The organism is Haloarcula sp. JP-Z28 (genome assembly GCF_011440255.1).
Classification (GTDB): domain Archaea; phylum Halobacteriota; class Halobacteria; order Halobacteriales; family Haloarculaceae; genus Haloarcula; species Haloarcula marismortui.
Genome location: NZ_JAAOHT010000006.1, coordinates 54,897 through 95,983, shown reverse-complemented (window position 1 = coordinate 95,983; position 41,087 = coordinate 54,897). Strand labels below are relative to the sequence as shown.

Annotated in this window: 25 protein-coding genes and 1 pseudogene (1 of these 26 only partly in view); 19 read left to right on the top strand and 7 right to left on the bottom strand. The window is 56.5% G+C overall.

The features are described 5' to 3' along the window. Positions 1-128 precede the first annotated feature (128 nt). Positions 129-785: pseudogene (locus G9463_RS04955) on the top strand (hypothetical protein); the annotation flags it as partial. Then, entirely contained in the window at positions 782-3,643 is a 2,862-nt protein-coding gene (locus G9463_RS04950) for an exodeoxyribonuclease V subunit beta (RefSeq protein ID WP_165896135.1), read from the top strand. The pseudogene G9463_RS04955 and the gene G9463_RS04950, both read left to right, overlap by 4 nt. Before the next feature lie 325 nt (positions 3,644-3,968). Here G9463_RS04950 and G9463_RS04945 read toward each other — a convergent pair whose 3' ends face one another. The 6 genes from G9463_RS04945 to G9463_RS04920 all read right to left on the bottom strand — a co-directional run bounded on the left by G9463_RS04945 (position 3,969) and on the right by G9463_RS04920 (position 15,880). After that, positions 3,969-4,844, bottom strand: coding sequence for a hypothetical protein (locus G9463_RS04945; RefSeq protein ID WP_165896134.1), 876 nt, complete (start codon positions 4,842-4,844; stop codon positions 3,969-3,971). 64 nt (positions 4,845-4,908) lie between these two features. Beyond that, complete coding sequence (gene pglZ / locus G9463_RS04940; protein WP_165896133.1) at positions 4,909-7,035, bottom strand: BREX-5 system phosphatase PglZ; 2,127 nt, start codon at positions 7,033-7,035, stop codon at positions 4,909-4,911. Beyond that, positions 7,032-10,727 carry a hypothetical protein gene (locus tag G9463_RS04935; RefSeq protein ID WP_165896132.1) on the bottom strand — a complete coding sequence of 1,232 codons (3,696 nt, stop codon included), beginning with the start codon at positions 10,725-10,727 and terminating at the stop codon, positions 7,032-7,034. The genes pglZ and G9463_RS04935 overlap by 4 nt, the downstream gene beginning before the upstream one ends. Then, on the bottom strand, positions 10,720-11,346 hold the full coding sequence (locus G9463_RS04930; protein WP_006093017.1) for a BREX protein BrxB domain-containing protein: 627 nt from the start codon (positions 11,344-11,346) through the stop codon (positions 10,720-10,722). The genes G9463_RS04935 and G9463_RS04930 overlap by 8 nt, the downstream gene beginning before the upstream one ends. Next, positions 11,343-15,044: a hypothetical protein gene (locus tag G9463_RS04925; RefSeq protein WP_165896131.1), complete on the bottom strand. Its 3,702-nt coding sequence runs from the start codon at positions 15,042-15,044 to the stop codon at positions 11,343-11,345. Before G9463_RS04925 ends, G9463_RS04930 begins: the two co-directional genes overlap by 4 nt. After that, positions 15,041-15,880: a BrxA family protein gene (locus G9463_RS04920; RefSeq protein WP_205254225.1), complete on the bottom strand. Its 840-nt coding sequence runs from the start codon at positions 15,878-15,880 to the stop codon at positions 15,041-15,043. The genes G9463_RS04925 and G9463_RS04920 overlap by 4 nt, the downstream gene beginning before the upstream one ends. Positions 15,881-16,000: 120 nt before the next feature. Here G9463_RS04920 and pglX point away from each other — a divergent pair, with 120 nt between their 5' ends. The 3 genes from pglX to G9463_RS04905 all read left to right on the top strand — a co-directional run bounded on the left by pglX (position 16,001) and on the right by G9463_RS04905 (position 23,757). After that, a complete protein-coding gene (pglX, locus tag G9463_RS04915; RefSeq protein WP_165896130.1) occupies positions 16,001-20,239 on the top strand; it encodes a BREX-5 system adenine-specific DNA-methyltransferase PglX in 4,239 nt (1,412 codons plus the stop codon). Positions 20,240-20,333: 94 nt separating this feature from the next. Then, on the top strand, positions 20,334-20,855 hold the full coding sequence (locus G9463_RS04910) for a hypothetical protein (RefSeq protein WP_165896129.1): 522 nt from the start codon (positions 20,334-20,336) through the stop codon (positions 20,853-20,855). After that, positions 20,848-23,757 (top strand): helicase-related protein, encoded by a 2,910-nt coding sequence (locus tag G9463_RS04905; protein ID WP_165896128.1) that lies wholly within the window; start codon positions 20,848-20,850, stop codon positions 23,755-23,757. Before G9463_RS04910 ends, G9463_RS04905 begins: the two co-directional genes overlap by 8 nt. 15 nt (positions 23,758-23,772) lie before the next feature. Here G9463_RS04905 and G9463_RS04900 read toward each other — a convergent pair whose 3' ends face one another. Then, positions 23,773-24,033 (bottom strand): hypothetical protein, encoded by a 261-nt coding sequence (locus G9463_RS04900; protein WP_165896127.1) that lies wholly within the window; start codon positions 24,031-24,033, stop codon positions 23,773-23,775. A gap of 118 nt (positions 24,034-24,151) precedes the next feature. Here G9463_RS04900 and G9463_RS04895 point away from each other — a divergent pair, with 118 nt between their 5' ends. The 14 genes from G9463_RS04895 to G9463_RS04830 form a co-directional block, all read left to right on the top strand. Beyond that, positions 24,152-25,126, top strand: coding sequence for a hypothetical protein (locus G9463_RS04895; RefSeq protein ID WP_165896126.1), 975 nt, complete (start codon positions 24,152-24,154; stop codon positions 25,124-25,126). A gap of 102 nt (positions 25,127-25,228) precedes the next feature. Continuing rightward, positions 25,229-25,396, top strand: a complete 168-nt coding sequence (locus G9463_RS04890) for a DUF1931 domain-containing protein (RefSeq protein WP_165896125.1) — start codon at positions 25,229-25,231, stop codon at positions 25,394-25,396. A gap of 74 nt (positions 25,397-25,470) precedes the next feature. Continuing rightward, positions 25,471-26,523, top strand: a complete 1,053-nt coding sequence (gene xseA / locus G9463_RS04885; protein WP_165896124.1) for an exodeoxyribonuclease VII large subunit — start codon at positions 25,471-25,473, stop codon at positions 26,521-26,523. Positions 26,524-26,525: 2 nt separating this feature from the next. After that, the gene (xseB, locus tag G9463_RS04880; protein ID WP_095637960.1) at positions 26,526-26,708 is read left to right on the top strand and encodes an exodeoxyribonuclease VII small subunit; all 183 of its coding nucleotides are present in this window, start codon (positions 26,526-26,528) and stop codon (positions 26,706-26,708) included. 203 nt (positions 26,709-26,911) lie between these two features. Then, entirely contained in the window at positions 26,912-27,160 is a 249-nt protein-coding gene (locus G9463_RS04875) for a hypothetical protein (protein WP_095637961.1), read from the top strand. Between the two features lie 6 nt (positions 27,161-27,166). Continuing rightward, on the top strand, positions 27,167-27,589 hold the full coding sequence (locus G9463_RS04870; RefSeq protein ID WP_095637962.1) for a hypothetical protein: 423 nt from the start codon (positions 27,167-27,169) through the stop codon (positions 27,587-27,589). 28 nt (positions 27,590-27,617) lie between these two features. Further along, a complete protein-coding gene (locus tag G9463_RS04865; protein ID WP_193569535.1) occupies positions 27,618-29,354 on the top strand; it encodes a hypothetical protein in 1,737 nt (578 codons plus the stop codon). Between the two features lie 2 nt (positions 29,355-29,356). Beyond that, a complete protein-coding gene (locus G9463_RS04860) occupies positions 29,357-30,193 on the top strand; it encodes a hypothetical protein (RefSeq protein ID WP_095637964.1) in 837 nt (278 codons plus the stop codon). A 2-nt stretch (positions 30,194-30,195) separates the two neighbouring features. Continuing rightward, a complete protein-coding gene (locus tag G9463_RS04855) occupies positions 30,196-31,311 on the top strand; it encodes a hypothetical protein (protein ID WP_095637965.1) in 1,116 nt (371 codons plus the stop codon). A 2-nt stretch (positions 31,312-31,313) separates the two neighbouring features. Further along, positions 31,314-32,435, top strand: coding sequence for a hypothetical protein (locus tag G9463_RS04850; RefSeq protein ID WP_092893808.1), 1,122 nt, complete (start codon positions 31,314-31,316; stop codon positions 32,433-32,435). Then, complete coding sequence (locus G9463_RS04845; protein ID WP_165896123.1) at positions 32,428-34,635, top strand: VirB4 family type IV secretion system protein; 2,208 nt, start codon at positions 32,428-32,430, stop codon at positions 34,633-34,635. Before G9463_RS04850 ends, G9463_RS04845 begins: the two co-directional genes overlap by 8 nt. Further along, positions 34,628-38,947: a primase-like DNA-binding domain-containing protein gene (locus G9463_RS04840; RefSeq protein WP_165896122.1), complete on the top strand. Its 4,320-nt coding sequence runs from the start codon at positions 34,628-34,630 to the stop codon at positions 38,945-38,947. The genes G9463_RS04845 and G9463_RS04840 overlap by 8 nt, the downstream gene beginning before the upstream one ends. Positions 38,948-39,298: 351 nt before the next feature. Next, positions 39,299-40,561, top strand: a complete 1,263-nt coding sequence (locus G9463_RS23800) for a hypothetical protein (RefSeq protein WP_193569534.1) — start codon at positions 39,299-39,301, stop codon at positions 40,559-40,561. Positions 40,562-40,773: 212 nt separating this feature from the next. After that, positions 40,774-41,087, top strand: partial view of a sugar-specific transcriptional regulator TrmB gene (locus G9463_RS04830; RefSeq protein ID WP_165896121.1) — the 5' portion only. It continues 220 nt past the right edge of the window; 314 of the gene's 534 nt are visible here — the first part of the coding sequence; the start codon lies at positions 40,774-40,776; the stop codon falls past the right edge of the window.

Sequence of the window (41,087 nt, the reverse complement as noted above, 5' to 3'; positions counted from 1 at the left end):
CCGGGATGGTCTCCGAGCGGAGACCATCCCTGAAGAAGTTCAATTAGCCCTTGCTGAGGGTGCATATACCCCCGATTGGTCGCCTGCTACGAGACAGTGGCGAAATTCATTGGGGCTAAACACGTACCTCAATTGTAAAGCATTCGGCGCTTGATCCACCGAGCGACAAACCAAACTTCCAGGCGTTGCTGTATCTCGCTCACCAGCGGACTGAGCGCCCGGATGAGGAACTGCGATTCACGTTCTTCCACTTCCTCGAAACGCTTGACGATGTGGTGACTGGGGATGGTTCTCTCGAAGACTGCCTCACTACGGTGACCTACTATCCAGTCATCTTCGAGGAATACATCGCGAGCCAAGCTGTCTTCACCGAACTGCAGGAAGACGCCGCGAACGACTGTAACAAGACCTTCTCGAAGTCGACGTACGAAATCTATCGGGCCGTGTTGGATGCGTACGAGTTCCCGGACACCAGCGACAGCGACGAACTCATCGACTCGGAATTCGGCGACGCACTCACCGAGCGACTGATCGCTGATGTCGGGGATTACAAGTATGTGAAAAAGGGCTGTAAGCAGGCACTGCGACACTTGCTACGGATCCGCAACCAGAACTACTTCACCGGCGACGTGGACGCATTCGAGCAGTTCGTTCGAGAGCGCCTTTCGGAACTGAACACTCGCCGTGCGGGTGACGAGCGCTTCCCAGTTCAGGGACTCGGTGGCGATCCAAACTATCGGTACGTGGACAACCGCGATTGCATCCTGGAGGGTGAGTCGCGATGACTGCACCAAACGACCAACAGCAAGACCTGATCGACAGCAAACGGGGCATCCACGTCGTCGACGCCGGCGCAGGGACTGGAAAGACGTTCACCGTCACCCGACGCTACGCCGAAATCGTCGACCAAGACGACGTCGAACCTGAAGACGTCCTCCTCGTGACGTTCACCAACAACGCGGCGACGGAGATGAAGGACCGAATCGTCGCCCACTGTGACTACGGGATGCGTGAACTCTCGGACGCACCGATCCAGACGTTCCACAGCCTCTGTCACGACATCCTCATGGAGCACGGCTTCGAGGCACCGACGCTCCTCGGCATCGACGACCGCATCACTGGGTCCACACGTGTCCTCGAAGACGAAAACGTCGAGAAGGCGCAGTTCCGCGAGTTCATCCGTCGGTTCAGCGACGACCACTCCGAGTACGACGACTTCTTCCGCGCTATCGAGGAACCAGTCGAACTCCTCGGGTTAATCAATCAGCTGGCGGCGAAAGGTGTCTTCCCGACGGCTGATGGTTGGTATCGCAACGGCGAGCGGTATTTGGATGGTGATTTCGAGACGTTCCGCGAGATCTTTGACGAGCTGAACCAGCCCCGAAACGACGGGAACAAGCAGTCGAAGCTTCGCTCGAAACTCGGCGGCTACGGAGACGACAAGTGCTATCTCCCAGACGCGCCCGAGGAGGACGAGATCCGTGGCGGATGGGGTGAGAAGCAGGTTCCTGATGGCGTCGCACGGCTGGTGTTTGACGAACAGCGAGAGGACCTCAAGAACTTCGTTCACGACGTCTACCACGAGTACCTTGAGTTCGCACTCAGTCGGAACTACCTCAACTTCAGCTTCCTCCAGTTGTTCGCGTTCGTCCTGCTCTGTGACGACCATCGACTTCGCGACGATGTCGCGTTCGAGTACGTAATGATCGACGAGTTCCAGGACTCTAGCGAGATCCAGTTCAAACTCGCTCTCCTGCTCGCGAACACGAACAACGTCTGTGTCGTTGGCGACTGGAAACAGAGCATCTACTCGTTCCAGTATGCTGCCGTCGAGAACATCACTGAGTTCGAATCCCGGCTGGATCGGTTCGTCGACGAACTCAATGAGGACCACGAGCGAGTGTCGTGGGCGACCCGCCCGATCATCGATATCGAACTCGTCGAGAACTACCGGTCGACGCAGGACATTCTTGACTTCTCCGAGCACAGCCTAGTGACGCCTGCGGCGAGCACAGACGACGTCGACGAGACGGCCGTGCGAGATAGAATTGTGTCACTCTCATCGAACGCATCGCACGAGAACTCTCAGATAGAGGCGATTCAGCACGAAGACGAACACGAAGCCGTTCTGACCAAGATTCAGGAGATCGTCGGGAACGATGCGTATCAGGTCGAGGAGGATGGGGAACTTCGTCTGCCAAAGTACGGTGACATCGCCGTCCTCACCCGGACTCGTGACTTCGGCCGAGAACTCCTCTCTGTCTCCGAGGCGTATGGGTTGCCGATGGCATATGAAGGAGGCATCGAGTTGTTCCGGTCTGACCCGGCAAAGCTTCTCGTGGCGTGGCTGCGAATCCTCGAATCCGACGCGGAGCGGGGATGGGCAGTCGTGCTTGAGGAAGCTGGCTACACGCTCGACGAGGTCAAACACGTCCTCGATAGCGAGGAGTACCCCACCAACATGCAGGCGTTCAAGTCAGAGCTTGCGTCACTGGAGACGGTCGGTGGGGTTGCCCAGCGTGTGTTCTCCCAGTACGACTACGACGGAGCCTACGCTGACGTGCTGCTGACGACGATTCAGTCCGTCCACAGCGCGACGACATTGACACGAGGTGACCTCATCCGATTCATCGAACGCGGCATCGAGGACGGAAGCACCCACGAGGTCCACGCGAGCGCCGGTATGAATTCGGTGACGGTCCAGACCATCCACGCGGCCAAGGGACTCGAGCATCCCATTGTCGTGCTCGCGAACATGAACTCCCATTGCTTCCCACCGTCAGGCGGGAACAGTAACGCGATCACGTTCGACGATCCGATTGGACTACGCCAGCGAAAGCTCTACGCCGATGATCACGGGTATCCACATATTCACGACAACTGGCGGACTGACGTCCTCCGGAAGTGTCTGCCGCGTGGATACGACGAAGAGCGACGCTTGCTCTACGTCGCGATGACGCGGGCTGAGAGCCATCTCGTGTTCGCTGCAGGCGAGAGCCCGAACACGTTCATTGAAGAGCTCCCGGTCGTCCTCGAGGAGCTGGAACCCAACGTTCAGGAAGACGATCTCGACGAGACGACGCAGGCACACTTGCAGATTTCCGTGCCGACGCCGGACGGCCCGGTCGGACACTCGCCGCACACGCTCATGCGCGACGATGTGTTCGAGGATGTCGACGACGGAAGAGGGACCGCGTTCGGAACGCAGACCCATGAATTCGCTGAGCGGTACGTACTGGAGGCGGACGTCGAACCCTCGAACGACGACGAGCGTCACATCAAGTCGTTCATAGACTCGCTCGATGGTGAGCTGCGAGTTGAGGAGGATGCGTATCTGCCACTCGCTGTCGACGGAGAGCAGGTCACCATCTCAGGAATCGTCGACCTCGTTCACCTTCGTCCCGATACCGTCGAGATTATCGACTTCAAAACCGACCTCGGGCGACACGCCGAGGATGAGTATCGGAAGCAACTCAGCGTGTACTATCACGTGCTGAATGAGTGGTTCCCTGGCCGAGACGTGACTGCAGGTATCTTCTATACCGCCGAAGGGGATCGCGTTAACATCGACCCACTCACGAAAGCGGACCTAGCCGCACTGATTGGTCAAGAACAGCGTTCGGAAGCCAGCGTTGTCGAGTAGTCTTACCGCAAATTCAGATATCCTCTACACAATGTCTTCGAACATGGTTGGACTTTGTTCGGGGACAAATTGTTCGACGGCAACGGATTCTTCAGAGTAGAGAAGAACATCTGCGCACTCAGCACTGACCGAGGTGAACTGAGACTGTTTGATACTTGTCTGGAGCCATGCAAGCGTTTATACGGTAGAAGAGCCAAGATTAGATTGACCAATGAGTCTTGATGAGGCGGTTGACGAAGCGCTCGCGACGTACAATATGTCGCGCAGCCAAGAGGCCGAGGAAACGGGCCGAACAGTCGCCACGCTCCAAGACTAACAGCGGCACTTATTCGAGGTTCCGAATCTTTTCAGCGAACTCTGCCTTCGATAGCCCTGGCGTTTCCTTCAGCTCTGGATATCCTGCCCGTTCGACGGCCTCCTTGACGAACTCAATCCAGAGTTCTTCGTGCTGCTCCGCATAGACGATCTTCGCCTCACTCGGGTACATATCCAGCTCGTATGCGGTCAAGTCGATTTCGACCGCGTGTTTCCGCTCAAGTGTTCTCGCGCCAAAGCGGTACAGGTGCTTGAAGAGGATGTTCTTCCGTCGAACGGTCAACAGCCGCTTCGATTCGTTGATGTACTCATTAACCCACTCCCGCCAGTCGTACGTCTCTGAATCGACTTCTATAGACGTTTCCGGCATGGAGAAGTTCGGATTCAGACGCCGGAGGTAGAATTGAATCAGTGCGACAGCCGTCCGGTGGTTGGCGTTCGGAAGTGCGTGTTTCAGAATCAGGTTCGAGGCGAGTCGGCCTGCAACGGCTGTTGCTGAGCCCTCCCACGACGTCCGATCAAGCACGTCCGGCAGAGCCTCGACGTCGATTTTCTTGTATGCCTCGACAGGAACGCCTTCTTCCTCCTCGTTCTGAGCGATGAGGGCGCGGTAGATCTCGAGCAGCCGAACGACGATGGTGCTGTTGTCCTCGCTCATCTTCGCGAGTGACTCACTCAGGTTGAAATCGATCTCACGAACTGGCCTGCCGCCGACGCGGGACGTATAGATGACGTAGAATTCTTCGTCGATATCGTATGCCTGGACCTTCACTGCGACGTCGTCATCGTAATCGACGATCTGTGAGACGATTTCGACAGGGTCCGGATGTACGAAGTCAAGAGAGAATTGCTTGTCACCGGGATGGTGGTAGTAGACGTGGCCCATCTGCGTACACAGTACTCATCTGCGCTTATTAATCAAGTTCACGAGCGGATTATCTTGCCGTGTGCTATTCTTTCTCGATTCGGAGGAAGTTCAGCATACATTCCTGCGGAAGGATCCCACCGTGGTAATAGCGGGCGTCGGTAAGTCCGCTTTTGCTGTTGTACTGTCGGGGGTTGGCAAGCAATCGAACTGACGTTTTCAGATATTCTGTTCCGGGTGTCTGACCCGTAACTCGGACGCCCGTTCCGGCGTCCTCGATATCGTCTCCAGCGATTCGCCGATATTTGACCTCTCCATCTCCGTCGTAGCTAGAAATCGATTCCATCGTAGTCCCCTTCGGGAGCAGGACGAATCCGTGATCCGTCACGACGTAGATTCGATCCCAGTTTTCGTTCTCTAGCTTCTCTGTAATCAGATCGTAGAGTTCGTCGATGTAACTGGTGAAGTGACTCTCTGGATTGTCGAGTTCATTCTCACCGATGTCGTCGATGTCCTTGTCGTAGTAGGCGATTTGGTGGTGTTGCCACCCGGAATCGCGATCGTCCGGTACGTCCCATCCCTCTCGTTCAAGGACTTTCACTCGGTTTCCTTTGTTGTCGAGACGCTGGCCACCTCGTTCGACAGAGAGCTTCCCGTTCCGGAGTTTGACACGGAACCTGTGGGCTCGCCCTGGTGTGAGTGCAGCCATCCCGAATTTGGTCTCTGATGGAAGTGTGCTAACTCTGGTCTCTTCGGCGATCGAATAGTCTTCTCGAAGGCGGTTGGCCAGCTCCCGAGCGAGGTCTAATCGCAGCGCATCAATCAGAAACAGGGCGACTGTTTCCCCTGTTGCGAGATCCTGTTCGTTGTCAGTCCACCACTCGTAGGTAGCGTCTTTCCCCGCCAGAGGTGATCCAGTACTGAACGAACTGACTACTGCCTCGCTCATCTCCTCAAGATAGTTCATATACCGCGTCTCTAAGAGCTCGGCGCGAATCTCGGGGAGCGACTCCGTCGCCGGGTGAGAGTTGAGGAGTCTCTCTTGCTCGGGTTCACCTGTGATCTCGAGTTCCAACACCCCATAGTCGATCTTCCAAGTTCCGTCTTCTTGATCGGCATACTGGTCGAAGGGGTCGAACGACTGGGACCGCTCTTCCCAGGCTGCAAACCGCAATTCCAACTCGGCTACCTGTTCGGCTTGTTCCCAGAGCGTCGTCCAGGGAATATCGTCCGGATACACCCCAAGAGCTTCTTGCCGTTCGTTCGCCCTTTCGACACACTCCGTGTACTTCCCCTCTTCTAATGATTCGAGCCAAGCATTCCACAGAGCGGCATCAAGGGCCCCATCAACCGGACAGGCCGCGAGCTCCCACGCATCGTCGGATGATTCGATTACGTCCCCCCAGTAGCTCTCGCTCAGATAGCGCTCTGCCAACCGCTTGCTCTGTCGGGAATCGACAATCCGTTTGAGTGGATTGATATCGCCAAGGGTGCTCCCCACGTTTCCATATCCCTCGGGGAAGGCGTCGACATCCATTCCCTCGGCGACGAGCCAGCGAGCAACGGCCCACTTCCAGACGACGTCCTCGATCTCTTCTGGTGTTTCAGCATTGTCTGCGGGAGCGACGTGCCTGTCTTTAAGCGACTTTTGCACTCGGGCAATCGTCTCATCATCCTTGTCAATTTCTGGCCATCCACCTTCGAGGAGGTGCTCTAAAATCTGGCCCTCTCCCTTTGTGATTATCTCACCGATCAGGTCCCCGTAGCGTGGAATTCCACCGCTTGCGAACTGAGTTTTGATTACATTCGCCGCAGTTTCGCGGTCAGACTCCGTCCCTCGCTCAACATCATAGATATCCCAGGGATTGACCTCATACAGCTCGGCAGTCAGCTGTTCGATCGTGAGTTCGATTTCACCGCCAGTTTCACGGATGTCTCTGAACCAGTCACGATTCTCCTTCGCTTGCGGGATGTACCAGACGTGGGGAGTCTCCGGTTCGTCGATTGCGTTTCTTCTCAGTTCGAGAGGAAACCGTTCTGCCTCCGAGAACCCCACGCCGATCCGGTCTGCAGCAGCACGGATGACCTCTCGGAGATGTCCTCCGTCGTCCCACCAGACGACTCGAACAGCTGTCGCGTAGTCGTCAGGAAATTCATCTTCTAGATGAGCTTTCGCCTGGTCTTCGAGTGTCGTCGTCGGTTGCGATTTCATCGGTCTCCCTCCTCTGTATCGATAACCACAATAGTGCCGTCACCTGGTTCGGTCACATCTGCCCAGAGCTCGTCGACAGATGGCCCGTCGTCATCTTGGTCATCATCGTCTTCATCATCGTCGTCATCATCGTCCGTTGACTGGAGCTTTGCATCGGCCTGTTTCACCAACGCTTCTGCGCGAGACGGTGTGACGAGGTCTGGTCCACTTAGCGCACGCTTCACCTGCTTCGTGATGAACGCCTCAGAATGTTCTGAGCTGAGTTCCTCGTACCGAGATTCGAGCTGATTGTAGAGTGGACCATCTGGTTGATCCTCAAGTAGTCCCCGTGCCTCCTCAAGCTGGCTAGCTTCGCTGACTGCGTTCCCGGATGCGATATCGGATTCGGAGATGTCATCCGCGGAGGCAGCGATCTCATCGAGTTCTCTGAGCGACTCAAAATGCACTCCTGAAATCGTCTCGGTGACGGTATCGATTTCCACGATTATGTCTTGATCCAGTAACGCTTGTTCGACCGCTGAACAGAGCTCCGAGATCGAATCCCCCTCGGGTGTAGTTCCCGTGAGAAGGTGGTAGAGCTCACTAATCTGGGAGGTACGGAAGTCCTGAGCCTCTGTCTGGAGCTTAGTGAGACTCTCCTTGGAAGGTATGCGTGACCCATCGACGGCGTCCTCCATCTTGTAGGTAATCGCAGCATCTGGGTACAGTGATCGCATCGTCTCGAGTGTACTGTTGAACTCATCCCAGAGCGGCTCCTCGCCCTCGAATAATGGTTCAGCTTTGTGGAACCACTCTGCCTGCGTTGGTACTGGCGATTCAGTCAGTACTGCATCGTCAAGTTCGCCACCTGCCATCCCTGGTTCTAACGCGTCACGGAGTGCATCCAGCGTGATTTCTTCGTCAAACTCGAGATCCACACGAGCACAGATGTTTCGAATATCCGAACTATTCTTTTCTGCCCATGATGCCAGATTGGAGAGCCAAGCGGTCGGATCGTTCCCTTGCGGAGCGAATCCTCGGAGAGACTGATAGACCGCTTTTAGATTGCTACTTCCCTCAATGTCCACGGGATCGAATCCAATATCGATGTCACGGATATCGGAGAGACGTCGCATCACGCGACCGATTTCGCCCGGGTCTTCGATACGGACCCCATCACGTCTGATCTCGATTTTGTTTGCTGCGGCAAGCGTGATCAGAAGCGCCGCCAGTGCCTCGCGTGGCGTCCCGAGATATTTCCCCCGCCGACCAGCGATTTCTTCGAGGACAGTCTCTCCACTCACTAATTCCTCTCCAGCGTAATCGTTGAGGAACTCTTCAGCCCACCCGTCACTAATCTCTCTCGGAACTGTCTTGACCCCGAGCATTTCTGCGTCGTCGCTTGAGAACGGCCACGTACCATTCCCGTTGAAGAACTCGAAGAGGGTCCGAGCGTCGTCAACCTCCTGCAGCCGTGTATCGAGTGTTTTCCTGTTCTCGAATTTCTCTCTGACAGCATCAGCGAGCACACTATCGATGTTGCTTAGATACGTCCCTCGTGTCGTGTTATGGTCCGGCGTATAGAGCTTCGCTCCATAGAGGAGTTCCTCGATCTCGTCTTCGACGGTCTCCTCCTCCTGTTGTTGCTCGATACGGAGTTCTGCGCTAGCCCCCGGCTCCAATAACTTATCCAACGCAATCAGATGCCGAATACTCTCGCGAAGGCCCTCTGAAAGCTCAATAACGATAAGGACGTCTTCAACGCCTTGGTCACCAGCGTTCGCCTCCTGCCATCTTGTTCGTGACTCTTCTATTGTATCCGGGTCAGCCGCTAGTACCCTGGCAACTACACCATCGAAACGAGGTTCCGGTGATGAGTCGACTTGGTCTAATACAGTGTAGCGGAACGTATACGGGGCGTCGGAGATCCCATCGATATTCCGCGTTCGGAGTGAATCATCCGCGGTCAACCGACCACGATCCGCCTCCCGAAGAAGGTCCTCAATATTGTACCGGACTTGATGTTGAGGAAGCCCTGCTGCCTCCCGGTGAATCTGATCCCAGAACTCGACAATCTCCTTCGACAGGATTCTATACGTCTGCGGTTGGACACTCTCGTCGGTTCGAACGAAGTTGTCCTCCATCAGCGCTTTGAGGGCTTCCTCAACATCGCTTTCGAGCTGATCGATGTCAGTATCTACTGAGCGAACCAGAAGCCGTGTGATATTCTCCTTCGTTGTTGGGACGGCGTCGACCTGGCCAAGGAGATAGAGAACTTTTGCGACACTCACCCCCATCTCGTCAGTCGTGTTCTCGACTTTCTGGATCTGGTCCTTTGCCCACCCCGGAATGTCCGTTGTTTCGCGCTCAATCAAGTCATAGATTTCATCCCACGCAACGACCGCTCCAGGCTCTTTCTGGGACCAATCAAAGCTGGTGAAGAGAGAACGAACGAGAATCAGCAGCGCTCGTCCCTGAACATACTCTCTGTCCACTTCCAAGTCTTCTTTCTTGAGACTCTGCATGACCTCGCGGAGCAACCAGAGGTCGTGTTCACGGAAGGGATACGCCTCTACGGGCTCACCGACGTCGGTGTATTCTGAAGCGTCGGCAAGTTCTAACTCGAAGTCAGGAGCCCGTTCGAGCAGGTCGTGTACCGTGTTCGCCCCGGAATCTGACTTTCGGAGCCACCGCTTTCTGACTATGATCTCGGTATCGGCACCCCGGAGCGGAATTTCGTTCGTGTACCACGCCTCAGGATCGACCTCTCCCATGAAATCCTGCTGCATGTCCCGCAGCGACCACTGTCCTGTTCCCAAAATTGGGGGATTAATGTCGGCGATGAGTGTGTCGACCGTCTCCAGGAACTCTCGATAGCGGTGTTGCTGGTCACCGACGTAAATGGCAACTTCATCGAGCCCGATGAGGAACTCGTACGTTTCGCCTGATTCCTGTAGGTAGCGCTTCGTTCGGTCCAGCCGTTCTACGAGTTCATCGGGTGTGAACGCCTCAGTACTGATCCGTCCCGTGGCTTGCTCGATTGATTCCCTGACGCCATCTTTCGTTGCATAGGGCGTGCCGTCAGTCTCGTCCATCTTGGGAAGTGCTTCATAGAGCCATGGTCGGAGCGCAGCCTTGTCTTGTGCTGCTTCCTCTATCGACATTCCATCGTGTTCTACAGAGCGTACGGCTTCCCAGAGCCCATGCTCGATCTCCAGGGTCCACGCCCACTCGAGTAACCAGAGTGGATCAGTCGGGTAGTTGAGTTGATTCCCCAGCTCCTCGTAGATCAGGAGCGAGAGCGTCGAGTCACGAACCTTGTCCCGGTCAAGGAGGTTCATGAACAGGGGGACCAGGTGATCGATGTGGGACGAATTGAGTCGATCTCTGAATTCCTTGAACCCAGAGAATTGGCTCGACAGCTTCGGAGCGACCGTTTCGAGCCCCTCGATCTCGCCGGTCGCGATTCCGATCAGCTTCAGAAGGTGCGTTTTCCCGGATCCGAAGGTGGCATGGACATACCGGAAGCGTGGCTGTGATCCTGTACTGTTGACGACTTCACCGAGTTCTGTGAGTACCTTTCGAGCGCTATCAGTCTCGTAGAACTCGTCGATGTCGCGTTCGGCTTGGCCGACTTCGTTGACTTTCTGTACTTCTTCGAGTTCTCGCGTCGGCGAGCGAGCAAACAGTGATTCAAGTGTCGTATCAGTCATCGAGATACACCTCAGTGATTTTCTCGTCAATTCGGTGGGCCGGGTAGTAGTGGCGTGCGTCCTCGTTGAAGAAGCTCAATTTCCCGCCTCTAATCGAACCCGGGAATGGGATTCCGATTGTAGTGTTCACGTTTCGGCGGTCCATCTCATCGAGCAGCTCTGAGGCGCGGGTGAACGGATAGAGGCTTCCGAGGTTCACCAGCAGAAGGATATGCTGCTGCGCGTTCTCGCCTTTGAGTTGTCCTTCGACGAGTTTCCCGATGAGTTCGTCAGCCAGACTCGTTTCGAGTGTCTCCGTTACTGCGTTCGTGGTGGTCCGCTCAAGAGGCCCGAGATCGAGTGTGGTTTCGAAAACACGCGTCTCGGGCATCAGGTGATCGAGCCGAACACACTCGACTGTGAGTTCGTTGCCGGCCTGGTTCTCGATGCCAGCCCAGTTCGTCAGTGTATCTGGTGTTTCGGGGTCTGCCCACTGAACCAACCGTTCCGTCACTCGGTGTTCAACAGATGGTTCGACTGGCACCATGACGAAGGGATTCCGAATTCCCCGCCGTTCGCCACTTGCGAAGTCGACCAATTCCTCGGTGAATCTCTTGAGCGGGTTTCGCGTCGACGTCATTTGATAATCACACCTCCATCGATCTGTTCGATCGTCGGCTTCCTCGACTTCACGAGACGTTCAAATTGGCCCTTGAGTGCAGATTCATCGCCGAATAGCACACCTACACCTTCGATTTCCTCGGGTCGAGTCTCACCGACCAACTGCTCTACAGTCTCGTACTTTTCTCGATACGTGTCGACTCGATCCCCAGTGAGGCTGTCCCAATCCGTCGTTGAGGATACCGTCCCGAGCGCTCGTTTCAATGTGCGTTCGTCATGAGTTCCTGGTTCCCGATTTGTTAGTGCACTAATACAGGCTTGGATGCTTTCGTGGGTATCTCTGAAGTGCCGAAGTGGGCGGAGATATCCGGATTGGAATCCATCGTGAACGCTGTGCTCAGGGAGCTGTAGGGGCGGGATCAGCCATTGATGTCCCTCGAGTTCTGTCACTAGTGATTTCGCGTTGGTCTCTGCCACTTGAGCCGACCAATCCTCTTCAAGCGCTGAGATTGCGGTCAACCGGGCATCTAGTGACTGATCGAAGGACTGCCAACCCTCCTGCGTCCACCACTCCCGACCAGACTCGTTTTCGAGCTGTTGGCTCAGCTGGTCCAGTGCGTCGTAGAACGATTGGCTAAGCCAGTCAATCTCCAGCTCTCTGAATCGCAGTAGCCCGTCGAGTTGTAATAGATAGGATTCTCTGGAGTCCCATCGATCCTCAACCCCGGTCAACCATTCTTCGTCACTCGCCACTTGATCGATTATCTCTTCCCAGTCCGTATCGTCAGCAGCGATCGCGTCGGCGCGAGATTCTGCGCTATCCGCCAGTTCAGAGAGCGCATTATTGAATGACGCAACCAGAGAGACGAGTGCATCGCTCTCTAATTCCGTCTCTGTACTGACTTCTGTCGTCTCTGCAAGCGTGCGCGCTTGCCTCTTGACCGACTCGTTCAACTCTTCGAGGGCAACGATTCCCTCGTCGACCGTTTGAATCGGATCGATGATTCCAGCATCGATGAACTGTTCCTTGAGAGACGTCGACGACGGTGCCGTACGCAGCTTGATCTCCATCTGCTGAGAGAGCGTCAGCAGTTCATCCGCGGAGAGAGCCTCTCCGTCCTCTGCGACGGGACGGAACTCTCCCGCGCGACACAGACCCCACAAGACCGCCGTTACTGCCGGTTTGACCTCTCCGTAGAACGGCGTCTCCTCGGTGATGTTTTCGAAGAGCGCTGGCAGACCCATCTCGTTATCATGGTGGACCAGCGTTCGACCGACGGCGCCTCGAATCTCTTTCGCAATCGTCCCCATCGTGGACACCTCCGCATCTGGCGTTGGAACATCGATTTTCTGTGCCCACTCCGGGTACTCCTCGTCGTCGGTGAGTCGCTTTAGCTCCGAGAGGTAGCTTTGGTCCACCTCGAGCATGACGGGATGGAAGAACGAGGGGTAGGCACGGTTGATGCATTCTTTGACCGCAGACTCGAGACCACGTGGTTCCTGAGATTCAACCTTGTACGAGCCATCTTTGAGCGCGCTCGCGAGCTTACTTTTCACCCTGTCCGCTGCATCGTCGACGTCGCGGGCTATCGTATCGGGTGTTTCCGTCTCGGCCGTCGCTTCGTGGAACGACCACCACTCGATGAGCTGGCTTCGGAGATCATCCAATCCATCCTCCTTGACCGACCAGTAGATCGTTCCCTCGTTGACTTTCTTAGAGTCGACATCAGGTCGCACGCCCCGGATAACCACTGTGGCTTCGAGCGCACTCTCGTGCTCGTCTTCCTCTTCCAGTGGTTGCCCGTCGATGGAGAAGTTGTACGAGATGGGGTAGTTGTCGCCGTCCCCACCGTAGGGAACCGACGTTGGGAGATTCAGACGAGGGCTGATGTCCGCCCAGAGTTCATTGTCGAGAGCGGTGATAATCTCGTCCCAATCTGGGTTCTTGCGGTTCTTGCGTGCCTCTTCGATGATATCTCGCTCCTCACGATCCGTGATTCGAAGGAGAGGACCGTCCTCGGCCGTGTTCGGCCTGATGTATTTGTCAAGGTTCTCTAGTGAATTCTGGACTTGGTTTCGGACGGTCGTCCGCGGCTGCCCGTTGAGGTCGTCCATCACCGCAACCGCGATGTTGGCGTCGTTCTGTGGGACTGAGTCCGGCACGTACGAGAGGAGTAAGACCGCTTTTGCGACCTTGAGGTCGAAGCCAGTCGTGTCTTCGTCGGCTTCGATCTCCTCCAAGACCTCGATCTCGTTGGGGATGATGTCCTCGAGCTCGTACCGAATCAGGTCATAGAAGTCGACGAGGCTGATGAGGGACAGCTCGTCTTTGCTTTCGTCGCGCATCCATCGGTCTCGGAGTCCGGCGACGATGGCGAGAATCGCTCTCGCTGTCCCTGAGAAGATCGACTTCGTCGAGTCGGCCAACTCGTTCCGAAGGTTCGAGAGTATCTCCAGGAAGAGCGCCGGCTGGTAGGGCAGGAGCGGGTAGAACTGCACGAACTCCTTTTCCTTGACTCGATTGAGAGGTGGCTCCGTGTTTTGCCCGACCTCTGAGTAGACGAACGTAGATGTCGGATGTACCCGCGCCGTTAGTGCTTCTGACTCAACCCAGTCTGCTCCCTCTTCGGTCTTCTCGAGGAGGCGACGCTGAACGATTTCCCCGACGTGATGACTTGGCAGGTGGTACTGGTGGGGGAACCGGTCTTTGAGAATCCCGAAGTCGAGTTGCTTCGCGGCAAGTCCTGGTCGGACGTCCTCGATTTGGGACTGCGCCGTCGCGACCATCTGGATGTTCCCCTCGCCGATCGTATCGATACTCTCTGCGAGTGCGTTGAGTTCCGAGAGACGCTGGTAGTCCCCACCGATGAAGAGCGTCACTTCGTCGACGAGGAGGACGATCTTTACCGGCTTCTCAGACTCTGCCTCGAGGTCTTGCCGATACGACTCGACGGCTTCGACAGCCATCCGCTGTCCGATATCCTGGCGTTGGATGTCTGCCAACCCATCTGCAGTTCCTGTCTCTCGTTCGACGAGCTCCTCCAAGACGAGATCAGAGAGGGTTCGGTACTGCTGGACATCGTCCCACGAGTACTGATCCGCGTTTGGAACGCCTTCGTTTTTGAGGACCTCTTTCGTGAGTTCGTCACGCTGATCCCACGTTCCCTGATTCTGGTACCACTCCTCGAAGAATGCGACGTCGAGTCGGTTTGAGAGGCCTCGTGCCTGATAGACTGCTTGGAGGATAATCTCACTGAAGCTTTGTTCCCGGACGCTCTGGTACTTCAGGAGGTTGATTGGGAGGGGGACGAGACGGTACTCGTCGAGCACCGAGGACCAGGTATCGAAGAGGCCGCTGTAGGCGCTATCTGAATCTAGCCGATTCCAGACTTCCTCTCTGTCTTCCTCTTCGAGGTCTGCAGATGCGGTGAGGAGGTTGAGGACGGTCAGCAGGTGACTCTTCCCGCTGCCGTAGTACCCGTAGAGCCAGTGATTGGCCCCCTTCCGCATCTCCTCGTCGTGGCCGTGAATTCGAGTAAAGAAGTCACGGAGGAAGTTCTCTGAGGCATCTGTGATGTGGTAGGTGTCGAGGTAGTGGCGGTAGAGCTGATCGCGATGAGCGGCTCTGTCTTCGTCTTCTTCGAACTTCCGGTCGATGCGGATCGACTCCTCGAAGGTTGCGTCCTGCTTCTCGAAGAGGTCCTCCATGGGCGTCATGCCGACCCCTCCGCGAGCATCGTGTAGAAGTCGTCGACGGGCTCGAACCAGACGCGACTCCGGGCTTCGTGGTGTGTCCAGCCCTCATATCCAGCCAGACGCTTACTCTGGGGTTCCCAGTACTCCTCGGACTGGAACAGGTAGAGCCAGCCGATCGGCTTCGTGAGCCATTCGTCGCCGTTCTGTGCCCAAGAGTAGTAGGCCGCGACCTGGAGAGGTACATCACCAACCTTCGGCGGTTGACCAGATGTCTCGGTTTTCCCTTCGAGCACACCAATATCACGAAGGGCAGACCTGAGTCCCTGTACCCACCGTTTCTGTGTTGATTCCGAGTACTCTAGCGGTTCGCCAGCCTTGTCGCGGAACTCGTCGAGGATGTTGAGAACAGTATCCGTCTCGAAGTCGAGTGCGGAGGGCCCTTGTTTCATCAGTCGGCGAAGGTACTCGTGGACGACATAACGAGCCAGCCCGTCGTGGTTGACGAGATAGAGGAAGAGGACCTGTGCCTGATCGCGTTCGTTTCGACATTGGTCCAAGATCTCTGGAAGCAGCGGGACCGATGGAAGCCCTTCACCAGCTGACTGAAGCCGTGCTCGAATCGCAATGAGCAGGGATTTCGAACTGTTTCGACTACTCCTGTTCGCGACTCGTTCGTCGTACCAGATCTCTTTTACTGAGGTCCAATCGAGTTCGTCCGTGTAGAGAGAAGAGATCTCGTGCGTTCTCTCGGTCTGAAGACCACACCGAGTTAGAGCCATCGTGATTTTCGATTCGGGGAGCGTCCCGATGAGAGATGGGACCCATGAATCTAAATCCCCGTTTCGACCTGTAGCCATACTATGACGAGACCGTGGTATCTACTTAGAAGTTCTTGTGGAGACTTCAGGAAAATCGACGGACCTCAAGGGAACTTTGATGTAGCCACATTATGAGGTAGGAGACAAGAGCGGTACATCATGTCTGGACAATCTTCTCTTGAGACGAAAGCCCAACTGGACAAATCAGAACGTGAGCATCTTGAAGGAGTCGTCACAGACCTTCGGGAAACTGTTGAGGCAGATATCGAGTATCAGCTCGAACACGCCTACGAATTAAACGACGAGGACGGCGGCGAGAATCTCTCTGGCGAAGAGGCCGAAACTCGAACAGAACTGGTCACGGCTGTTGAACGCGAGGATGACGATAAGGCGTGGGAGGAGAAGTTCGAGCAATACGTAATGGGCGTCGGATACACTATCATCAACCGACTCACTGCTCTCCGTTGTATGGAGGTCCGCGGATTCATTGATCGGCCGGTCACCCAGTTCGGAGACTCTGGCACAACCCCTGCAGCTGAGAAGCTCGAAAACGAGAAGTACCTCGGTCCTGACGAAGCCAAAATTGAAGCCTATGACGACGCCTGCCGCAAGCTAACTGACGAAATCGAGATTCTCTTTGACCCTGAATCACCATACAGCATCGTTGACCCCGACGTCGAGGTCTTCGAAGAACTCTGCCGAAAGCTCGATGATATCTCTGAGGAAGTTTGGCGTGCTGACGACGTCCTCGGTTGGGTATACGAGTATTATAACGCCTCTAAGCTGGAAGAGCTACGCCACAAGAGAAACCAAGAAGGACTAGAACCCGAGGATGTACCTCCGGCAAATCAGTTCTACACACCTCATTGGGTTGTGCGGATGCTCACCGATAACAGTCTAACCAAGATGTATTTAGAGGCAAATGGCGATCTTCCGACTACTATCGAAGAACAATCGACGCTCTCCGAAGAGGAACGCAAGTTTCGCGATACATCTCCTGTGGAGTCACCATCGCTAGCTGATTTCAGCACGTATCTTGTTCCCACAGAAAAAGAAGGCGAAGCCCCGACTTTTGAGGAACCAAAAGATATCCGTGTAATTGATCCTGCTTGTGGGAGTGGCCACTTTCTCTTGTATGCCTTTGACGTCCTTGAGCGAATCTGGCATCAAGAACGGCCAGACCTCGCCCGGTCTGAAATCCCCCGAAAGATTCTCCGTTACAACCTCCACGGAGTGGACCTCGATATGCGAGCCTGCCAATTGGCTGCGTTCAACCTATATCTCAAGGCACGAGGACGCGCAGAGGAAGAGGGAGCAGAGAACTTCCAAATGCCAGAGGTTGGTATTGTCTGTGCCGACGCGAAAATCGCTAACATTGGAGCTGCTTCCGAGATTTTTGACGAGGTAGCGGGGGATCAGCCCGATGTTCGAGACGCCCTTGAAGATATCTTGGAGGCATTCGAAGATGTTCAAGGACTAGGTTCACTACTCGATGTAAGAGGAACGCTCGAGGAGCATTTCACAACCAAGGAGCAGCCAACACTTATCGAGTCTGTTGAGGGCCCTGGTAGTATCACCAAATTCCTTGAAAATCTTCATCAAGAAGTTGCTGAGCACCGGAACGGTGAGTCATTTATGGCGCAGGATCTCCGAAGTTTTCTCCGTGTTCTAGTAATCCTGTCGCAAGACTATGATGTTTCTCTGATGAATCCACCTTACGGCTCGGGAAGTGGGATGCCTGATGTCGTGAAAGATTACGTGGAAGAGCACTACGAGTATACTCCGGAATTCTATATTAACTTCTTTGAGGTTTGTGACCATCTTACCAAGGAAAATGGGCGTATCGGGATGCTCGTTCCGCGTTCTTTCATGTTCAAACGGAGTTTCGAGGACTTCCGTGAGGACTTCATCGGACAAAAAGGGTCGTTCGATTTCTTGGCCGAATACGGCATCGGGGTATTGGATAATGCGACTGTTCGAACCGTAGGTACTGTTGTCCGTAGTGGTGAGTCACAAACTCCAGATTCAGAGGGTAGTTTCCTCCGACTTCATGATCTTGAGTCAGAGAAAAAAGAACAGAAATTCCTCACTTGTACCTTTGACAACCCCGTAGACGAAAATGGAATTCGACGTTTCTACGAAAGAGAGATGTCCGAATTCAATATGATCTCTGGGAATCCCGTCTCTTACTGGGTCCCTCAAGATCTTCGTTCATTATACGACTCTGAAATTGCCCTTGATGCTGATAACGGCCGTGTAAATAAAGACAGTCTGGGAGTAGTAAAACAAGGACTTGCAACGGCTGATGACTCCCGATTTCTCAGGCAATTTTGGGAAATTAGTGGGAATGACTGGGTGCCTTTCGCAAAAGGAGGAGAAGATGCATGGATGCTCCCCCGCGTGAATCTTGTTCTTGATTGGAGCGAAAATGGTGATACAGTGAAACGATATTCTGGATCCTATCCGCGCAATGAGCAATACTATTTCAGTGAAGCACTGACCTATACAGTCGCAAAAGAAGGTGGGAGACGATTCGGTTATTTACAACAATACTCTGTATTTGGTCACAAAGGTTCCGTTTTTATTCCAGATAGGAATATCTGGAGCGTCCTCTCATACTCGAACAGCAATCTGTTCACTTACTTGATGCTCTGTCAAACGCCAGAGCGGATGTGGGAAATCGGAGAAGTTTCGAAAGTCCCATGGTATGATGCTTTAGGCGACATTGAGGCACTTGAAGAAAACTCAGAAGGAATCCTCGGTTTACTTCTAAAGCAGAGACAACACGATTTCGAATCGCCTTATTACTGTGGACCAGAGCTACTGGAGCCGATTATCGATTCAAAGCCTCCAGAATGGTACGAACACCCACATAGAACTCTCGTTGATTCAATCAACACTCCCACAATCAAGGAACAGCATAGTGGTGAGACTACCCTGCGAAACTTGGCTATTGCTGCTGCAAAACGACGACAATGGATACAGCGAGAAATTGAGCAACGGGCCTCCGAAATAGATCAAACCCTCTTCGACCATTTCGATATCAACGAAGACCAACGAGAGGTGATACTGCAGGAGATTGCCCTCCGGACAAATGAGGATCCACGGGAAATTCAGGAGTACGATCCAGAATCGATTACGGAACCCGCCGGGAACTTCGAGGAGCTTGTCAAGGATCTTCTGCTCCATATAACTCTGAAAATCACGCAAGATGATGACGATGGAATTGTCCCACTCGTCTTTGAGGCTGACAATGAGAAACCACTGATTGAACGACTAGAAGCCGAGTTTGTGAGAATATTTGGGGACGCGGCACAGGATCGACTTGCAGAAGCTGATCAAATACTCGGTGACAAACAGCCTGATTCTGGGGCGTATCCTAACCTCCAGTCTTGGATTATAAACGACCTCTTCGAGTACCATCTCCGAAGATTCAACAATACACCCGTTCTGTGGCGACTTACCACGGAAAGACTCGTTTCAGACCCCAGGGAAGAGGGATTTGCCTGTCTCGTAGACTACCACCAGCTTGGCGCTGGTCTCTTCGACCGGATCGAATCCCGTTACCTTGAGCCACTCAAGGCCGAATATCGCGATCGCAGAGCAACTGCAGACCAGCGTCGATCCGATAGTTCACTATCAACACCAGAACAAGCTGAAGCTGCAGAGGAATATGAACGATACGAGAGTGCTCTTGCCCAGATTAATGAGTTTCAGGAAGCCACGCTTGAACTTAGCTCACCTCATCCCCCTGAAAGAGATGAGGCCATTCAATCAATGGCTGCTGAACTCAAGCCGAATGTCGCGGAATTCCGAGAGCGTACAGCTGAACGACTCAGCACGCTCGATAAGCTCGTCAAAGAGATGGACTCTGATGAGTTTGAGGATCACTTCAGCCCCAAATTCCTTGATCGCGTGAACGACCATCGAGGTGAATGGCTTGATGCACTCGAGGATCTTGAAGCCGCATGTGAGGCTTACAGTCAGAGCGAATCAACACCAGTTGAAGCCCATCTCTATGATCTCTTCTCATATATCGATGACAACGTCGGCTCAACGTATCACGGAAGCAATGATATCACGTTTTTGAATCACTACTTTAGTAAAGGAAACAAGTATCTAGACCAGGGAGAACCCCGTGAAGGACTTGAAGGAACTCCCCGCCTTTTAGCCGAACTTGCTGCCGAAACTGACAAAGATGTTAAAATAGGTGAGAAAGTCAAAGAGGGGTGTAATCAGCTCTCAAAATCGCTGGCCTCTGATTGGGAGGATCGAGCTCTTCAGGAAGTGCTGGCCACTGGCTACAGTCCCGTAAAGAAACACGGCGTTGTAATCAATATCAAGCCCCTTGCAGAACAAAACCTCGTTCCACAATCTGTTGAAGACAGAGTCCTATAGAACAAGCTGTTGTGGACCGCCCGCTTCGAATACGGTGATCGGAGAACCGGTAAGAAAACGATTTAAAAAGGCTCCACAAAAATACGGCACCTAAATGAGAGCAGCCATATTTACGGAAGGCTCGTCGACGACGAGCAAATCTACGGAGTCTTATTCTGAATTCTTCGAGGGCTCATTCCTATCTGTGAATACTCTCGCTGACGATCTCTCAGGCTACTGTGACACTGAAATTCACGTCCTCTCCGAAATCTATGGCTATGTCGAAGGAGAAGACGTGGTGGAGTCAGAACCGACTGTTAATCGATCTAAGTACACAGCCCGCTTCGAAGAATCCCTACTTTCTCAGGTTGCTGAACTTGATGTCGTCGTTCTTCTCTTTACTACCGATGTGTTCAAGCAGATTATCACTCCAAACTGGGAGACACTAGTAAAGCAAGCAAAACCAGATTCGATTTGGTGTCTCGGGACATCCAGAAGTGCCCTGAATTCGGTCGATGTCGAATCGCTGAAGAGCCAGCATTCCGTGCTCATCTATCAACGGAGGGGTGTTGCGCGCGTTGGAACAGAAACACGAGAGGAACTGATAGACCATGTCCGTGCTCAGTTAGATGACTAGGGACTTCGAACCTGGCGACCGCATCAGGCTCAACGGCGACCCAGCAGAGGTCATCCGTACGTATGAGGTCGGGAACCTCCCATATCTCCGTGTTTACGTCGAAGGTGCTGGTGCGAAGACGGTCTGTCTCGACCACGTCTCCGTCGATCCAAGCAGTGATGCACTCGATACCCTCAACGATCAGGTTGCAGACCTCCACCCCCGACACGAAGCAGTCTCGTCAGAGTGGTTTGACCTCCGGACCGAGGCGCTCCAGCTCAAGATGGCCCACGAGCAGGGGCAACTCCTGAGTATCTCGAACTCGCTTGTCCGCCTCGAACCCTACCAACTCGCCTGTGTGAACCAGGTGATGCAGAAGCTCCGCCAGCGAGCACTCATCGCCGACGACGTCGGTCTCGGGAAGACCATCGAGGCGGGGCTCATCCTCAAAGAACTCGAAGCCCGAAACCGAGCCAACAGCGTCCTCTTCCTTGTTCCCGCACACCTCCAGAAGAAGTGGATCCGGGATATGGAGCGCTTCTTCGACATCGACCTCACGGTTGCGGACCGCCAGTGGGTCGACGCCGAGCGGCGACGACTCGGCGAGGAGGCGAACATCTGGGACCAGGAGGGCCAGCGTCTAGTCACCAGCATGGCGTTCCTCCGTCAAGACGAGTTCCAGTCCGAGATCGAGAACGCCTTCTGGGACGTCGCCGTCATCGACGAAGCGCACAAGGCCAGCAAGCGGGGCGAGTCCCCCAGCAAAACCTCGCTTATGGCCGAACGTGTTGCCAACCACTGTGAATCCCTGCTGTTGCTAAGTGCGACGCCGCACGACGGCAAGGGGGAGGCGTTCCGATCCCTCATCAGCTATATCGACCCGTTCCTTGTCGCCGAGGACCAGGACCTCACTCGGGAAACGGTGAACCGCGTCATGATCCGGCGCGGAAAGGAGACCATTTACGACGACAACGGCGAGCGCATCTTCCCCGAACGAGATGTCCAGACGGCCACCGTCTCGATGTCTCCTGCCGAGGAGCAACTGTACGAGCGCGTGACCGAGTACGTCCGTGAGGTCTACAACCGATCTGACCAATTGAACGAGCCCGCTGTCGGCTTTGCGATGGCGCTCATGCAAAAGCGGCTTGTGAGCAGCGTAGGCGCGATTCGAGAAACACTCCGACGTCGCCTTCACGGGCTGCTCGAACCCGACGAGCGGGGTCTCTCGACCGATGCGACGGCCTACCTCGAAGGCGAGGACTTGGAGGACTCTGACCGTGAACAGGCGGAGCAGGAACTCGAACGCCTCACGGTCGCCCAGGGTGATGAGGCACTCCAGAAGGAGATCGACACCTTGCAGGAGCTCGTCGCCATGGCTGAGGACCTCCCAGTCGACACCAAAGCCCGGAAGGTCAAACGCTACATCGAGCAGCTCTTCGAGGAGCATCCGGACGAGAAGCTCATCCTGTTTACCGAGTACCGCGACACACTGGACTATCTCCTCGATCTCTTCGCCGACGAACCATGGGCAGACGAGATTCTGACCATCCACGGGGATGTGAGCAAAGACGAACGAACCCGGATTGAGGACGAATTCAACTACGGGAAGTCCCGATTACTGATGGCGACCGATGCAGCCAGTGAGGGGATCGACCTCCAGCACAGCTGCCACATTATGGTCAACTACGAACTCCCGTGGAATCCGAACCGCCTCGAACAGCGTATCGGTCGGATCCATCGCTACGGCCAGGATAAGGAAGTCAAGGTGTGGAACTTCCAGTTCGATGGCACTCGGGAATCCGAGATCTTTGAGCTCCTCCAGGACAAGGTCGAGGAGATTAGATCGAAAGTCGGCGCGACGGCGGACGTCCTCGGGATGCTGGACGACGTCAACATCGACTCCCTCCTGATGAAATCCGTCCAGAACCAGGAACCAGCCTCGGCCACGAAAGAGGAACTTGAGGAGTTGATGGAAGAGCGTGAACAGACGCTCCTCGAGTGGTACGAGCGGAGTCTCATAGACTGCAGTACGTTCGACGCCGAGAGTCGGAAAGAGATTCAGTCGATCGTCGACGACTCAGAGGACGTCTTCGGAAGTGAACAGGAAATCCGGGAGTTCTTCACTCGAGCTATTGAGGCGTTCGAGGGCTCAGTCGAGAAGCGCGGAAACCAGCTGTACGAGGCAGAAGTCCCATCTGCATTGACTGACAGCGGTCAGCCTGAGACGATGGGTCCGTTCACCTTCAGTCGTGATTTCGCCATCGATCACGACGGAATCGAGTACCTCTCCCCGGACGCGGATATTCTACAGGCCCTCCGTGATTTGGTTCTCCAGCAGGAACAACACGCAGGGAAGGCCGGAATGAAGCTGCTGCCGTTCGTGGACCAACCCGGCATCACATTCGTCTACAAAGTCGCCTTCGAAGATGCAACCGTCAAGACGATTCGCGAGCAACTCATCCCCGTCTACGTCGACCTCGCTGGACTTGACGCCCAGCGTTCACTCGGCCAGCGCGTCCTTGATGCAGAGACGGTTCACGCCCGTCCAGATGAGAGTACGGTCTCTCGGCTACTCAAGCAACGGGGCGACCTCGAGGAGGCCGCCGAGAGGTACATCAGTAGTATGGTCGCCGACATCCGCGAAGATCTGCTCGAACCCCGTCAGCAGGACGTTCAGAAAGAACTCTCTGACTTGGAAGCCTACGAACAGGCAGAACGAGATCGGATTCAGTCGTTCATCGATTCGTATGAGGAGAAAGCGAACACAGGGTCGGATATGCGCATCGCGATTCGAAATCAAAAACAACGCCTCGAGCAGCTGGAATCCCGAACCGAATCCAGAAAGGCGGAGCTACGGAAGCGAGAGCAGGTGATCTCACTTGCCCCAGATATCGAAGCATACTGTCTGACATTACCAGTCTAATCGAGGGACGATTACCTATCGTCGAGTTTTCCCGCCTACCCCACCCCCGACTCCGTCCAATAGCTCACTGAGCCCTGCATATATCGCCCCGAAACCAATCACGAGGAGTGCGGTTCCGATAATAAGGTAGATGGGGGACGCAATTTCTGTCGCAGCGCTAAAAATAGGTATCGTTGGAGGAACGACAGCAAGCCCGACCCCAAGGGCTACCACAGCGAGACCAGCCAATATAGCAACAACACCAAGACCCAGAATTACAATTTCATCCGGAATCATTACGAGCCGACCAACTCACTGGAAGGCCAAATTCCTTCACCAAGAATACACCAAATAGCGCTGATTGAGTGGCTTCTCATGACATATTAAGTAGGAACCTGAACTAACGGAGAACAATATGGTCTCTTCAGTTTCGAAAGAATTCACCTACTCCGAATCCGACGATGAAGGGGTTCGATTCGAGGATACCGCTAAAGTCGTCCTCGGCCAACGGAACAATGAGTATTTGCTCTCGATCCATTTTGAGCGGACTGACTATGTCCACCCTGAACGGAGTTCTGAAAAGGAGATATTGGAGGTGACATCCCCTTCGGTCGGATTTCTAAAAGAGATACGTTCTCTCCTTGGAAAGCGCGCTAAATCGGATGCCTTTCCAGATGCGGATCTTGAACTTGATGATGTAGACGGTGTATTCCTCGGGGAAGATGGATCTGTAGATATCGACTCTATTCTGGCCAAAGTAGATGATGGGAGGATCTATTTCACCGCATTTACTCATCCGGAGCGGGTCGGGAACGTGATGATTCCGGCATATGGCTCCACTGAAGAACAGTATGAACAGAACAACCACGTCGAACAGTTCTATGAACTTGTCGACGATTATATTCAGGAACGTGAGTCTACGCCACCGGCTACCCTCAGTGCGATTGAACACGTATGTCGGCGGTTTCCTCTCGCAGTCGCTCGTCTCCAAGACCGATATAACAACCGACCATCTGTTGAAATACAGGACGAACATGACGTCCAGGATATTCTCCACGCTCTACTCGCAGTCCAATGTGAAGATCTCCGAAAAGAGGAGGCAGCACCAAGCCACGGTGGTTCAGCTAGTCGGATTGATTTCCTTCTAAAATCCGAAAAAATCGGTGTTGAGGTCAAGCTAGCGAGCGAGACTCACGACGAGCGAGAAATTAAAAGCGAATTAGCGGAAGATAAGGAACACTATCGAGCGCACCCCGATTGTAGTCAGCTCGTCTGCTTTGTTTATGATCCGGGACACGCCATAGAAAATCCGGACGGGTTTGAAAGTGATCTGTCTGGATCTGATTCCGAATTACTGACGTCAGTCGTTGTAGCTCCGACCCTCGATTGAACATTGTTTTCAGGTCTCTAAAGTGCGACTCGCCGCTGATTTGCCGAAAGATACCGTGTTATGTGCAAAATTAATATAGCCGGCCTAAGGACTCTTTGATGGATGTCTGACCTAATCGTCAAAGCAGCCGTGAAGGACGCACTCTCGGACCACAACGTCTCGGCCGATTTCTACGACGCCCTCAATGAGGAGGTCACCGAGTTGCTCGACGACGCCGCAGAGCGTGCCGAGGCCAACGACCGGAAGACGGTCCAGCCTCGCGACCTATAGCCTAGGATATCACAGCGGACCCGTCACTCGAACGTAGCTTTTTGAGGTTCCTGTTCAAAAGTTACCAGACGTGTATGGCGGAGGCACCGGATACTGAAGGGCAGACAGTCGAACCCGATGCGGGAGAAGTCCTCAGTGTGTCAAAGCTGAACGACCGAATTGCATCGGTCGTCCAAGACACGTCTGCCCTCAACGGCGTCCGCTGTATTGGCGAGGTCACGGATCTCCATCAGAACAGTACCGCCCTCTATTTCACTCTCACCGACGGCGACGCCGAGCTTCCCTGTATGCTCTGGGCGAACCGCTATCAGAAGATGGACGCTGACCTCGAGGACGGGACGGAGGTCATCCTCGAAGGCGATATCGACTACTGGACAGAGGGCGGGAAAATCGACCTCAAACCGTGGGAAGTGATCGTCGTCGGCGACGGCGACCAAGCGGCTGCCGTCGAGCGACTGCGAAGCGAACTCGAAGAACGTGGTTGGTTCGACGACGAGCAGAAACAGCGCCCGCCGGCGTTTCCAGAACGGGTTGGTGTCGTGACCTCGCTCCGGGGCGACGCCCGGTACGACAGCCAGAACGCGATCCACGAGCAGGACCCCACCGTCGACATCCTGGTGAAGGACGCCACCGTCCAGGGGTCGGAGGCGCCCACGTCCATCGCGAACGGCATCCACCACCTCGACCGCTCCGAGAATGTCGACGCGATTATCGTCGGCCGTGGCGGGGGAAGTGATTCGAACCTCCAGGCGTTCAACACCGAGCGAGTCGCGGAGGCGATCTTCACCGCGAACACGTCCATTGTCACCGCGATCGGGCATACTGACGACCGGCTAATCGCGGATCAGGTGGCGGACGTCGCGACGATCACGCCGACGGCCGCTGGCGAGTATATCGTGAATTCCCGCGAGGAGTTCTTCGCGGGCGAGGTCAAACCGCTGGCACAGCAACTCGACGCCGCGTACGAAACCTTCCAGCAAGAGCACGAACATGAACGGGAGCTTGCCGAAGCAGTCGACGAGGCGGCCGCACCCGAGGGTCTCCCGCCGGTCTACTACAAGGCCGCAATCGCTGTGCTGCTGTTGCTGTTGTTGGCCATTACTGGGCTTTGGTTGGGGGTGATCTAAGCGTGGCAAACGACCAAGAGATCCACGACCGGCTGACCCGTGTCGAAGAAATCATTGAGCAGCTCGATGCGGACGAGTGTGACCTCGATAAGGGTACAAGGCTCCACGAGGAAGGTCAGGAACTCTTGGCCGAGGTGCGAGAAATCCTCGACAACGGGCGTGGAGAGGTCGTGGAACTCGAGTAGAGTGCCATACCAATCTTAACCAACAGTCAACGGCATCTAACCCCATTGTTGGTTAACGGAACCTTTGCAAGGTGAACGGACTATCTGATTATAATTTACTTTAGAATTTTGCGCCAGTTGGTGGCCAGAAAGCATATACCGATCTTCTAGCTATCGCACCACCATGGACCGGGGCTCAACCGGTGCATACCCACCCCGCACATATGATCACACGGGCAGTCACCATCGAAGACATCGATGATCTGTATCTGACGTGGAACAGCCATATCAACGGTTCCGCCCTCTATCGCCGCGCCCTCCGAGACGAGATGGAGCTTCGCGACGTCGACCCTGACGAGCTTCGAGATCTCTTCGAACGGGCCCGCGAACAGGGCTACACGAAAGAAGAAATCGTCGAGGAGACCAATCGCTACGCCGATCTCAAAGCACTCGTCGACGACGCAGAGGAGTAACCCGCTATGTCACAGGACAATACGCCCTCCGAGACGGTCCCGAATCGCGCCGAAAGTCAGCCGACGGCATCGAGTAGGCTTCCCAGGCAAGCTGTGTTCATCGTCGTCGTCCTGAGTCTGTTCGCTGTGGAACCCGCCGCCGCACAGACGAACGCCGTCTGTAGCGCAGACAACCTCCCCAGCATGATCGAGGGCTTCTTCCAGCTTACCACGGCGCTGGGTATTGTCGGCCTCGCAGTCGTGTGGCAGGCCGACTCCCTCATCGAGATGTTCACGATCACGCCCGAGCAGAAGAAGGGTCTCAAGCGTCACAAGCGATCGGCGATGAAGTCTACGGTCGTTCTCGTCGCCCTTGGACCACTCTACACCGTTGCCGGATCGATGATGAACCTCCCGCTGGCGCAGTGCGTAGATCTCGCCCCCTGGTAGGCGACTACCGCCCCCGTCGCGAGCCCCTATGAAACAACGAGAGCTCTCCGTGCTTATGGCCGCCCTGTTCGTGACGAGCCTAGTCACGGGTCTCGCTACTGCAAGCCCGCCACGGCCAGGCACGGAGGGGAATGGACTCACTGCGAATGAATCAGCGACGCTGTGGTCTCGCGACGCGGACAACTACATCAGCCAGGAGGAGTACCAGCAGCGATACGGCGAGGACCGTTCCGCTGTCCATCAAGTAGCAAACGGGACGGATATCACGTTCAAACAGCCGCCGGCGACTGCGGCAACGTGGACGCGGAACGACTTCGAGGACCTCGACGCTGGCGGAGCAGATACTTCCATGCATCCGCAGCACGCGGACCTTGAGGACGGTGTCTTCATCGAGGATGCCCACGCCACCATCTTCGCGGTCCAACCCTCTACCCGGGGACACCTGGAGTCCGGAGAGACACCGTTGTACATCGCGCCGAATGGGACAATGCGCGGATTCGTTGATTACCGGGTTCGCGTGCCCAACGGGAGTTCCTCCGGCAACACGACTATCTCGTGGTCGCTCACCGAGCACGAGATCGACGAGGTCCGATTGAAGAAGAACGGCGAGACCATCGCCGAGCGTGACGGGTCCCATACGCCTGCCCTCGACTACCAGATCGAGGACGACTGGAGCGCGAATCTCACGCTAGAAGCAGAGATCAGCGTTCGTCTGAAGAAGACCGTCAGGACCGACCTGGGTGACCAGACGGACGTCGACATCACCTACCGGACGGAATCACGCAACGTCTCTGATTCGATCGCCGTCGAGATTTACGATCTCTCGGCGTACCCCTACTACGCCGAGTACCCGAACGGCGACGCCGGCGTGGCCATCTTCCAGTCGCGGCCGTGGCAGGGATATACGCTCACGGAAGACGGTGAGGCACGGGTCCGTGGCGTCTGGCGGTTCTATACCGCTCGGAACACCAACTGGGATACACTCGTCAGGTCGAACCGGACCGACAGCGCCACCGTCGAGTCTGACGCGATTCCGGTCTATGTTCACGCGTACCCGTCGCGAATCGGCCCGCGTGCTGAACCAGTTCGCGATGGCCCAGAGATCATCGACATCTGGGGCACTGACCGACCGTCTCCGGTCGGCACGCTCGGCGAGGACATCAACATCGACATCGTCAACCAGTCGTACACGACGACGTACGGTGTTGCGGTTCGCGCGGAGAACGTCGACCGTGACGCGCTCCAGGTAGCGGGGATCGTACGGGGCGTGAACGCCTCGATTGTGGCACCTGACGCTGGCTCTGAGCGGCAGCTCCGGCGCAGTAATTTGACTGTTGAGGTGCTCCAGCAGAACGAAAGTCAGGCCACACTCCGCATCGAACTCCGGGACAACGAGACCGGCGCACCAATCGTGCTCAGCGATCCCGACCGACGATATCCAATCGGTGGGGCCACTCGCAACGGGTACATCACCGTCGCGGAGCAACGCGTCGAGACCAACGCCTCCGGGGTGGCGATCGTGACGATCGACGAGCCGGGTATCTACACGGCACGGTACCATCCGGGTTCGTGGCTCGGGCACGACCCCGCGTATGTGAGTGCGACGGCAACAGCTCGGTGGCATCCGCTCGGCACCATCGACGGTTGGTTCGCGTTCATTTTCGAGGTTGGCTGGCAGCTCATCCCGTTCATTGTGATGTTCTACGCTGGCAAGCGGCTCCTTCGAATGCTCGGTCCAGAAGACATCTTCCAACGGAACCCATAGTCATGACTAGAAACCACCCACACATCAGTCGGCGAACCGCCCTCCGAACAGTCGCAGGTGCCTCCCTCGTGAGCGTCGCTGGCTGTCTGAACGACAATGGCGGTTCTGGGACGCCTGGTGACGGAACGACCTCTCCAGATGGCAACGGCCCACTCACGCGTATCGCTGTCGAGGGGACAACACTCGTCGTCGAACTCTCCGGAGAGGCCGACATTGACCAGGTCAATCTCATCCAACCGAACGACGAGCTATTCGGGAAGCGTGACGTAGCTGCGGGTGCTCAACAGGTCTCGTTTGAGATCGGCACCGCATATGCGCCCGGTGAATATCGCGTACTCGCGTTGAAAGGGGAGGAGACAGTAGTTGAGACAACGACTGAACTCCGTCCAGAGATGCAGATACAGGATGTCGGACTCTATCGGAATAACCCAGATAAGTCGTGGGACGAAGTCTATGGTGAGAGCGAGACAGACCGGATCAAGAATGGCGAGGCATTCGTCACGGTAGAGAACACAGGAAGTGGTCCGGAAGCGATAACTGAACTAATCTTCTCTGGGGACGTTCCCAATCCAATTGAGAACCCCAGAGGTAGTGGAATGCACGAAACCGACCGGGTAGTGGTCTCCCCTGGCGAGACGGCCGACCTGTTCAGTAATTCGTTCCCGTTCGGTTCAGAGAGTGAGGACGGAATGGGGTGTTCCCCAGATGGTAACAGCGGGCAGTTCACGGTTATCGTCGAGACTCGAGTCGGTGGAAATCGGGTCACGAGTACCTACAATGTCCAGTATTCCGGGTCTGACGAGATGACAGACTGTGAGGTCACGATCACGGAGGCCTGACGATGGTTGATCTCATTGACGTCGTTCTTGAGGGTATCAAAGGCGTCGTTGATTGGTTCATCGGGCTCTTCATGGACGGTCTCAGGTCGGGGTATGAGACTCTGACTGAGGGAATGTTCGGAACCCCGACCCCAGAGACGAACGGAGCATTTGTCTTCGGTGAACCAACCAACGCACCCTGGCCAGCGATTCACGATGCTCTCATCGGCGGCGAAATCATGCTGGTTGCCCTTTTGCTCCTTGTGATGAGTGTTCAGGGCCGTCACACGGTTCGGATCTTCAATATTGGAAGTACCTACGAAGCCCGAAAAACGAAGAAGACGGCCTGGGTCGGTGCTTTTCTAATCATTACGTGGTATTGGGTTGGAACTCTCGCACTCTACCTCGTCGACGGGTTCACCATTGCACTAATGCCGGAGCTTTCCTCCGTAGCCTCTGCAATGCTTCAGTTCTTGGGCGCAGCCATCACAAACCCAGGGCTGGGGCTATTGTTCGCCGTGATTGGTGGAATCTCGATGTGGGCGCTGGAGGCGCTGTTCTACATCCGGATGATTCTGCTGTATGTCTACCTGTACGGAATGCCGATTGCATTTGCACTGGCCTACGGAAACATTCCGGTCGTATCCGATATCGCGATGGGGTTCTGCAAACGGTTTGTCCCGTTGGCTGTCCTCCCGCTCCCGGCAGCGATGGTCCTCAAGGGGTACGACTTGATCTACGGCGGTGGGACGCTCACACCAGGAACAGCGTTCCTCAAATATCTCGTCGCTGCGTCCCTCCCGCTGGTCGCCCTCTACATCACGTGGAAGACGTTCAAATACGCGACCCCGTTGACGGCCAAAGTCGTCGGCGGTGCAACGAAAGGCGCAGCACTCGTTGGCGGTGTCGCCGCTGGAGCCTACGTCGGTGGCGCCGGCGTCGCGACGACCGCCGCTCGGTGGGGGCCGAAAGCCGCCGCTGGCCACGCCGTCGCACAAAAAGCGGCTGCCCGCGGTGGACATGGAGGAGACGATGGCGGGACGCCATCGTACCGTCGAACAGAGAATGACCCTGGTGGAGCGACAGCGGAATCGGCGAGTGACGACCGTGGGATGGAGTTTGATCGAGGAATCCACTAACAATGTCAGCAGATCAAGACGCGGCCGCACGGCGCATCATGGATCAGTTCGGCGAGGAGAGTCGCATCCCGTATCTCAATATCGAGGAAGGGGACGTCGGCATGCTCATCGCCTTCCCCATTATTGGGCTGTTTATCGCTGGCCTCACCGGGATCGAATCACTGGCCCTCCCGTTCGTCGCTGGCGGGCTTGGCTTTGGCGTTGCCGTCATCTACGTCTCACCAACCCACCTGAACGCCTGGACGTGGACCAAAGACGTCTATCGGTATCTCAAACGGCCTCAGGTCACGTTCAGTGCGCCCGCCGACGCCGACACGAGTACCAACGAGTCAGAGCGGAACGAAGGCGGACTCGCAAACTACACGCCGTTCAAGCCGGACGAGCGGACACAGGACCTCACGAACATCAAGCGAGCGTGGCCGGGCGCTGGTGCCATCCAGCGTGAAGACGGCGCGATGGAGGCGTTCATCGAGATCGATCCGGCCAACATGGACTTCGCGATGTCCGACGACTGGGCGCAGCTGCAGGACGCCGGCGAAGAGTTCGCTAACAAAGAGCTGGACTCGAAGCTCAAACTCCACGCCACAACCCGTTCCTTCCCGGTCGAGCAGATCACCGAGACCATCGAGGATCGACTCACGGACGAAGACGTCACGGAGAACCCGATTTTCCGGGAACTCCTCGAAGAGTACCGAGAGACACGGCCGAAGGAGATGCGTGACCGGGGTATTCAGCAGGTCCGGTACTACATCGGCGTTGAAGTCAGTCCGATAGAGGTCTACGACCGCTTCCGCGACGAGGGCACCCCCGCAGAGAAGCTGACCCAGTTCCCCGTCATCGGCTTCCTGTTCAACCCGTTCGTCACCCGCCGCGAGGACCTTACCGACGTCGAACGTCGTGCGCAGATGTTCGAGAAGCTCGACAGTCGCGTGAACGACGTGCGATCCGAGTTCATCCAGCAGGCGTCGGGGTGGTCCGCACGTCGACTCAGCACGGTCGAGCTGTTCGTTCTGAATATGGACTTCTGGAACGGCCGCGAACACGACTACGACGAGGCGGAGCGTGTGGTTCGCGACCAATCGATCATCGGCCACTCGCGCCGGGAGGATCCACACGATGCGTAACGTGACCCTCCAGACCGGTGGTGGCGCGCTTGGCTCCGTCGCCGGGTGGCTCCAGAACCTGACACCAGCAGAGAGTGCAGTACTAGCCCTTGCAGTGGGTCTCGGCCTTGGCGTCGGCAGTAAGTACCTCTGGGACCGCTTCACTGCGGATGATGAACCAGACGTGGACTTCACCGATGTCCTCGACGAGGAGACACTCGAAGAAGGCGAGGCTGAACGCAAGCTCCTCGACGACATCTCCGAGTCGCACAAGACCGTCACCGCGCCCGGAGCTGTCGAGTGGGAAACGCGAGCCGCACGGGTCGGCGAGCAGTGGACGACGACACTGTACATCGCTAACTATGCCGACTACCCCAACGACGGGTATCTGAGCGACCTCTTCGAGATGACCGACGTCCAGTTCGATCTGACGGCCCACATCACGCCGAAAAATCAGGAGCGGGCCCGGAACGAACTGCAAGACATCGCGGACGACCTCCAGGTCGATGCTGACCTGGAACAGAGTATCCGGAGTGCCTACCTGCAGGAACGCGCCAACGAAGCCGCAGCGACGTACAAGGCCGTCGAGAACGGCGCGAACGTTTTCGACCAGGGGATGTTCATCACTGTGCGGGCCGACGAGAAGGACGACCTCAGAGACGCCGTCCAGACGGTCAAGAGTGCGCTCCGCGACGACCCGGCGAACCTCACGCCGAAGACCGCAATTTGTCGGCAGGACCTCGCCCTCCAGTCCGCCGCGCCCATCGGCGACAACGAATTCGGGCGGACATCAATCGCACTCGGCGGGGCCGTCGGCGCGTTGCTCTCCTCGCCGCACAACGCGACGATCCTCGAGGAGGGCGGTGTCGAGTTCGGGATTCACAAGGACAACCAGAGCCCCGTGGTCATCGACCCGTTTGCCCGAGATAACGGTTACGCGATGTTCACCGTCGGCGACACTGGTTCGGGAAAGTCGTTCAGCTCCAAGCAGAACTTCATCCGTTCCATCGAGCAGAGCAAGGACCGCATCGGCATCATCCTCGAGCCGTTGAACAACTGGGCTGGTGTCTCAGAGGCGCTCGACGCCAAACGCATCACCGTCGGTGGGACGCTCGGGCTGAATCCGTTGGAAATTCGAGAGACACCCGAACACGTCCAGCGGGCGATGGGCGAGGACGCGAGCCCGTTCAACGAGAAGCTCGACGACGCGATGAGCTTCCTCACGAACTTCTTCGCCCTCCGGGGTATCTCGCTCGGTGACCGCCGGACGACGCTCGAACTCGCGCTCAAGCGGGCGTACAAGCGCAACGGGATCACCGACGACATCTCGACGCACAGCAATCCGAGTCCGACCATCCGCGAGATGATGGACGTGTTCGAGGATATGGTCGACGAACCTGAGGAATTCGTCGTCCGGTCCGACGAAGAGGCAGGGAAGATCAAGGAGGATGCGACGTGGCTCCTCGACCAGCTCCGCCCCTTCGAGGACGACGGTCGCCACGCCAACCTCGGCCAAGAATCGGACTTCGACATCCGGGACGAGAAGGTCATCTATCTCGACCTCGCCCAACAGGAGGGGAGCGTCGACAGCAGTACGGCGCTGACCATGCAACTGCTCATCTCGCTGGTCTACGAGCGCGCGAAAGTCTCGGAGAAGGAGGTCGTGTTCTACATCGACGAGGCGCGCTACATCATGCAGGACGCCGCGAGCCTGGCGTTCCTCGAAACAGTGTTCCGGCACCACCGCCACCACGACCTCTCGATCCGGCTGGTCACCCAGACCGTCGACGAGTTCTTCGAGCACGCCGAGAGTGAGGCCATTCTCGACCAGTGTGCGGTCAAGCAGTTCCACCGCCTCGACGGGATGGATGATGAGTGGGCCGACGAGTTCGGGCTGAACTACGCGCAGATGCGGTTCGTCCAGGACGCCGTGCCCGGCAACGAGGACGCCGGCTTCTCCGAGGCCCTCGTGGGCGTCGACGGCGAGTGGCGCGGCATCCAGGTCAAAGCGATGCCCAAAGAGAAGCAAGTCATCGACTTCGAGCCAACCGAGCAACGGCGATCCTCGCTCCCTGGTACTGGCGAGGATGCTGTAGACGCGGACGTGCAGGCGTTCCAAGACGATATTGAAAGCCGAGCGACCGACAACGGACAACGCCCACCAGAGCAGACGCCAGCAGAGACTGATGGTGGCGCAGCGGGAGGTGACGAGGATGCGTGAGTACCTTCGCGTGACGCCAACCTCCGAACGCCTCAATCCGGAGCGTTTGCCGCAGGCTTTGGAGAGCCTCCACAAACTGACCTCAACGGACTCGACAGGGCTAGCTGACAAACTCAATCCGCTACATAGCGACACACCACTACGCTTCGAATTCCTCGCGCTGAGCGAGGGGAAAGATGACCCCGTCGAATTCTACTACGGTGCCGACGACCATCTGGATACCCTTGAGAAACGGCTCCGGTCGGTCTATCCCGAGACGTTCGACATCGAGCGTACCGAGGTCGACATCGCATCCCGACTCGTACAGCCTGTCGAATTCGACCGCGAGACATTCGTCGAGCACTATGAGTCAGGCGAGCTCACGTACGAGTTCGGCCCTGACGAGCAATACGAGAGTGGCACTGACGACAACAGTCAAGCGGGGTCAGGGGACGCCGAATCAGTCGCGGATGGAGGAACGGTCGGCGATCAGTCTGCCGACCACTTCATCGAAATCGAAGATACTGTCCTCGAACTCGCCCCACCAGATGCGATTCCCGAGGATGAGCCACTCACGACGCTTGCCAAACCAACGGTAACATCGAAGGGGACGATACTCGCGCGGCCAGCGATCGAGACCGTCTCCCCACTCGGCGTGCGGTGGCAAGGGTCGGCAACTCGGAAGCAGGACTGGATGACGTCACTCTCACCATTTACTGCCGACGACGAAGCAGAACTCCCCGCGGTCGATCAGCCAGGGGGTGCGCTCGCGTCGCTTGTCGACCACCTGATGGAGGCGACAGCACCAGTAGCGTTCCAAGTCGTCTTCCAACGACGCGAGAGCTGGCAGTCCGATGCCGACCTTCGCAAGGAGGACGTCATCGACGGACGAGACACACTCGCTCAGGAAATTATTGGCTCCCTTTTCGAACTCGACGATCAGTCGGAGAGCCGGGACAGAAACCAGCTGAGCGACGCCGTTGCAAAACGTGTCGCGGCAATCGAGGCGAAAAATCCGAAGCGGTCGTTCACCGCGAACATCCGAGCCATCGGGATTCCATCCGGTGGTGACGGTCGCGATGATCTCAATGAGCGGATACAATCACTTGTTCCGGTATTCGACCCGCTTGACGGGCCGTACTATGAGGTGGAAGCTGAACGGTTGCGCGACAGCGGCTTCCGGGCAGCCGCGAAAGAACGGAACGCACGAGCGGCGTTGCAGCGGCTCTTGGATCGTGAGATCACGACCGGCCGTGGGACGACCCGACCGGAGTTCGTCCTGAGTGGCCGAGAACTCGCGCACTTCGTACTCGTCCCCTCCTCGGAACAGCTGACTGTCGAGGGGACACGGGGGACGCGTGCGGAACAGCAGAGTCGGAATCCGTTGCCCCGTCCGCACCAGGACCTCATGCGTGAGTTCCGAGACGGGATGGCAATCGGGTATGCCCTCGACGACACCGGCGAGGCCGAAGATGTGCCGACACACATTCCACCCGGGCTGTTGCCCACTCATTTCGGCCGATTCGGAACAACCGGCTCTGGGAAATCGAAAGCCCTCATCAACGATATGCTGTCGCTGTACGACAACACGGAGGGGCCGACGATCCTCATCATCCCGAAGAACGACGATATGGCCCAGAATTATATGCGGGCTCACGCGCGTCGGTTCGGAATGACCGACCTCGAAGAGAACGTCGTTCACTTCCCGATCCCGGACGTCCTCCCCGGGTTCTCGTTTTTCGATCTCGAACCGTCGATGGAGAGCGGACGGCGCCGCGAAGACGCCGTCCAACGGAAGGCCGACCACTACGAAGAGATTTTGAAGCTCGTGATGGGAACCGACCGCTACGAACGGGCGACTGTAGCCCCGACTCTCATCAAGACACTCATCAAGGCCCTGTTCGACGAGGAATACGGCCGTGAGAACGGGCTATACCGAGCGTCGACGGATTACTTTGCCCACCGACAGCTCGAACACGTCGTCGACCAGCTCTGGGAAGCCGGGCCACCGAACGAAAACATCGGCGACGCTCCACGGTCGAGCGACGAGGAAGTCACCCGGACGATTCGACGGCAACTCCAGTTAGATTCGAACACCTTCGCGAACGTGATGGGCGGTGTCGGAAACCGTCTTGCGTACATTTCACAGGATACGCACCTGCGGCAGATCTTCAACAATACCGAGAACCAGTTCGACTTTCGGGATGTCCTCGACGAGGATACGGTCATCCTCTTCGACCTCGGAGACCTCCGCGACGACGCTGCCCGGATCATGACCGGTGTGATCCTGACCAATCTCGATGCAGCTCTCAAGGACCGCAAACAGGCCCTCTCCCAGCACCCGGACGACTACGTCGTGAACTTGCTCGTCGACGAGGCAGCGTCGGTCGTGGTCTCCGACATCATGAACGATCTCCTTGAGAAAGGGCGGGGATTCCGGCTCTCTGTTGGCCTGTCGATGCAGTTCCCCGAACAGATGGAGGCTGAAGGTGGGCGGAAGATTTACCTGAATGCTCTGAACAACATCGGCAGTTCACTCATCGGGAAAATCAACGTCGACCGGGAACTGGCGCGAGCGATGGCCCACGAAGAGATGGACCCCGCGGATTTCGCCAATCGGATTCGTTCGCTGCCACGAGGGGAGTGGATCGCCAGCCTGCCAAGCCCGACGTTCGGTGAAACGGGGCCGTATCCGTTCAGTCTCGAACCACTCCCGATTCCACCGGGCCACCCCGAAAGCGAATCTCCACTCACAGCGCGTGAAGAGGAGGAGTTCACTGAGACGCTCTCCTCGATACACGAGCACATCAGTGACGAACACGGCGTGCCGGCTGCAACAGACGCCTCAACAACGAGAACACCGACCGACGGACACGAGGTGCTCGATATCGGGAGCGATGACCTGGACGTCGCGATTGCGAAGGTGGTTCGGAGTCTGCAGCTTCGAGAGGGGTGCCGCGAGGAGAACGGCTGGGTGGCCGTTGAAGCAGTTGACGACGAACTCAGACGGCTCTTCGACGACGTCGACGCCGAGCCGCCATCGTATGATGCACTCGCGGACATTCGAGAACGATCACGATACCTCGATACGACCGTCGATATCGACGCCGACGAGCTCCGCATCCGGCTCACTGAAGCCGGAGAGGATGTCTCGGTACCCGATACTGGTAGCGTGCAGGCCGCTGGTGGGAGTGCCCACGACGCAGCACTCCTCCAGATCGAAGAAGAGCTCACCGCACTCGGTTTCACCGTCTCGATCCTCGCACAGGATGGCAGCGAGAAACCTGACGCAAGGGCGAGTCACCCCGACGTTGACGACCGATTCGCCATCGAAGTCGAAACGACGACACCCGAGAATCCCGCAAAGGTACTCACGAATCTCCGGAAAGCCCAAGAAGCAGGGGATATCCCGCTGTTTGTCGTTCGACCAGGAAACGACGAAACTGAGTGGGCCAAGCGCGTTGACGGCATTCTCACACCACCCGTTCGTACCCTCCAGAATGGTGAGACACGGTTCTACACGACTGACTCGAATCTCACGTTCAACGGCGGGGCAACCGAAGAAGGTGGAGTGACGGCCGTCCGCCCGGCGACCGACGACGAGAACGGGACCCAGAACATCTGGCAGCGTGATGGCGACGAGATCGTCCTTCGTGATACCAGCGGGACGGAACACATCCGCCTCCCATCGCTTGGAAAACTCTCGAAAGATCGTGTTCCAGCCATCTACAGCTACGACCACGCTGCCGACGAGTACGTCGTATACGAGCACGGTGACCAACACATCTACGAGACGAAATCGGCGTTCGAGGACGACTGGGTGCGTGTCAAGAAGCCATTCGTCCCCGAAGCCGAACTCCCCGTCCCAGACTATACACGTTCGACGTACGGCATCGTGATCCTTCACGATGAGGCGGAATCGGTCGTGTACGAAGACGGTGAGAAGCGGCCACTCTCGGTAATCACCGACGGGGCACTCCGTCCCGCCTCGCGCGAATCAGCGGCCGCTGACGAACCACCTAATCAGACCGACCAGGCAGATGAGACAGTCGAGGAAGAGCAGAAAGACCCATCGCCACCGTCGTTCAAAGCGTTCGTCGACGACTATCTCGTCGAAGACGCGGATGAAGCCGTGCCGAAAGACGATGTATTCAGTCTCTACAACGACTGGGCAGAGGCACACGGCATCGACGACCCGCTGAATAAGAGCTGGTTCACGCGGAAGCTCAACACCCACATCGAGGTGGACTCCACGAAGAAGCGAATCGACGGGGAACCCATCTGGCATTACACTGGTGTCCGCATCCGATCTGAAGAGGACTTTCAGCCATGAAACGGACGTACACGGTCCAATTCCCTGTTTCATCGCGAGTTCTCGGGAGTTGTTCCACCCAAGCTGAATCATGATCTCATTCGATCAAATTCGCAGGTCGGAAATCACCCGACGGCGGTATGTTCCACCCAAATTCCCAATGGGTGGAACACCAACGAACCGAGCGAAATGGGTGGAACACGCTCACGTCCAGCGGTTTGCAACCAGCCATAGTGAGTGTTCCACCCAACAACCAACTAGGATAGAACGGGGGGTCCCCGTTGGGACCAAGGGATTGGATCGCGACGTACAGCAGAGTGAGTTCTGTGCTGGCTCAGAGCTAGTGAGAGCCATGCGAGGTGCTGTGTGAGAATGAGTGAGCCTATGATCGACGGGCCGGAGGCAATTCCGGAGAAGTTACGCGAACGCGACCAATGGGTGTGCTGGCGGGAAGAGGAGCGGGACGGCAAACCGACGAAGATTCCGGTGACGCCAGAGGCTGGGGGGTTCGCGTCAGCAACAGAGTCGGAAACCTGGGCGAGTTTCGAGGCAGCACTTGACTACAGCGAGACAGAGCACGCCGATGGCGTCGGATTCGTGTTTACTGACGACGATCCCATCGTCGGCGTCGATCTGGACGACTGCCGCGATCCTGAAGCCGGCGACGTCGACGACGCGGCGCTGGACATCATTGAGCGACTCGACTCCTATACGGAGGTGTCACCGTCCGGTACCGGCTATCACGTCCTGATCACTGGCGCACTCCCCGAGGGGCGGAACCGGCGCGGGAGCGTCGAACTGTACGACACGGCACGCTTTTTCACCGTTACTGGCGACCACGTTGAGCGGACACCGACGCGCGTTGCACGTCGACAGGACGCGCTCACAGCGATTCACCGCGAGTACGTCCAAGACACCGAGCGTGACACAGCACCCGAGTCCGAACAGCGTGGTGACGCTGACGACCGGTCACCGACGACCGATGCAGCTGACGTTGACGTTGACCTCGAAGACGAGGATCTCCTCGAGAAAGCGCGAAACGCATCGAACGGCGAGAAGTTCGAGCGGCTCTGGAACGGGAATACGGTCGGCTACGACAGTCAGTCCGAGGCCGACATGGCGCTGTGCTGTTTGCTGGCGTTCTGGACCGGTGGTGACCGGATCCAAATGGAGCAGCTGTTCCGCCAGTCGGGATTGATGCGGGAGAAGTGGGACGAGGTCCACTACGCTGACGGGTCGACGTACGGCGAGAAGACCATCGAGCGAGCGATTGCAACCACGTCGGAGTTCTACGACCCGGACGCCAGCGACGACGCCGCAGATTCCCACGACGCACCAGACAGGGTCACTGCTGGTAGTACGCCAGACGACGCAGACCGGAGTCGTGCGTACCTGGCGGAGAAAAACCGCTTGTTGAGCGAGCGCGTCGACGACCTCGAGGCAACACTCGAACAGAAGACTGAGCGGATCGAGACCCTCGAAACAGAGATTGAGCGGCTCACCGACGAACTCGCAGCCCGTGATCAGGAGACTGCACAATCCCACGAGGAAGACTCCGGGACTGCGATCGAGACCGGTGATGACTCAGAGCCAGCCTCTCTGTTGAGTCGATTCTTCGGTGACCAGTCCGAGTAGTGGCGCCGCTTCACCGCCATCCCCAAAGCCCTCCCTCGGGCGTTCAGGTTCTGCGAGCCGAGACAGATTAACCAACAGACTCGCTGTATCCCGCTATTTGTTGGTTAACTACGTTCAATCCCGCCGCAAAACGGTGGCTACCGCAGGATCCGGTGATTCAGGAAACTATTCCCCGAAGTAAGAACTATATCCTTGTCTCTACAAGTGCAAGTATGTCCGAGACAGACGCCGCCGATGGGCCGCCCCCCTTCGAGGAGCCGTTCAGCAGCGACGATGTCGAACAACGCATCTACGGCACCATCCTGCAGACCCGCGAGCCGACGACGGCGAGCGCGATCGCCGAGAGCGCCGACTGTGACCCCAAGACCGCCCGGAAGTATCTGGGGTGGTTCGACGACCTCGGCATCGTCACCCGACACGATGGCCATCCAGCCACGTACGAACGCAATGACGCGTATTTTGAGTGGCGACGCATCAACCAGCTCGCAGCCGACAACTCCGTCGAAGACCTGCAGGAACGCGTTCG

Coding starts and splice junctions, on each gene's coding strand:
- pglZ (WP_165896133.1), bottom strand. CDS start 7,035: ATGAAATCGCAACCGACGACGACACTCGAAGACCAGGCGAAAGCTCAT.
- G9463_RS04875 (WP_095637961.1), top strand. CDS start 26,912: ATGATCACACGGGCAGTCACCATCGAAGACATCGATGATCTGTATCTG.
- G9463_RS04840 (WP_165896122.1), top strand. CDS start 34,628: ATGCGTGAGTACCTTCGCGTGACGCCAACCTCCGAACGCCTCAATCCG.
- G9463_RS04860 (WP_095637964.1), top strand. CDS start 29,357: ATGACTAGAAACCACCCACACATCAGTCGGCGAACCGCCCTCCGAACA.
- G9463_RS04945 (WP_165896134.1), bottom strand. CDS start 4,844: ATGGGCCACGTCTACTACCACCATCCCGGTGACAAGCAATTCTCTCTT.
- pglX (WP_165896130.1), top strand. CDS start 16,001: ATGTCTGGACAATCTTCTCTTGAGACGAAAGCCCAACTGGACAAATCA.
- G9463_RS04950 (WP_165896135.1), top strand. CDS start 782: ATGACTGCACCAAACGACCAACAGCAAGACCTGATCGACAGCAAACGG.
- G9463_RS04855 (WP_095637965.1), top strand. CDS start 30,196: ATGGTTGATCTCATTGACGTCGTTCTTGAGGGTATCAAAGGCGTCGTT.
- G9463_RS04850 (WP_092893808.1), top strand. CDS start 31,314: ATGTCAGCAGATCAAGACGCGGCCGCACGGCGCATCATGGATCAGTTC.
- G9463_RS04910 (WP_165896129.1), top strand. CDS start 20,334: ATGAGAGCAGCCATATTTACGGAAGGCTCGTCGACGACGAGCAAATCT.
- xseA (WP_165896124.1), top strand. CDS start 25,471: ATGGCGGAGGCACCGGATACTGAAGGGCAGACAGTCGAACCCGATGCG.
- G9463_RS04935 (WP_165896132.1), bottom strand. CDS start 10,727: ATGACTGATACGACACTTGAATCACTGTTTGCTCGCTCGCCGACGCGA.
- G9463_RS04870 (WP_095637962.1), top strand. CDS start 27,167: ATGTCACAGGACAATACGCCCTCCGAGACGGTCCCGAATCGCGCCGAA.
- G9463_RS04890 (WP_165896125.1), top strand. CDS start 25,229: ATGTCTGACCTAATCGTCAAAGCAGCCGTGAAGGACGCACTCTCGGAC.
- G9463_RS04865 (WP_193569535.1), top strand. CDS start 27,618: ATGAAACAACGAGAGCTCTCCGTGCTTATGGCCGCCCTGTTCGTGACG.
- G9463_RS04905 (WP_165896128.1), top strand. CDS start 20,848: ATGACTAGGGACTTCGAACCTGGCGACCGCATCAGGCTCAACGGCGAC.
- G9463_RS04925 (WP_165896131.1), bottom strand. CDS start 15,044: ATGACGCCCATGGAGGACCTCTTCGAGAAGCAGGACGCAACCTTCGAG.
- G9463_RS04895 (WP_165896126.1), top strand. CDS start 24,152: ATGGTCTCTTCAGTTTCGAAAGAATTCACCTACTCCGAATCCGACGAT.
- G9463_RS04930 (WP_006093017.1), bottom strand. CDS start 11,346: ATGACGTCGACGCGAAACCCGCTCAAGAGATTCACCGAGGAATTGGTC.
- G9463_RS04900 (WP_165896127.1), bottom strand. CDS start 24,033: ATGATTCCGGATGAAATTGTAATTCTGGGTCTTGGTGTTGTTGCTATA.
- G9463_RS23800 (WP_193569534.1), top strand. CDS start 39,299: ATGAGTGAGCCTATGATCGACGGGCCGGAGGCAATTCCGGAGAAGTTA.
- G9463_RS04920 (WP_205254225.1), bottom strand. CDS start 15,880: ATGGCTACAGGTCGAAACGGGGATTTAGATTCATGGGTCCCATCTCTC.
- G9463_RS04845 (WP_165896123.1), top strand. CDS start 32,428: ATGCGTAACGTGACCCTCCAGACCGGTGGTGGCGCGCTTGGCTCCGTC.